The 57671-nt window shown below is 73.1% G+C and carries 46 protein-coding genes and 1 tRNA gene (1 of these 47 cut by a window edge); 30 read left to right on the top strand and 17 right to left on the bottom strand.

The genetic code is table 11. From position 1 onward, the window contains the following. From ttcA to WMF19_RS15150, 3 genes are all read right to left on the bottom strand, one after another. Positions 1-37: the 5' end (the start) of a tRNA 2-thiocytidine(32) synthetase TtcA gene (gene ttcA, locus WMF19_RS15160; protein WP_437899751.1), read on the bottom strand. It extends 815 nt beyond the left edge of the window; only the first 37 of its 852 coding nucleotides appear in the window; the start codon lies at positions 35-37; the stop codon falls past the left edge of the window. A 3-nt stretch (positions 38-40) separates the two neighbouring features. Beyond that, positions 41-1525: a leucyl aminopeptidase gene (locus WMF19_RS15155; RefSeq protein ID WP_272103498.1), complete on the bottom strand. Its 1485-nt coding sequence runs from the start codon at positions 1523-1525 to the stop codon at positions 41-43. A 292-nt stretch (positions 1526-1817) separates the two neighbouring features. After that, on the bottom strand, positions 1818-2744 hold the full coding sequence (locus tag WMF19_RS15150) for a class I fructose-bisphosphate aldolase (protein ID WP_437899750.1): 927 nt from the start codon (positions 2742-2744) through the stop codon (positions 1818-1820). 311 nt (positions 2745-3055) lie between these two features. On the opposite strand from WMF19_RS15150, the gene fbp reads away from it, so the two are divergent. After that, positions 3056-4108 carry a class 1 fructose-bisphosphatase gene (gene fbp / locus WMF19_RS15145; RefSeq protein WP_437329276.1) on the top strand — a complete coding sequence of 351 codons (1053 nt, stop codon included), beginning with the start codon at positions 3056-3058 and terminating at the stop codon, positions 4106-4108. A gap of 63 nt (positions 4109-4171) precedes the next feature. Here the strand turns inward: fbp and WMF19_RS15140 are convergent, their stop codons facing one another. The 3 genes from WMF19_RS15140 to nadC form a co-directional block, all read right to left on the bottom strand. Beyond that, positions 4172-4825, bottom strand: coding sequence for a radical SAM protein (locus tag WMF19_RS15140; protein WP_437329275.1), 654 nt, complete (start codon positions 4823-4825; stop codon positions 4172-4174). 117 nt (positions 4826-4942) lie between these two features. Further along, a complete protein-coding gene (locus tag WMF19_RS15135) occupies positions 4943-5764 on the bottom strand; it encodes a biotin--[acetyl-CoA-carboxylase] ligase (RefSeq protein WP_437899749.1) in 822 nt (273 codons plus the stop codon). Beyond that, positions 5761-6612 (bottom strand): carboxylating nicotinate-nucleotide diphosphorylase, encoded by an 852-nt coding sequence (gene nadC, locus WMF19_RS15130; protein WP_437901632.1) that lies wholly within the window; start codon positions 6610-6612, stop codon positions 5761-5763. The genes WMF19_RS15135 and nadC overlap by 4 nt, the downstream gene beginning before the upstream one ends. 326 nt (positions 6613-6938) lie before the next feature. Here nadC and WMF19_RS15125 point away from each other — a divergent pair, with 326 nt between their 5' ends. From WMF19_RS15125 to WMF19_RS15115, 3 genes are all read left to right on the top strand, one after another. Next, positions 6939-9011: a protein kinase domain-containing protein gene (locus tag WMF19_RS15125; RefSeq protein WP_437899748.1), complete on the top strand. Its 2073-nt coding sequence runs from the start codon at positions 6939-6941 to the stop codon at positions 9009-9011. 37 nt (positions 9012-9048) lie between these two features. Beyond that, entirely contained in the window at positions 9049-9999 is a 951-nt protein-coding gene (locus tag WMF19_RS15120; RefSeq protein ID WP_437899747.1) for a hypothetical protein, read from the top strand. 107 nt (positions 10000-10106) lie between these two features. Beyond that, a complete protein-coding gene (locus WMF19_RS15115; RefSeq protein WP_437329271.1) occupies positions 10107-10310 on the top strand; it encodes a hypothetical protein in 204 nt (67 codons plus the stop codon). A gap of 45 nt (positions 10311-10355) precedes the next feature. On the opposite strand, the gene uvrA is transcribed toward WMF19_RS15115, so the two are convergent. Together uvrA and WMF19_RS15105 are read right to left on the bottom strand one after the other, a co-directional pair. Beyond that, on the bottom strand, positions 10356-15701 hold the full coding sequence (gene uvrA, locus WMF19_RS15110) for an excinuclease ABC subunit UvrA (protein WP_437899746.1): 5346 nt from the start codon (positions 15699-15701) through the stop codon (positions 10356-10358). A 236-nt stretch (positions 15702-15937) separates the two neighbouring features. Then, complete coding sequence (locus WMF19_RS15105; protein WP_437899745.1) at positions 15938-16360, bottom strand: hypothetical protein; 423 nt, start codon at positions 16358-16360, stop codon at positions 15938-15940. Between the two features lie 781 nt (positions 16361-17141). Between WMF19_RS15105 and WMF19_RS15100 the strand changes: the two genes are divergently transcribed. Beyond that, complete coding sequence (locus tag WMF19_RS15100) at positions 17142-17444, top strand: hypothetical protein (RefSeq protein ID WP_437899744.1); 303 nt, start codon at positions 17142-17144, stop codon at positions 17442-17444. A 186-nt stretch (positions 17445-17630) separates the two neighbouring features. On the opposite strand, the gene WMF19_RS15095 is transcribed toward WMF19_RS15100, so the two are convergent. Continuing rightward, positions 17631-18035, bottom strand: a complete 405-nt coding sequence (locus tag WMF19_RS15095; protein ID WP_437899743.1) for a hypothetical protein — start codon at positions 18033-18035, stop codon at positions 17631-17633. Positions 18036-18231: 196 nt separating this feature from the next. On the opposite strand from WMF19_RS15095, the gene smpB reads away from it, so the two are divergent. The 3 genes from smpB to WMF19_RS15080 all read left to right on the top strand — a co-directional run bounded on the left by smpB (position 18232) and on the right by WMF19_RS15080 (position 20700). After that, a complete protein-coding gene (gene smpB / locus WMF19_RS15090; RefSeq protein WP_272103479.1) occupies positions 18232-18756 on the top strand; it encodes an SsrA-binding protein SmpB in 525 nt (174 codons plus the stop codon). Continuing rightward, positions 18753-19055, top strand: a complete 303-nt coding sequence (locus WMF19_RS15085; protein WP_272103478.1) for a hypothetical protein — start codon at positions 18753-18755, stop codon at positions 19053-19055. Before smpB ends, WMF19_RS15085 begins: the two co-directional genes overlap by 4 nt. A 190-nt stretch (positions 19056-19245) precedes the next feature. Beyond that, complete coding sequence (locus WMF19_RS15080; protein ID WP_437899742.1) at positions 19246-20700, top strand: DUF362 domain-containing protein; 1455 nt, start codon at positions 19246-19248, stop codon at positions 20698-20700. Here WMF19_RS15080 and WMF19_RS15075 read toward each other — a convergent pair. The 7 genes from WMF19_RS15075 to WMF19_RS15045 all read right to left on the bottom strand — a co-directional run bounded on the left by WMF19_RS15075 (position 20678) and on the right by WMF19_RS15045 (position 27576). After that, entirely contained in the window at positions 20678-21220 is a 543-nt protein-coding gene (locus WMF19_RS15075) for a hypothetical protein (protein WP_437899741.1), read from the bottom strand. The two genes, WMF19_RS15080 and WMF19_RS15075, sit on opposite strands and share 23 nt — an antisense overlap. Before the next feature lie 45 nt (positions 21221-21265). Beyond that, complete coding sequence (locus tag WMF19_RS15070; protein ID WP_272103474.1) at positions 21266-21685, bottom strand: hypothetical protein; 420 nt, start codon at positions 21683-21685, stop codon at positions 21266-21268. A 124-nt stretch (positions 21686-21809) separates the two neighbouring features. Continuing rightward, the gene (locus WMF19_RS15065) at positions 21810-22574 is read right to left on the bottom strand and encodes a hypothetical protein (protein WP_272103473.1); all 765 of its coding nucleotides are present in this window, start codon (positions 22572-22574) and stop codon (positions 21810-21812) included. Continuing rightward, positions 22564-23853, bottom strand: coding sequence for an ABC transporter ATP-binding protein (locus WMF19_RS15060; RefSeq protein WP_437899740.1), 1290 nt, complete (start codon positions 23851-23853; stop codon positions 22564-22566). Before WMF19_RS15060 ends, WMF19_RS15065 begins: the two co-directional genes overlap by 11 nt. Continuing rightward, positions 23850-24590: a hypothetical protein gene (locus tag WMF19_RS15055; protein WP_437899739.1), complete on the bottom strand. Its 741-nt coding sequence runs from the start codon at positions 24588-24590 to the stop codon at positions 23850-23852. The genes WMF19_RS15060 and WMF19_RS15055 overlap by 4 nt, the downstream gene beginning before the upstream one ends. Before the next feature lie 195 nt (positions 24591-24785). Beyond that, a complete protein-coding gene (locus WMF19_RS15050) occupies positions 24786-26069 on the bottom strand; it encodes a formylglycine-generating enzyme family protein (protein WP_437899738.1) in 1284 nt (427 codons plus the stop codon). 61 nt (positions 26070-26130) lie between these two features. Further along, positions 26131-27576 (bottom strand): sigma-54-dependent transcriptional regulator, encoded by a 1446-nt coding sequence (locus WMF19_RS15045; protein WP_437331116.1) that lies wholly within the window; start codon positions 27574-27576, stop codon positions 26131-26133. Between the two features lie 327 nt (positions 27577-27903). Here WMF19_RS15045 and WMF19_RS15040 point away from each other — a divergent pair, with 327 nt between their 5' ends. The 15 genes from WMF19_RS15040 to cyaY all read left to right on the top strand — a co-directional run bounded on the left by WMF19_RS15040 (position 27904) and on the right by cyaY (position 43779). Beyond that, on the top strand, positions 27904-28683 hold the full coding sequence (locus WMF19_RS15040; RefSeq protein WP_437329259.1) for a tetratricopeptide repeat protein: 780 nt from the start codon (positions 27904-27906) through the stop codon (positions 28681-28683). Positions 28684-28837: 154 nt separating this feature from the next. Further along, the gene (locus tag WMF19_RS15035; RefSeq protein ID WP_437899737.1) at positions 28838-30061 is read left to right on the top strand and encodes a hypothetical protein; all 1224 of its coding nucleotides are present in this window, start codon (positions 28838-28840) and stop codon (positions 30059-30061) included. Then, a complete protein-coding gene (locus tag WMF19_RS15030; RefSeq protein ID WP_437899736.1) occupies positions 30058-31311 on the top strand; it encodes a hypothetical protein in 1254 nt (417 codons plus the stop codon). Before WMF19_RS15035 ends, WMF19_RS15030 begins: the two co-directional genes overlap by 4 nt. Positions 31312-32055: 744 nt before the next feature. Further along, positions 32056-32634: a hypothetical protein gene (locus WMF19_RS15025; protein ID WP_437899735.1), complete on the top strand. Its 579-nt coding sequence runs from the start codon at positions 32056-32058 to the stop codon at positions 32632-32634. A gap of 219 nt (positions 32635-32853) precedes the next feature. Next, a complete protein-coding gene (locus tag WMF19_RS15020) occupies positions 32854-34131 on the top strand; it encodes an AAA family ATPase (protein ID WP_437899734.1) in 1278 nt (425 codons plus the stop codon). After that, entirely contained in the window at positions 34128-35105 is a 978-nt protein-coding gene (locus tag WMF19_RS15015; protein WP_437899733.1) for a hypothetical protein, read from the top strand. Before WMF19_RS15020 ends, WMF19_RS15015 begins: the two co-directional genes overlap by 4 nt. Positions 35106-35121: 16 nt before the next feature. Further along, complete coding sequence (locus tag WMF19_RS15010; protein WP_437899732.1) at positions 35122-36786, top strand: GmrSD restriction endonuclease domain-containing protein; 1665 nt, start codon at positions 35122-35124, stop codon at positions 36784-36786. Between the two features lie 79 nt (positions 36787-36865). After that, positions 36866-37567, top strand: coding sequence for a winged helix-turn-helix domain-containing protein (locus WMF19_RS15005; protein ID WP_272103461.1), 702 nt, complete (start codon positions 36866-36868; stop codon positions 37565-37567). Between the two features lie 3 nt (positions 37568-37570). Further along, a complete protein-coding gene (locus WMF19_RS15000; RefSeq protein WP_272103459.1) occupies positions 37571-38947 on the top strand; it encodes a histidine kinase dimerization/phospho-acceptor domain-containing protein in 1377 nt (458 codons plus the stop codon). A 304-nt stretch (positions 38948-39251) separates the two neighbouring features. After that, on the top strand, positions 39252-39992 hold the full coding sequence (gene uppS, locus WMF19_RS14995) for a polyprenyl diphosphate synthase (RefSeq protein ID WP_437329253.1): 741 nt from the start codon (positions 39252-39254) through the stop codon (positions 39990-39992). A 93-nt stretch (positions 39993-40085) separates the two neighbouring features. Continuing rightward, a tRNA-Arg gene (locus WMF19_RS14990) sits at positions 40086-40159 on the top strand. Between the two features lie 22 nt (positions 40160-40181). Further along, positions 40182-40505: a hypothetical protein gene (locus tag WMF19_RS14985; RefSeq protein ID WP_437329252.1), complete on the top strand. Its 324-nt coding sequence runs from the start codon at positions 40182-40184 to the stop codon at positions 40503-40505. Between the two features lie 99 nt (positions 40506-40604). After that, positions 40605-41900, top strand: a complete 1296-nt coding sequence (phnA, locus tag WMF19_RS14980) for a phosphonoacetate hydrolase (protein ID WP_437899731.1) — start codon at positions 40605-40607, stop codon at positions 41898-41900. Between the two features lie 34 nt (positions 41901-41934). Continuing rightward, positions 41935-43383 carry a phosphonoacetaldehyde dehydrogenase gene (gene phnY / locus WMF19_RS14975; protein WP_437899730.1) on the top strand — a complete coding sequence of 483 codons (1449 nt, stop codon included), beginning with the start codon at positions 41935-41937 and terminating at the stop codon, positions 43381-43383. A gap of 57 nt (positions 43384-43440) precedes the next feature. Next, positions 43441-43779: an iron donor protein CyaY gene (gene cyaY / locus WMF19_RS14970; RefSeq protein WP_437899729.1), complete on the top strand. Its 339-nt coding sequence runs from the start codon at positions 43441-43443 to the stop codon at positions 43777-43779. Positions 43780-43806: 27 nt separating this feature from the next. Here the strand turns inward: cyaY and WMF19_RS14965 are convergent, their stop codons facing one another. After that, on the bottom strand, positions 43807-45450 hold the full coding sequence (locus WMF19_RS14965; protein WP_437899728.1) for a hypothetical protein: 1644 nt from the start codon (positions 45448-45450) through the stop codon (positions 43807-43809). Positions 45451-45872: 422 nt separating this feature from the next. On the opposite strand from WMF19_RS14965, the gene WMF19_RS14960 reads away from it, so the two are divergent. The 7 genes from WMF19_RS14960 to WMF19_RS14930 all read left to right on the top strand — a co-directional run bounded on the left by WMF19_RS14960 (position 45873) and on the right by WMF19_RS14930 (position 57662). Continuing rightward, complete coding sequence (locus tag WMF19_RS14960; RefSeq protein WP_437329247.1) at positions 45873-48080, top strand: pseudouridine synthase; 2208 nt, start codon at positions 45873-45875, stop codon at positions 48078-48080. A 111-nt stretch (positions 48081-48191) separates the two neighbouring features. Next, the gene (locus WMF19_RS14955) at positions 48192-49679 is read left to right on the top strand and encodes an HD domain-containing phosphohydrolase (RefSeq protein WP_437329246.1); all 1488 of its coding nucleotides are present in this window, start codon (positions 48192-48194) and stop codon (positions 49677-49679) included. Positions 49680-49681: 2 nt separating this feature from the next. Beyond that, positions 49682-50530, top strand: a complete 849-nt coding sequence (gene lipB / locus WMF19_RS14950) for a lipoyl(octanoyl) transferase LipB (protein ID WP_437801525.1) — start codon at positions 49682-49684, stop codon at positions 50528-50530. A gap of 149 nt (positions 50531-50679) precedes the next feature. After that, positions 50680-52953, top strand: a complete 2274-nt coding sequence (locus WMF19_RS14945) for a hypothetical protein (RefSeq protein ID WP_437899727.1) — start codon at positions 50680-50682, stop codon at positions 52951-52953. Between the two features lie 143 nt (positions 52954-53096). Beyond that, a complete protein-coding gene (locus WMF19_RS14940) occupies positions 53097-53795 on the top strand; it encodes a hypothetical protein (protein WP_437329243.1) in 699 nt (232 codons plus the stop codon). Between the two features lie 127 nt (positions 53796-53922). Continuing rightward, positions 53923-54474 (top strand): hypothetical protein, encoded by a 552-nt coding sequence (locus WMF19_RS14935; RefSeq protein WP_437899726.1) that lies wholly within the window; start codon positions 53923-53925, stop codon positions 54472-54474. Positions 54475-54635: 161 nt separating this feature from the next. After that, positions 54636-57662: a hypothetical protein gene (locus WMF19_RS14930; protein ID WP_437899725.1), complete on the top strand. Its 3027-nt coding sequence runs from the start codon at positions 54636-54638 to the stop codon at positions 57660-57662. The last annotated feature ends 9 nt before the right edge of the window (positions 57663-57671 follow it).

Below are 57671 nucleotides of genomic sequence, written 5' to 3'. Positions count from 1 at the left end.
GCCCCATGGCGCGCGCGAGCTTGCGGCGGAGTTGCACGGTTTAGCCGGTGAAGCCTTCGATGAGGCGGAGGAAGGTAAGCACGCCGTGGCCCGTCCCGCCCTTGGAGAAGATGCCGTACGGCTTGCTCGCCATGGATGGGCCAGCGATGTCCACGTGAATCCAGGGGACGTCTCCCACGAACTCGCGGAGGAACAAGGCCGCGGTGATGGCCCCTCCCCAGCGGTCGGCCGTGTGCTTGATGTCGGCCCAGTCGCTCTTGAGGCCGTCGCGGAGCTCCTCGATGAGCGGGAGCTGCCACATCGACTCGCCCGCGGCCTTCGCGGCGCTCCGCAGGCGCTCCGCGACCTCCTCGCGGTTCGAGAAGAAGCCCGACACGGTCGGTCCGAGGGCCACGACGCACGCGCCCGTGAGGGTCGCGTTGTCGACGATGAGGTCCGGCTTCAGCGCGCGCGCATAGGCGAGGCAGTCGGCGAGGACCAGGCGCCCCTCCGCATCGGTGTTGATGATCTCGACCGTCCTGCCATCCAGAGAGCCGAAGATGTCGCCGGGCCGGTATGCCGCGCCGTCGGGCATGTTCTCTGCCGCGCCGATGACGCCGTGCACCTCGACGTTCGGCTTGGCGGCCGCGACGGCGGCCATCAGCGCGATCACGTTCGCGGCGCCGCCCATGTCGCCCTTCATTTCTTCCATGCCCTGAGCCGGCTTGATGCAGAGCCCGCCGCTGTCGAAGGTCAGCCCCTTGCCCACGAAGACCAGCCTCCCCTTCGGCTTCCCGGAAGGAGCGTAGACCATGTGGACAAGCCGGGGGTCCCTCGCGCTCCCCTGCCCCACCGCCATGATGAGCTTCATGCCCCGCTTGATCAGCGCGGCCTTGTCGAGCACCGTCACCTTGAGCTGGTGCTGCTTGCCCACGTCCACCGCGACACGCGCGAGCGCCTCCGGATAAACCTCGTTCGGCGGCTCGTTGACGAGGTCGCGCGCGACGCAGATCGCCTCCCCGACCTGCTGGCCGAGCGCGACGGCATCGCGCGCCGCCTTGCCCACCTTGCCCTCGATGACCACGGTGCCGCGCGAGAGCTCGACCTTGGGCCGACGATCGCCCGTGAAGTAGCGGGTGAACCGGTACGCCCCGAGCACGAGCCCCTCCGCGGCGGCCCGCTCCGCGCGCTCGACGCCGGGGGGCACCACGACCGCGACGCTCTCGGCGCGCACGCCGTTCGCGAAGCGCGCTCCCTTCGCCGCGAGCAGCCTGCACTCGACGTCGGTGACCTTGCCCGACCCGAGCCCGAGCAGCAGCACCCGGCCCGGCTTCAACGCGCCGTGCGTCGCGAAATCGATGCTCTGATCCCTCTTCCCCGTGAAGTCGTCACGCTTGACCTGGTGGGTCACCGACTCGCCCAGCGCCGCCACGAGCCTCGCCAGCACGCCCTCACCCGTCGAAGCGCCTTCAGGCACGCCGATGACGACGACGTCGACGGCGATGCTCAGCGGGTCGGACGAGGCGAGGTTCAATTTGATCGGCATGCGGTCTCCTGAGCCCGGGATGTGGAGGGTGTCCAGCGCGGCATCTAATCACGAAGGGCTAACCCCGTCGACGTGGACGATGCCCGCAGGCGGTCGGCCCGAGGTGCGGGCGGGAGAGCGCTCCCGCTCCCGGGCGCGCGGTCCCGCCCCCGCCGCGCGGTCCCCACAACGATCCTGCGCGGTTCCGCGCAGGCTCGGCGCTCGGTGGCGCGCCGTCGGAGCGCCTAGCGCGGCGCTGCCCGCCGGACTGCGGGTCCGAGGAGGCCCGGCGCGAGCGTCGGATCGAGGGGCGTCAGCGCGCCGACCTGTAGATCTGGATCACGCCGGCGAGGAGCTGCAGCGCCTCGGCGCGTGGGCGCTGGAACGCGTTGCGCCCCATGATTGACCCGAAGGAGCCGCCCGCGGCCATCTCTCGCACCTCGTCGAGAACCGCGTCGGTCGCCTTGGACTCGCCGCCAGAGAAGATCAACACGCGCTTTCCGCCGAACGTCGCCTGCACGACGTGCCGGGTCCGGTCGGCCAGCGTCTGGATGGGAATGCTGTATTTCTCGTACATCTTTTTCGCCTCCTCCTGCTCGATATGGGCCGTCGGCGGCTTGACCTTGATGATGTGTGCGCCGAGCTGAGCCGCGATCGTCGCTGCATAGGCGCAGACATCGATGGCCGTCTCGCCCTGCTTCGACAGTCCGGCGCCGCGCGGATAGCTCCAGACGATGACGACCAGGCCCCTGCGCTTGGCCTCTAGGGCGATCTCGCGAAGGTCCTCGTACATCCTGTTTCTCGCGCCGGACCCGGGGTAGATCGTGTAGCCGACGCCGACGCAGCCGAGGCGGAGCGCGTCCTCGACCGAGCCGGTCACCGCCGACACGGGCTGCTCCACCTTCGCCAGCGTGTCGCTGTTGTTCAGCTTCAGGATCAGGGGCACCTGCCCCGCGAACCTGGCCGCGCCCGCCTCCAGCGATCCGAGCGGCGCCGCGTAGGCGTTGCAACCGGCGTCGATCGCGAGCTGAAAGTGGTAGTCGGGGTCGTAGGCCTCGGGGTTGGGAGCGAACGATCGCACCGGACCGTGCTCGAAGCCCTGGTCCACGGGCAGGATCACCATCTTTCCGGTGCCCGCGAGCGCGCCATGGTTGAGCAGCCGGACGAGGTTCGTCAGCGTGCCTGGGTTCTCGGAGGCGTACCAGGAGAGGATCTGCTCTACACGGGTGGTGAGCGCCATGAATCACTCCGTCGAGGGTGCTGCTGCGCCGGGGAGCGCGAGGCCCGCCCGGGGCGTGAACCCACCCCACCATGCCCGCGGCGCCGCGTCAGGGTGCTCGGGCGAGCGGGCTCAGGCCGCATCTTGAGGATTTGGACGAACGTATCGAGCCCGACGCGCGGGCGGTCCAGCGCCCCGAGGATGTTGTACGAAGCCATCGGATACGCAATTCTCGAAACCGCGCCGGTCTGCTCTCGGGGGGCCACAGCGGCGGACGCGAGCACGAGCACGCGGCGGGGCGGCGACGTCCTCGCCGACAACGCGGAGGGATCATGTCGCTCTCATCGGACCAACGGGACCTGAGCTGGAAGCCGCCGGAGGCGCCGTCACGCATCGGGATCACGCTCGAGACATACATCCTCGAAGGAATGCTCGGGTTCCCCGCGGCGACAGGGGCGTTCACCTCGCTCCTGAACCAGTTCGGACTGGTGGCGAAGCTCGTGACGTCCAAGGTCCGGCGGGCTGGCCTCGCCAACGTCCTCGGATACACGGGGCAGACCAACGTCCAGGGCGAGGTCGTGCAGAAGCTCGACGAGGTCGCCAACGAGACGCTGCTCAGCGTGCTCGGGAGGCGCGGGCACTGCGCGGCCGTGGTGAGCGAGGAGCTCGGTGAAATGAGGCTCCTCTCCACGGACCCACGAGCGAAGTACATCGTCGTCGTGGACCCGCTCGACGGTTCGTCCAACATCGACGTGAACATCTCGATCGGCACGATCTTCGGTGTGCTCCGAAAGAGCGACGCCAAGATGGGCGCCGATCCCTCGGATTTCCTTCGCCCCGGCCGCGATCTGGTCGCGGCCGGCTATGTGCTCTACGGCTCGTCGACGCTGCTCGTCATCACGACCGGCCTCGGCGGCGTGCACGGCTTCACCTACGACCCGACCGTCGGAGAGTTCTTTCTCTCTCACGAGAACATCCGGATCCCCGAGCGCGGCTCGACGTACTCCATCAACGAAGGCCACAGCGCGCGATGGCCGGAGAGCGTGCGCCGCTGGAACGCGTGGATCAAGGAGGACAGCAAGCACGAGGGGCGGCCGTACGGCGCGCGCTACGTGGGATCGCTGGTCGCGGACGCGCACCGGACGCTGCTCAAGGGCGGCATCTTCGCGTACCCCGCCGATCGCGGCGGCCAGGGAAAGCTGCGGCTGCTCTACGAGGCGAACCCGTTCGCGTTCATCTTCGAGGCCGCGGGCGGAAAGGCGAGCACGGGGGCCGAGCGCATCCTCGACAGGGTCCCGAGGTCGCTCCACGAGCGCGTGCCGCTCGTCCTCGGCTCGCCCCGCGACGTCGAAGATTTCGAGCGGTTTGTGCGCGGCGAGGGCTGAGGCTGCGAGAGAACGACGCCGCCCTCACCGCCACGAGCCGCAGCGCGGGGGGTGACCCGCGGGTCAGACCCCCTGCGCGTCCGCTCCCCAGATCACCTTGTGGAGCTGGACCTGCACCCGGACGCGGAGGCCGTCGTCGAGCACCCACTGGACGAGCTCCTTCGGCGGCAGCTTGCCCCAGACGCACGAGGCGAGCAGCGTCACGCCGCGCGCGTCGAGGCGCCGCTCGCGGATGGTGTCCCGCATCCACGCATAATCCGCCCGATCGGCGAGCACGAACTTGATCTCGTCGCGCGGCGTGAGGTGATCCAGGTTCGACCAGCGGTTCCGGTGGGATTCCCCCGAGCCAGGCGCCTTCAGGTCCATGATCTTGTGCACGCGCGGATCGACGCGCGACACGTCTGCCTCGCCGCTGGTCTCGACGAGGACCGTCCGGCCCGCGTCGCAGAGCTCCGCGAGGAGCGGGAACGACCCGGGCTGAAGGAGAGGCTCGCCCCCCGTGAGCTCGACGAGCGGCGTGCCGAGGGCCAGCGCGCGCTCCAGGACCTCGCCGCGGCGGATCCGCTTGCCGCCGTAGAAGGCCTGCGCCGTGTCGCACCAGGCGCAGCGCAGGTTGCAGCCGGTGAGCCGGACGAAGGTGCACGGCAGCCCGGCGAACGTCGATTCGCCCTGCACGCTGGCGTAGATTTCGTGGACGACGAGGGTGTCTTCTTTCAAGGAAGCGACGCCTCCGAGGAGCCTCGGTCGGCCTCGGCGGCGCCGCGCCGCCGGCGACCCGAGGTGGGGCGGAAGCTTTGGCCGCGCCGAGCGCGCAACGCAAGCGGCTCGGGGCGCTCAGCTGGAGATGACGCTGACCTCGCCCGCCGCCACCGCCCGGAGGATGCCGTCCGCGCCGCGGACGAGCAGGTGTCCCTCCGGATCGATCCCCGCCGCGACGCCGACCACACCCGCGACCTCGACGCGACGGCCGCGCAGCCAGTCCATCCGGGCGAGATCCTCCGTGAAGGGCGCGAGCTCTCCTGCCTCGAACCTCGCCGCCGCGTCGCCGATCGCCTGGAGCAGCTCCGCGGCGAGGAGCTCGCGCGGGACGTCGTCGATCCCGAGCATCGCGAGCGACGTGGCCCGCGCCGACAGATCCGGCGGGAAGCTCGACGCATGGACGTTGAGCCCGACGCCGACGATCACGCTGCTCACGGACTCGCCGCGCAGCTGGGCCTCGACGAGGATCCCCGCCAGCTTGCGGCCCCCGGCGAGCACGTCGTTGGGCCACTTGAGCCGCACCTCGACGACGGAGCCGTCGGCCGACGCGCCGCGGGACGGAAGAGGCGCGAGCCGCCGCTCGATGACGGACGCGACGGCGAGCCCCATGACGAGCGCGATGGGGGCCACGCGGCTCGCCGGCAGGCTCGGGCGCAACACCACCGACAGGTAGAGGTTCTCGCCGGGCGGAGAGTGCCAGGAGCGCCCGCCGCGCCCCCGACCCTGCGTCTGCGCGTCGGCCAGGAACGCAGCCCCGTGCGGCGCGCCGGCCGCGGCCGCGCTCCGCGCGTCGTCGTTCGTCGACGCGGTCTCGGCCGCCACGGCCAGCGGCTTCCCGAACGACGCGCCCAGCCGCGAGAGCTCGCGCTCGATCGCCTCCCCGTCGAGCCGCCTCACAGCGAGAGATCCAGCGCGATGTCGGCGGCGCGCGCCGAATGCGTCAGCGCCCCGACGCTGATGACGTCGATGCCCGCCGCGACGAGCTCGGGGATGCGCTCCAGCGTGATGCCGCCGGAGACCTCGAGGAGAGGCCGGCCGTGCTGCGCCGACCGCACGCGCGCTGACGCGACCTTGACGTCGGCCAGCGTGAAGTTGTCGAGCATGATGATGTCGGCGCCGGCGGCCAGCGCCTGATCGAGCTCCTGCAGCGAGGCGACCTCGACCTCGACCTTCGTCGTGTGCGGGGCGCGCGCCCGCGCGCGGGCGATGGCGGTCGCGATGCCGCCCGCCGCGACGATGTGGTTGTCCTTGATGAGCACGGCGCTCCCCAGGCTGTCGCGGTGGTTGTGCGCGCCGCCGACGCGCACCGCGTAGCGCTCCAGCCCGCGGAGACCGGGCGTCGTCTTGCGGGTGTCGGTGATGCGCACGCCCGACCCGGTCGGGGTCGCCTCGGCGTAGCGACGCGCCTCGGAGGCGACGCCGCTCATCCGCTGCGTGAGGTTGAGCGCGGTGCGCTCCGCGCTGAGGAGCGAGCGCGCGCGGCCACGCACGGTCCACAGCACTGTGCCGGCGCCGACGGCCGTGCCGTCCGCGACGAGCACCTCGCCCTCCACCTGCCGATCCAGGCGCTGGAAGACGCGCAGGAACACGTCGCCCCCGCACGCGACGAGCGGCTTGCGCGCGACCGCCTTCGCGGTCGCGCGCGCGGAAGCCTCGACACACGCCTCGGTGGTGAGATCGCCTCCCGCGAGGTCTTCTTCAAGAGAGCGATCGATCAGGGCATCGAGCAACGGCGCAGCCAGCACAGGCATCTCCTCGGCGCCGCTCCCACGCGGCGCTCCCAGGTATACTCGGTCCCGCACGCGCGCATCAGCGCTGTCGCGCCCACACGAACCCCGACAACGCATCGCGTCACGACAGCTCCTTGCAGCGGCACGTGCATGCTGGAGCGTTCGACCTCAGCCGTAGAGGCGCCCTGGACGGGACGCGGGCGGCAATGGATGGGGCTTGCGGCGCCGAAAAGCAGGGCGGATCGCGATCATCGCGACGCTGTGTCGCACAAATGGGGCTGACGTTCGTCTACCAGCCTGTGAGACTCTCCGAGCAACTCCAGCGCCCTCAACGGAGATCGATGCGTCCGCAGGCAGGCCAGGTCATCAACAACAAGTACCGACTCGTGCGCCTCATCGGCGATGGCGGCATGGGGAGCGTCTACGAAGCCCGCCACGAGGTGCTGGGGACGACGGTCGCCCTCAAGTTTCTCCACCCCGAGCTGTCCCGCCGCTCCGGCCTCGTGCAGCGCTTCCTTCAGGAGGCGCGCGTCTCCGCGCAGATCCAGAGCGCGCACGTGGTTCGCGTCAGCGACGTCGACCAGACGGCGTCCGGCCTGGCGTTCATCGTGATGGAGTACCTGGAGGGGAAGACGCTCCAGACCCTCTACGAGGAGCTCTACCGGGCAGGCGTCCGTCTCGGGTACCCCGACGCGCTCGAGTACGCGATGCAGATGCTCGAGGGCGTCGAGGCCGCCCATCGCGCTGGCGTCGTCCACCGGGACCTCAAGCCGGACAACGTGATCATCACGAAGACAGCCAAGGGAGAGCCGCTCATCAAGCTGCTCGACTTCGGCATCGCCAAGCTCAAGGTCACGGGAGAGCTCGATCGCGGGTTGACGCGCCCCGGCGTGATCATGGGCACCCCCGAGTACATGGCGCCCGAGCAGGCCTACTCCGCGGACTCCGTCGACGCGCGCGCCGACATCTTCTCGCTGGGCGTCATCATCTTCGAGATGCTGGCCGGCCGCCGGCCGGTCGGCGGCGATGAGCCGCAGCAGATCGCGGGGGCCTACCTCTCGGGCCAGATCTCGCGGCTCTCCGACCTGGCGCCGGAGCTCGCGCCCGGCCTCTGCGCCGCCGTCCACCGCGCCATGGCGGCCTCGCCGCCGGATCGCTTCGCGACCACCGCCGAGTTCCGCAGCGCCCTGGAGCCGTTCGCCCGAGCCGCCCGCGCCCCGTCGGCGCTCACCCCTGCGCCGTCCGAGGTCAGCATGGCGCGGTCGTCCGGGGCCGCCCTGGCAGCAGCCCTCGCGGCGCCCGGCATGCTCACGCCCTCCGCAGCGGCGCCCGCGACCAACGCGATGGGGGACGGTCGCACCAGCTCCGTTCCCAAGACGATTCCGCCGGAGGACGGCGGCGCGCAGCACGCGTCGAGCGGCCCCCCGGGCGGTCTCGGGCCCTCGACCCCCATGGGCGGCTTCTCCTCGGATGCCCGTGGTCCCTCGGCGTCGGCTCCAGGGTTCACGCCGAGGCCAGAGCCCTCCTCAGGCCCGTACTTCGCCCAAGGGGGCTATCCCCAGATCGCGCAGCCGGCGACCGTGAGCGCCGCCCCCTACGCTCCCCCCCAGGGAGTGCCTGCCACGAGCCACGAGCCGGGACCGTTCGATGTGTCGCCGCGCCCGGGAGGGACGGCGGTCGGAGGCGCGCCGTTCATGGACAGGAGCGGGGTCCCGGGCGGCGGATTCAACGGCGGTCCAGCGCCAGGGTATGGCGGTGCGTATGGCGGCGGCGCGCAGGGCTACATCCCTGGGACGGCGCCGATGGATCCGCTGCCGAGGATCTCGCAGAGCGCGTCGGCGCACGGCGCGCAGCGGCCCGCACGACGCGGGACTTCGCTGTTCGCCATCCTGCTGCTCGCCACGGGGATCACGGGAGCCGTCGTCGGCGGTCTGTACATCGCCAACGAGCTGAGCCGGAAGGAGCAGGCCGACGTGGGGCCGGCCCTACCGACCCTCCAGCCGGCCAACACGGTGCATTCGGATCCCAGCCCGCCCGCGACGACGCCCACCGCCGTGACGCCCCCGGCCGTGACGCCGCCTCCTGTTGAGCCGCCCGTGGTCGCCAAGCCTCCGCCCCGGCCGACCACGACGGCGAAGCCCCCGGCCACACCGAGCACGACGGGAACGCCGCCGACCACGACGGCGCCGACGACACGCCCCAGCGGGACGACGATCATCCCCCAGCTTCCCTGGGTCATCCCGTCGACGCTGCCGCCGTTCCCGTTCCCCGCGCCGACCAGCGCACAGCCGCCGGCCAACCCCCAGCCGAACACGACGAGCCCGCCAACGACGAGCCCGCCGACGAACGACCCGACCACCACCACGCCGCCGGACAGGCCTCGACGACGCGTGATCATCGTACCCAACAACTGACGCGCCCGACGCGTACGGTAGGTAGGATGCGATCTCGATGAGCAACCAGAATAGCGGTCCGCCGCCGGGATGGCCTGCGCCCCCGAGCGGCATGTACGGCCCTGGCAAGACCGTGCCCGGCGAGCCTCCGCTCGCAGGGCTCAACTCGCCGCAGGGCGCCTTTCCCGTGCCGCCCGGCACCGCGCCGCACGATCCGAACGCCGCTGGCGCAGCCGTCCCGCGGACCCTCGTCGAAGGCGGGACCAACAGCGCGCCCCCCGGAACGGCCGGCCCTTACGGCGCTCCCGCAGGCCCGTACGGCGCGCCGCCCCCCGGAGCACCCGGCCCGTACGGCCCCGGTGCGACAGCGAATTACGGCGGCCCTCCTGGAGCTGGAAACGCTTACGGGCAGCCGCCCCAACCTCCCAGCCCGTACGGCGGCTCGCCGTTCGGGGCCCCGAGTGGCCTCGGGGCCGGCGGGCCGCCGGGGTTTCATGCCGGCGGCGCTCCCCAGCCGCCGGGTGGCGGCGCGCTGTACCCGGCGCCGATCCCCGCACGGCCTCGCGCGAAGAGCTCCGGCCCGACGCTCGCGCTGATCGGGATCGGCGCGTTCGTGCTCATCGGAGGGCTGACGACCGCCTTCTTCGTGATCCGCAGCCGAGGGTCGTCCGAAGATGCCGCAGCGCTTACGCCCATCGAGGCGCCCCCGGCGCCTGCGTCGGTCGCCGGCGATCCGGCGCCTCCCCTGCCGACGGCCGCCACCCCCGCGGCGACCGCGCCGCAGCCGCCCGCGGCGGAGCCGGCCCCCGTGGTGGCCCCGAAGCCGACGGCGCAAACACAACCCAAGCCGACGGCGACGACCCCTGCGCCCACCGCCACGGCGACGACCCCCGCGCCCACTGCCACGGCGACGACCCCCGCGCCCACCGCCACGGCGACGACCCCTGCGCCGACCCCTTCCACGTCCTCGACGGGTCGTCGAAGGATCGTCCTGCCAGGCAGCCACTGAGCTGTCCTGCGCCGCCCGCTGTGCCGCTGGCAGCGGCGCGGCGGGTCCGTGCCGCGGTTGCACGAGCCCGCTTGACAGGGCGGTCACGGTGATCAGGTTCCGATGCCATGAGCAAATCCGGGACCGCCGCCGTGCTTTCTTTCCTTATTCCAGGCGTTGGACAGCTCTACAACGGCGCGTTCCTGCGCTGCATTTTCTGGCTGATCGTCACTCCCGGTCTGTGGATCGGCTCGGGCGGCTGGCTCGGCTGGATCTGCCACGTGGTCTCCGCCTACACCGCGTACCAGTACGCGAAGCGCGCCGGCGGCTGAGCCGCGCTCCCCGGGACGGCGCGCCGGTTCGCGCGGCGCGCCCGCTCAGGTAGCCTTCGCGAAGATCCGCTTCAGCACCTCGCCCGTCGCCGTCGGCTGACGCGCCACCTCGCGCGGGGTGCCCTCCGCCACGATGCGCCCGCCGCCGGAGCCGCCCTCAGGGCCGAGCTCCACCACGTGATCCGCGCACGCGATGACCGCCGGGTGGTGCTCGATGATCACCAGTGTGTCGCCGCGCTCGACGAGGCGATCGAGCACGCGGACCAGGCGTGTCACGTCCGCCAGATGCAAGCCGGTCGTTGGCTCGTCGAGCACATACAGCGTGGGCTTCGGCCGCGCGCCGGCCGTCAGCTCCGCCGCGAGCTTGAGCCGCTGGGCCTCGCCGCCCGAGAGCGTGTGCGAACCCTGTCCGATGTGGAGATAGCCCACGCCGAGATCGCACATCGTCGAGAGCGGGGCGCGGATCTTCGGGTGGGCCGCGAAGACCTCGACGGCCTCCTCCGCGGTGAGATCCAGGAGCTCGCCGACGGACAGGCCGAGGTAGCGCACGTCGAGCGTCGCCGGCTCGAAGCGCGCGCCGCCGCACGCCTCGCACGGCGTGGTCACGTCCGGCAAGAACGACATCTCGTGCGCGATGACGCCCTGCCCCTCGCACGCGGGGCACCGCCCGCCGGAGGCCGTGTTGAAGGAGAACCGCGCAGGGCCGTAGCCGCGCACCTGCGCGTCGGGGCAGGCAGCGTAGAGCTTGCGGACCTCGTCCCAGACGCCAAGGAACGTCGCGGGGATCGAGCGCGGCGTCCGCCCGATGGGCGACTGATCGACGGCCACCGCCCGCAGGATGCCCTTCGGCAGCCGCAGCGCCTTGTGCGGTCCCGGCTCGGGCGCCTCCAGCTTCAGCGCGCGGCGCGCGGCGGGGTAGAGCACCTTCTGGATCAGCGTGCTCTTCCCCGAGCCGGACACGCCGGCGATCACCGTCATCCGCCCCGCGGGGATGCGGAGCGTGTCCCCCTGGAGGTTGTGCGCGCGGGCGCCGAGGAGCTCGATCTGCTCGCGCACCTGAGGGCGCGCCGGGCGCGCGCTCAGCAGCGCGTCCTCGCCGGCGAGCGCTCGGGCGGTCGGCGAGTCGGGGTTCGCGAGCACCGCGCGCGACGGCCCCGCCGCGACGATCCGGCCGCCTTTGCGCCCGCCCGAGGGGCCGAGGTCGATCAGGTGATCCGCCGCGCGGATCGTGTCGGCGTCGTGCTCCACCATGAGCACGGTGCTCCCCATGCTGGCGAGCCTCCGGAGGTTGCCGAGCAGCCGGTCGGTGTCGCGCGGGTGCAGGCCGATGGTCGGCTCGTCGAGGACGTACAGCGCCCCGGTGAGGCCGCTGCCGAGCTGCGCCGCGAGCCGCAGGCGCTGCATCTCGCCGCCCGAGAGGGTGGCCGCGCGCCGATCGAGCGTGAGGTAGCCGAGGCCCACCTCGCAGACGAAGTCGAGCCGGCGGCAGAGCTCCTTGTGCGGCGCCTCGGCGATCAGCGCGCGATCGCCCGTGAACTGTAGCCCCCTCGCCCACGCGGCCGCGGCCGCGACCGACCGGCCCGACGCCTGGTGGTAACGCTCTCCGGCGAGCCGGACCGCCCGCGGGATCGGCGCGAGGCGCGAGCCGCCGCAGTCCTCGCACGGGTCGGGCGTCGCGAGCGCGTCGTCGTCGAAGTCCGAGGCGCCCGTCCCCTCGCACGACGCGCAGCGGCCCTGCTTCGTGTTGAAGGAGAACCAGCGAGGATCGAGCTCCGGGACACCGACACCGCAGCGCGGGCACGTGCGCGTCGTGGAGAGCAGCTGCTCTCCGCCGCGGCCGCCGACGAGCTTGACCGCGCCGCGACCGAACGAGAGGGCGCGATCGAAGAGGGCGCGATCCAGGCCGTCCATGCGCCCCTCGTACATCACGAGATCGATCGAGTGCTCGCGGCGCTTGTCGAGGCGAGGAGGGCTGTCGGTCGCGCACGGCTCGCCGTCGGCGAGCGCGCGGGTGACGCCGGCCCGGGCGGCGGCGGTGAAGACGTCGAGGTACGTCCCCTTGCGCGCCACGACGGCGGGGGCGAGGAGCGTCCGCGCGCCGCGCGTCGAGACGAGCGAGCGGTAGACCTCGTCCGGCGATCGCGCCTCGATCGGCACGTCGCAGTCCGGGCAGCGCGCCTCGCCGACCTTGGCGTAGAGCAGCCGCAGGTAGTGCGCGATCTCGGTCACGGTCGCGACGGTCGAGTTGGCGCCGGAGCGCGTTGTGCGCTGCTCGAGCGCGATCGAGGGGGGGACGCCGGTGACGCGATCGACGTCCGGCCGCGGCAGCGTGGGGAGGAACTGGCGCGCGTAGGGGGTCAGCGTCTCGAGGAAGCGCCGCTGGCCCTCGGCGAAGACCACGTCGAACGCGAGCGTGCTCTTGCCAGAGCCGCTCGGGCCGGTGACGACGACGATCTCGCCGTGCGGGATCACGGTCGAGACCTCGGCGAGGTTGTGCTCGCGGGCGCCCTCGACCTCGATCCGCCCCCGGTCGAGCGACGCGCGCGCGGCGGCGCCGCCGCGCTTGCCGGGCTTCGGGGCCGCAGGGGCCGCCGCCGTACCGCGCCGCGGACGCCGAGCGCCGCCGTCGCCCCGCTGCGCGAACCACTCCGCCAGCGAGACGCCGGTCCGCGTCGCCGTCCTGGCCACCGCCTCGGGCGTCCCCTCGGCGACGATGCTCCCGCCCTCGCTGCCCGCGCCTGGGCCGAGATCGACGACCCAATCCGCCGCGGCGATGACGTCGAGATCGTGATCGACGACGATCACGGACGCGCCCTCGGCCACGAGCACGGAGAGCGCGGCGTTGAGGTGCGTCACCTCCTCGGGGTGGAGGCCGGCGCTCGGCTCGTCGAGGAGGAAGAGCGCGCCCGCGCAGGGCTCGCCGAGCGCGCGCGCGATCTTCAGCCGCTGCGCCTCGCCGCCGGAGAGCGTCGAGAGCGGCTGGCCGAGCGTGAGGTAGCCGAGGCCGAGCTGCTTGAGCGGCGCGAGCGCCCGCCGGACCGCGGGCTGCGCCACGAAGACATCGAACGCCTCGTCGATCGACAGATCGAGCACGTCGGCGACCGAGCGGCCGTCGAGCTTCACCTCGAGCACCTCGTCGCGGAACCGCTTGCCCTTGCAGGTCGGGCAGGTCAGCGACACGTCGGCGAGGAACTGCATCTCGATCGTCTCGCTCCCCTCGCCCGCGCACGCCTCGCAGCGCCCGAGCGCGACGTTGAACGAGAAGTGGCCGGGCCCGAGATCCCGCGCCGACGCCTCCGGTTGCTCGGCGAAGAGCGCGCGGATCCGGTTCCACGCGCCGGTGTAGGTGGCAGGGTTGCCCCGCGAGGTGCGCCCCAGCGGCGCCTGGTCGACGAGCGTGACGGTGCGGATGTCGGCCGTGCCCTCGATGCGCCTGTACAGGCCGGGCGCCTCGACGTCCTTGTAGCCGCGCGCCCGCGCGACGTGCCGGTAGAGCACGTCGTTCACCAGCGTGCTCTTGCCCGAGCCGCTCGGCCCCGTGATCGCCACGACGACGCCGAGCGGCACGTCGACCGTGACGTCGCGGAGGTTGTTCTCGCGCGCGCCGTGGATCGTGATCTTCCCGCTCGGCGCCCGGCGCGCGGCGCGCGCCGGCGCCAGCGGGCCGCGCGCGGCGAGCCCGTCGGGCGGGCCGTCGAAGGTGACGCGCCCGCCCTGCCTGCCCGCGCCGGGGCCGAGCTCGACGACGCGATCGCTCGCCCGGACGACGAGCGGCTCGTGCTCGATGACGAGCACGGCGTTGCCGCGATCGGCGAGCTCGCGCATGGCCGCGATGAGCGGCGGGATGTCCGTCGGGTGCAGCCCGACCGTCGGCTCGTCGAGCACGAAGAGCGCGCCCGTCAGCGACGTGCCGAGCGCCGCGGTGAGCGCGACGCGCTGCGCTTCGCCGCCGGAGAGCGTGCGCGCCTGGCGGGCGAGCGAGAGGTAGCCCAGCCCGACCCGCTCGAGGTACCCGAGCCGCGCGATGAGCTCGCGGCGCGCCATCTCCCCCTGGCCCGTCTGGGGGCGCTCGGCCTCGAGGCGCGCGCGGGCGTCGCGGAGCTCGAGCTCGTGCCACGCGGCGAGATCCAGGCCGCCGACGCGGTAGAGGAGCGACTCGGGGGAGAGCCGCTTGCCGTTGCACGCGACGCACACGTCGTAGGTGCGGTAGCGCGCGAGCAGCACGCGGACGTGCATCTTGTACGTGCGCGTCTCGAGCCAGCGGAACCAGGCCTTCACGCCGGGGTACTTCCCCTGGGTCCATGAGCCCTCCCCCTCGAGCACGAGCGCGCGCTGCGCGTCGGAGAGGTCGCGCCACGGCTTGTCGGTGCGGATGCCTTTCCGCTCGCAGAACGCGCGGAGCAGCTTCCGCTCCCACGTCGTCGAGCGGCCGTTCCAGGGCCGGATCGCGCCGCCTGCGATCGACTTCGAGGGGTCCGGGATCACCTTGTCGTAATCGATGCCGAGGGTGCGGCCGAAGCCGCGGCACGAGGGGCACGCGCCCGTCGGGGACTGGTACGAGAACAGCCCGGGGCGCGGCGGCTCGAAGGCGCGCGCGCAGGAGGGGCAGGCGAGCCCGCGCACGAGCCGGAGCCGCGTGGGCCCCGCCCCCTGGCCGACCTGCTCGTCGGCCTTGCGCTGCAGGTGGAGCGAGGCGTCGCCCCCGCTGCCCTTCCACGCCTCCTCGATGGCGGCGCCGAGGCGCCGGCGCTCCCGGGGGGCGACCCGGACGCGATCGACGATGACCTCGACCTTGTCCACGCCGCTCATGGCCTCGGACGGCGCCACGGTGTCGATGTCGCGCGCCTCGCCGCGGACGAGGAGGCGCCGGTAGCCGGCGGCGAGCAGCGACTCGCGCACGTCGAGGAACCGCTCGGTCCCAGCGACCGCGATCGGGTACGTGACGAGCGCGGTCGCCCCCTCGTGCGCGCTCGCGGCGAGGTCGGCCGCGCGCGCCGGGTCGGTCCGCGCGGCCGGCACCTCGCAGGACGGGCAGACTGGCACCGCCTCGCGCGCGAAGAGCGCGCAGAAATACGGCTCGAGGTCGGCCATCGTGGCGACGGTCGACCGCGAGCTCTTGACCGGCGCGCGTCGATCGACGGCGACGCCGGCCGCCACCGGCTCGAGCGCGTCGATCGGCGGCCGCTCGAGCCGCTCGAGGAACTGGCGAGCGTACGGGCTGAAGCTCTCGACGAACCGGCGCTGTCCCTCGGAATAGAGCGTGTCGAGCGCGAGCGACGATTTGCCGGCGCCCGAGACGCCGGCGATGGCCACGAGCTCGCCGGGCCGGAAATCGAGGTCGATGCCCTGGAGGTTGTGCGTGCGGGCGCCGCGGAGAGAGATCGAGTGCATAGGAGGCGCGGTAGGGTGAACCCGCGGGGACGCCGTCCGGAGTGGACACGCCCGCGTGAAAACCGCGAGTGTTTAGCCCCCTTTCAGCCCATCGTCGCGGACGATCGTACGAGGGGGGCGCGCCGACCGAGCGCGCCGCAGCATTGCGTTCTGCGCCGTCGAATTATCAGGGCACGTGGCGAGGGACGCGGGGGCGGGTCCGCACGACGCTCGGGCGCGCCCGGCAGGCGCTGCGGCTAGCCGTTGACGAGGACGATCGAGAGGTAGCCGTAGTCGTTGCTGGTCCAGTTCGGGCTGAAGGTCTGGCCGCACATCCCGATGTTGTAGGTGCCCGCGGTGAGGCCGGTGATGACGGCGCTGAGCCCGAAGGAGACGCGGGTCTCCGCGGGAACCCGGCCGCCTGCCATACCGAGGCCGACCGCCTGGACCTCGTCGAGCACCGTGCCAGACGGCCCGGAACGAACCCGCTGGTAGCACATGTAGAGCTTGAGGGTGTCCGCGGGCGAGCCGTCTGTGCCCAGGTACCGATGCGCGGTCGCGTAGATCGATTGGCTCGTCGACGAGACCGCCACCAACGCTGTCGGTCCGAAAAAATCGACGGGCTTCCCGGCCGGCAGGGAGGAGTACGGACCGACGCCCTGGACCGTCAACGTCAGCACGACCCCCTGCGGCCCGGTCGGACCAACAGGGCCGGTAAACCCGCGTGGTCCCTGCGGACCGGTAGGGCCCACCGGTCCCTGTGGACCGGTAGGGCCCACTGGTCCCTGCGGGCCGGTAGGGCCCGCTGGTCCCATCGGACCGATCGGCCCCTCTGGCCCGAGCGGGCCCATTGGCCCCTCCGGTCCCATCGCGCCCACCGGGCCTTCTGGTCCCCTCGGGCCCATCGGACCCTCCGGTCCCATCGCGCCCACCGGGCCTTCTGGTCCCCTCGAGCCCATTGGCCCCTCCGGCCCCATCGCGCCCACGGGGCCTTCTGGTCCCCTCGGGCCCACTGGCCCCTCCGGCCCTATCGGGCCCTCCGGACCCTCTGGTCCCATTGGGCCCTCCGGTCCGGTCGCGCCCGCCGGGCCCTCCGGTCCGATCGGACCCACCAGGCCCTCCGGTCCCATCGGACCTGCTGGACCCGTGGGCCCTGCCGCGCCAGCGGGCCCTGCTGCGCCCTCCGGCCCTCTAGGGCCAGCCGCGCCTTCCGGCCCCGTGGGCCCGGGGGGGCCTGCGGCGCCCGTTGGCCCGACAGCTCCGGGCGGCCCGGCCGGCCCTGTCGGACCCGCAGCACCCGCAGGGCCGGTCGCACCGTCCCTCCCCTCCGGGCCCGTCGGTCCAGGCGGGCCTGCTACACCGGCAGGACCGATCGGCCCAGGCAGCCCTTGCGGTCCCTGAAGCCCCGTCGGCGAGCCGACCCACTCGCCGTTCTCGTCGATCACGAGGACGCCGTTCACGATGACCCCACGCTCGCCGAGCACCAGCGTGTTGCCGCTCGTGGTGTTCACCGTGACCGAGGTCGGCGTGATGTCGCCGTTCACATTGCCGGCGAGCAGCGCGTACGGAACGCTCGCGACCGTCGCGCGTGGCTCCAGCTCGACATCGTCGCCGACGGTGATGCCCAGGTACCGCTCGGTGCCGTCGAAGATCGCTCCCTCGAACGGGACGATCGAGCCGAGGCGCACCGAGAAGAAGCCGTCCTCGAACGTGACCGAGTGGACCTCGCTCCACAGGGGCGTCGAAGCGTCGCGCTCGTCGTAAAGGGCGAACGCGACATCGAGCGTCGCGCTGATGGGCACGTCGCGCTCGTCGTAAAGCCGGCCTTGATGGGTGATGGTCGCCGGAACCGCCGCAGCCGCGGTCCCTGCGCCCACGACCGCGCCCGCCGCCAGGGCGGATGCCGTCATGCATCGCGCGATCATCGACGTCCGCATCACCAGCTCCTCGTCATGGCAAGCTCCCGTTGGCTCCGATGAGCCCTCCTCGCATCCGAACCTTGGGTGAGCTCGACGTGCCCTGGTTCTGCGTCGGCTGGCCGAGCGTGAACACCATGCGGTAGCGCGAGCTCCTCGCGACCTCGCCGGCCGTCACCGTCTCGGTCGCCCCGAGGCGCCTGGGAGTCTGCCCGTCGCCGCCCTGCCCAGCGCCGCCGCCCCGCCCGTCACCGCCCTGCCCATCGCCGCCGCCGCCCTGCCCATCGCCGCCGCCCCGCCCGTCGCCGCCCCACCCCCCATCGCCGCCCACGGTGCCGCCGTCCGCGGCGACCCCGCAGCTGCAGCTGCACGCCGGGAGCAGCGCAGAGCTCACCACGATCGCCCCGAGCCAGGCCGAAAAGCGCAGTCCGCGATTCACTGAGTCCTCCAGGCCGACGGCAGGTCGTGCGAAAGGACCATTGGACGAGCGGCGGCGATCGGCGTCAAGCGATGGACGCCGCCACTGCGACGGGACGCGCCGCGCGAAGCGGCACGCGGCCGCATGGCGCGCGCGCCGCTCGCGCCGCCCCGTGAAGCGGTGTGGACAGGCGGCGGCGCGCGCGCTATGCGGCCGCGTGAGCCGCGCTGGCAAAGAGAAGGAGCGAGAGGGGGAGAAGCTCATCGTGCGCAACAAGCGCGCGACGTTCGACTACACCCTCGACGATCGGTTCGAGGCAGGGTTGGTGCTGCTCGGCAGCGAGGTGAAGATGCTCCGCGAAGGCGCGGCCGAGCTCACCGACAGCTGGTGCGCCATCGAGAACGGAGAGGCGTTCCTGAAGGGGGTCAACATCCCCGTGATGCCCGGCGCCGCCTTCGGGCACGAGGCGAAGCGCCCGCGCAAGCTGCTGCTGCACGAGAGCGAGATCGAGACGATCCGCAAGAGCGTGGAGCGGGAGGGCATGACCGTGATCGCGACCCGCCTCTATTTCAAGCACGGCCGTGTGAAGGTCGAGATCGCCCTCGCGAAGGGGAAGAAGACCGTCGACAAGCGCGAGAGCCTGAAAGAGAAGGACGCCGCCCGCGAAGCCCGCGCGGCGATCGAGCGGGCCCGCGGCGGCGCCGCCCGCGGGCGGAGCGCCGGGCTGCGGAGGCCGGAATGACATCGCACCTCACCTGGTCCAAGGGCGGCGAGGCGGAGCTCGTCGAGCTCGACGGCGATCGCGTGCGGCTCCACTCGACCGCCTCCTCGGCGCCCGGAGCGCGCGTGGAGGGCTCGCTGCAAGCGACGGGGACCGCGATCCGCGTGAAGGTCGCCCGGTGCCGCCTGCGCACACCCACCGAGCCCAACGGCGCAGCGCCCGGTGAGCGTACCTACGAGCTCGAAGGCCGGCTCATCGATGCGACGCGCGAGGTCCGCGCCGAGCTGGCGCGGCTCGTCGGCGGCGAACGCACGGGCTGAGCCACGACGATCCGTCCAGCAGCGAACGCCACGCCGTTCTGCAGCGGCAACGCGGCGTGGCTCGTCCGGCGGCCAGAGTTGCGATGGCTCAGCGCGACCCATACGCTGGCCTTCTATGAAAATTACGTCGCGCCCTCGTGTAATTCTGCGCCGCTGCTCGACGTATGACGTTGCGAAGATCCGCAGCCTCGTGCGCAGCGGTCTCGAAGAGCTCTCGCTCCGCCCGCATGGCCGGACGCTCATCAAGCCCAACGTCGTCGCGTCGGGCGCGCACTTTCCGCACGCGTACACGCGGCCCGAGTTCGTCGAGGGGGTGATCGGCGCGCTCAAGGATCGCGACGACGGGCGCGTGAGAGAGCTCGCCGTCGGGGAGCGGTGCGGCATCACGCTCCCGACCCGCATGACGTACGAGAGCGCCGGCTATTACCCGATGTTCCGCCGGACCGGGGTCAAGCACTACCACTTCGAGGAGGAGCAGCAGGTCGAGATCCCGCTCACGCACGAGGGCCGGCTGCGCGACTACGTGTTCACGCCGGAGCCCGTCGCGAAGGCCGACTTCTTCGTGAACTGCCCCAAGTTCAAATCGCACCCCTGGACCACCGTGACCTTCTCGATGAAGAACTACATCGGGATCCAGGACGATCGGCACAGGCTCATCGATCACGATCACCGGCTGAACGAGAAGGTCGCCGACCTCCAGTACATCGTGCAGCCGCAGTTCATCGCGATCGACGCCATCACCGCCGGCGAGGGCCGGATGCTCACGCCCTCGCCGTTCGACCTGGGCCTCATCATCATGGGGAACAACCAGGTCGCGTTCGACTCGGTCTGCTGCGAGATCATCGGCGTCGATCCGAGGAGCGTCGAGCACATCCGCCTGGCGTCGGAGCGCGGCTTCGGCCCGATGGATCTCGGCGACATCGAGATCGCGGGGGACGTGACGCTCGAGGAGGCGAAGCACAAGGCCAAGGGGTTCAAGGTGGGCCTCGTCCGCGTCGAGAAGTACTTCGAGGGCACGAACATCACGGCCTACGCGGGCTCTCCGCCCGAGCCCGAGCGCACCGACTACTGCTGGGGCGGCTGTCCAGGGGCCATCGAGGAGGCGATCGAGATCCTGCGCGAGTACGACAAGGAGTGCGACGCGAAGATGCCGCGGATGCACGTCGTGTTCGGCGCCTACGACGGCCCCATCGACGCGAAGCCGGGCGAGAAGGTGATCTTCATCGGCGACTGCGCGACGTACAAAGGGAAGATCGGCGATCAGCTGGTCAGCATCGAGAGCCTGTACCGGGAGCGGAGCGCGCGGGACCCCTACACAGCGAAGCACGACGACGTCCTCGCGAAGATGGTGAAGGTGACGACCAAGCTCGCGATGGCCCGGAACGAGGCCACCCTCCGGCTCGAGGGCTGCCCCGTGAGCGTGGCGGAGCAGGTGCTCACGCTGGTCACGCTGGGCAAGACGAAGAACCCGTACTTCGCCCCCGACCAGCTGCTCGACTTCAACAAGGCGTACGTCGCCTGGCGCGGGGCCTCGCTCGCGAAGCGGCTCGCCGGCAAGCCCTACCAGGTCCACGGCGCCTGCCCGCGCGGCGACGCGGCGCCCGAGCTCCCGTCCGAGCCGCCTAGCCCGCCGGACGCAGAGTGAGATCGAAGAGGACGTCGAGCTCGTCCCGCACCTTGAAGGCGCCGAGCGGCCCCTTGACCTCGCGCACGCCGAGCGCGGCCATCGACAGCTGACAGGTGCCCGTCACCCCGATCGCTCCGTCGCCGCGATCACGCGAGGAGAGCCGCGCCACCAGCGCGGCGCTCCCCGAGGCGACCTGGACGCGCACCTCGGCGCGGTCACGCGTGGCCCCCGAGGCGCGCACCGTCACGATCTCGGTCCCCCCGAGCACCTCGCCGCGCAGGCGCCGCTCGATGTCGCCGCGATCTCCCGCGGAGAGCGCGTCGGGATCGACGCGATCGCCGCGCAGGACCCCCGCGACGGAGAGCCTGGCCACGGGGACCTCGAGCTCGGCGGTCCATGACTCGCCGTCGAGCCGCGCCCGACCGCGCAGCTCGGACGCCGTGATCTCGAGGTCGTGCGCCAGGCGCGCGAGCATCCCTGCGGCTCGGGTGTGGATCGTCAGGCGGGACGCGTTCGGATCGAGGTGCAGCTCGCTCATCGGATGGGGCTCCTTTTCGTCTTCACCATGCAGGGGGCGCGCCGATCAGCGGCGCTTGGAGCGGCGGGGGCCGTCGGGCACGAGCACGTAGCGGCTCGACGACGGCTCGGGCTGCCGGAGGAGCTCGGCCCGGAGCAGCGCCTCCGCGAGCCGCGCCTCGATGACCTCGTCCGTGACGCCTGGCTCGAGGGTCACCACCGCGGCCTGGATGTCGCGCGCCAGGGCGTCGAACTCCGCGCTGTCGAAGGCGTAGATGTCGTCGGGGAACAGGAGCGCGAGCGGCTTCCGCTCCACGGCCGTGTTCGTCAGCGCCGCGAGGTCGCTCTCGACGATGAGCATGACGCGAGCCCGCAGGCACATCCCCCTGCAGCGCGCCGCCAGCGCCTCGGACGAGCCGACGAGCAGGACCGATCGAGGCGCGTTGACCGCCTTGGTGGCCTCGTCGTCCCCGTGCTCCTGAGTCATTCCCTGAAGAGTACGTGAACGAGCGGATGAAGCCATCCCTCTTGCGCCGCTCGCGCCATCGCAGTGAACGTCGAGCAGCCGGTCGGGGCAAGGCGAGCTGAGCCCCGCCGCCCCGGCCCGCGCGCTATTCCCTGCAGCGAGCCGCCGCGGCGAGCGCGAGGACGAGGGCGCTCGACGCGAGCAGGGCGGCGCTCGCGGGCTGCCCGAGCCCGAGCGGCGACGGGCCGCCGAGGAGGTTGACGGCGTTGCCCCGGGGCAACAGTGCGCCGATCACCCCGGCCGAGCCACCGAGCAGGAGATCGACCGCGAGCGGCACGAAGCGACCGACGCCGCGCCGGAAAAAGGTCGCGCCGAGCGAGAACCAGCCAGCGTAGGCGGCTCCGGTGAGCGCGCCGATCCACCCACTGACGAGCATGTCTCGGACGAATGGCGCAGCCCCGGGACCATGGGCGACGGCGACGACGACGGCGGCGAGCAGCGCTCCCACGAGGGCGGAAGCGAGGGCCGTGGCCAGGGCGATGCCGAGCGCGACATGGTGGGACGGGGCGCCGAAGCGGGCCACCGGCCAGGCCGCGTCGCGCAGCGTTGTGCGATCGGCGGCGTCGGCGGCGAGGGCGAAGATCGTGAGCGGCGTGGCGAGGCGGAACGTGGAGAGCAGCGCCCGGTCCACGGCCCCGGAAGACCCGAACGCGACCTCGATGACCGCGGCCGCGAGCGCGAGCGCGGCGCCGAGCCCGAACGCCAGCAGCGGGCGCCGCGCGCGGAGGCGGCTCAGGGTCATCTCCATCCCGAGGCGGACGGCCGTCAGCGCGGGCCCGCCCCGCTCGGCCCCCCCTTCCGCGGGAGGCAGCGGCCGCGCAGCGGCGCTCGATGCGCTCTCACCCACCATCGTGGCGTCCTGTCTCCGTGGCGCGCGACGAACCGTCGGCCCCCGGTGGGTCGGCCCCGATCCGTCCGCCGAAAGCGGCATCGCCGGGCGCCGACAGCGGCTCGCCAGCGGGCGTGGGCGGGCCGTCCGACGGCCGGCTGGGCGGCGCTGCCGGGCCGGGCGGCGCCGGAGCGTCGAAGGCCGCCACGGCGAACGGCCCCTGGGGCGCGCCCGGCAGCGGGGCAGCGCCCTCGATCGCAGGTGCGCCGAAGGGCCGGCGCGAGCGAACGGCGGCCAGATGCAGCGCGGTCGCCGCCCGCACGTCGTGCATCGACGGGGGCGGCGAAGAGATCGCGATGAGCGTGACGTCCTCCCTCGCGGCCGCATCGAGGATCGCGAGCGCGGCCGCATCCCTGTCCGCGGCCCGGATCCGCAGCGTCGACGACGCCTCCGCCGGCCCCTGCTCCCATGCGCCCGCGCGCACGGCGGGAGCGCTCGCGAGCGCCGCGGCGAGCGCGCGAGCGCCGGGCGCGTCGGGCGCCCGCTCGTGGACGAGCACGTGGATCTCGACCTCGGGCCGCCCCGCATCCGGTGGGGCCGCGCCCGGGGCGGCGGCGAGGCGCTCGCCGGCGCCGGGCTCGGTTCGCGCGATGACGCCGCGATCGAGCACGTGGATGCGGTCGGCGAGGGCGCTCGCGTCGACGGTCGAGGACGTGACGAGCACGACGCAGGCGCCAGCTGCCGCGAGGGCGCGCAGGCGCTCTCGGACCGGCTCCGGAGACGGCACGGCGACGTCGGCGAACGGCTCGACGAGGCAGAGCAGGAGCGGCCGCGGCACCCCGAGGGCAAGCGACAGCTCGACCGCCCGGGCCTCGGAGAAGCTCAGCGAGGCGGCGCGGCGGGCGAGGAGCGGCGCCACGCCGAGCGGCTCGAGGAGCGCCGCGGCGCCGATCGCGGGCGCGCCGCGGGCCCGGAGCGCGACCGAGATGCAGGACGCCACCGACGCGCCGTCGGGCAGCTCCGGCGTGGCGGCAAGGACGCCGATCTGCGCCCGCGTCGCCGCGCTCCGGCGCGGGTCGCGCCCCGCCACGAGGACGCGGCCGGCGAGGGGCGCCGCGCGCCCTGCGAGCACCTCCGCGAGGGCGAGCGTCCCGTCCTCCGGGGCGCCGAGCACCGCGTGCACGCCCGGGCCGAGCGCCAACGACAGGCCAGAGAGGCCCCCGCGAGGGCGCCCTTCCTCGCCGGCGCCGTCGCGCGCGCGCACGCCCTCGAGCACCACGACGGGCGCGTCCGGGCTCATCCTGCAGGGCCTCCCGCCGAGCGGGCCGCAAAGGAGAGGAACGCGCCGAGCGCTCCCGGGATCGACCACCTCGAGTCGCCGGCGAGATCGGCGAGCCCCCAGGGGACGAGGGTCAGCGCCAGGAACAGAGCGCGCCCTCGCGCCCCGGCGACGCGGCCGCTCGCCGCGGCGAGGCCGCCGAGCGTCACGCCGGAGACCACGCCGAACAGGGCGAGCGCGGCGCCGAACGCGAGGTGCTGGAGGCCGAGCAGCAGCGAGCCGGAGAGGAGCGCCGCGAGCGCCGAGAGCGCGGCCAGCGGGAGCGCGACGACGCGCGCGACCTCCAGCATCGCGGCGAGGCTGCGCACGCCGTGGAGCGAGGTCCGCGAGATCCCCCGCGCGGCGGCGAGCGCCTCGATGCCGTCGCGGCGGTCGGCCCCCGGGCGATCGTGCGCCGCCGCGAGGGCGATGGGGCCAGCGGCCGCCCACGCGAGCCCGCGCGCCGCGGATCCGAGCAGCCCCTCCAGCGAGGTCGTCCCGTCGTCCAGCCGGAGCACGAGCGCCGTGACGCCGCACCCGAGCGAGATGAGCCCCGCCATGGCGAGGGCGAGCCGCCCGCCGCGCGCGCCGCGCAGCCGCGCGCAGCCGAGCGCCACGGCTGCGCGCAGCGAGCGCCGCGCAGCCGCGCGCCGCCGCGCGGGATCGTCCGGACGCTTGCTCGGCGCGTCGCGCGGTTCGGGGTCGTGCGGGCTGGTCATCGGAGGGAGCGCGCGGACGGCGCGGGGCGGCGACGCGCGCTGCTAGCGCTGCCCTTCCAGGCGCCCGGGCGCAAGGCGAATGTGCCACGGGCCGGAGCGCGCCGCCGGAATGTGGTGCCGCCGCGCGCCAGCGCCAGCCGTCGCGACTGCGTTGCGACCGCGAGCCCCGGCGCGCTCCGCGGAGGCCGAGGGGCCTCAGTCGTACGAGAGCCCGCGGCGCCCCTTGTGCTTGCGCTTGCGCTCCTTGTCGGCGACGCCGATCTTGCCCCACTCGTAGGTGATTCGGCGGCGGAAGGCGCCCAGCGCATCGCCGCCGTACAGGAAGAGCTCGCGCGGCGAGTCCGTCTCGCCGATCGTTGGCTCCCAGAGATCCGACGGGACGAACGCGAGCAGCGCCGGCGCGCTCATGCGCATCCGGGCGACGAGGAGCCCGCACGTCGTCCCGTCGCCCGGGCGCGCCCGCTTCGCGCGCTTGGCGCGGCTGCGCGGCGCCCCGTTCACCCCGGCCGGCCGCGCGCAGCCGCCGCCGAGCACGAGCTCCTCGTTGCCCCGGGGGTGCCAGGTCCACGTGCGCTCCACGCTGAACGCCCCCGCGGCCGACCCGGCCCGGGGCGCGTTGCGCGCCTCCTCCGGCGCGAGCGCCGCGAGCTGCGCCGCCGCGCGCGCGTCGACCAGCGGCTCCAGCCGGAGCGGACGATCGCGCGTCACATCGAGCACCACCTCGAAGCTGTTCACCTCGCCGGCGCAGCAGCGGACGCCGACCTCGGGGCGGCGCGTGTCCGGCTTGGCGCCGCGCCCGTGGGCGCATCGCCCGACGAGCTCGCCCGCCGGCCCGTTGCCTCCGCGAAGCGTGACGAGCCCCGGCTTGCCGCTGTCCCGCTGCCACAGGCTCGACGTCCAGGTCCATACGCCGCCATGGAGATCGTGCACCCCGAACGCGCTCACGCACCCGGCGTTCACCCCGTTGGGCGTCAGGACCCGGCTCTGCCCGGTCGCGCAGACCGGCGCCTTGTACGTGTCGCCGTACTCGTACGTGGTGTTGTCCGGCCCCTTGCAGGCCCGCTCGATCTCGAGCTCCGTGCAGAGGCGCTTGCCCTGCGCCTCGCACAGCGCGCGCGCCTCGTCCTGCGCGATGTTCGTGGTCGGGATCGCGCCGACCTCGTTGGGGTACGAGAAGATGTCGATGTAGAAGCCGTGCATCACGACCTGCGCGCCCGCCATCTCCTCGTCGGCGATGCGCGGCAGCCGGTCCGGCGGCGTGCCCGCGATGAGGACGCCCTTCGGGATCCACGCCATGCCGGGGCGCGGCTCCGGCTCGTTCTGGCTCACGTCCCAGGGCGGGGCGGCGTCGAGATCGGCGTCCGCGCCCGGCGGGGCGCCGCCGCGATCGCAGCCGGGCGAGGCCGCGAGGAGGCCGGCGAGCGAGGCGGCGGCGGCGAGGGCCTTCCCTCCCGGCGCGCGGCCCGGTGCGCGGCCCAATGCGCGGCCCAATGCGCGGCCCAATGCGCGGAATGAGCGCTGCTCGCCGAGGCCCACGGGCTCACTCGGCGTCGCGCTCGCGGAGGTTCAGCTCCTTCATCTTGAGCTGGAGCCCCTTGCGCGAGATCTTGAGGAGCCGCGCGGCGTGGGTGACGTTGCCGTGCGTCTGCTTGAGGGCGCGCTCGATGAGGTCGCGCTCGAGCTTGCTCATCGCCGCCTTCACCTGCTCCTTGAGGCCGTCGGGCGTCGACGGCGCGGCGGAGGTGTCCACGGCAGCGGCCGCGAGCGGCAGCGACGCGCCGGGCAGAGGCGCGGCGCCGCTGCGGATCTCCTCCGGCAGGTCGTCGAGGCGGATGCGCGCGCCGTCGGCGAAGAGCAGCGCCCGCTCGACGACGTTCTCGAGCTCGCGGATGTTCCCCGGCCAGGCGTGCGAGGCCAGGCGCTCGAGCGCCTCGGGCTCGATGCCCTCGATGCTCTTCTTGAGGCGCGCGTTGAACTTCGCGACGAAGTGGGCGCAGAGGTGGGGGATGTCGCTCCTCCGGTCGCGCAGCGCGGGGAGCGCGATCGGGACGACGTTGAGCCGGTAGAAGAGGTCTTCCCGGAACGTGCCCGCCGCGATCTCCCGCTTGAGGTCGCGGTTGGTCGCGGCGACGAGCCGGACGTCGACGTGGATGGTCTTGATGCCCCCGACGCGCTCGAACTCGCTCTCCTGCAGGACGCGCAGGAGCTTCACCTGCATCTCGTTCGGGATCTCGCCGATCTCGTCGAGGAAGAGCGTCCCGCCGGAGGCGAGCTCGAAGCGCCCCGGCTTGGAGGCGACCGCGCCGGTGAAGGCCCCGCGCTCGTAGCCGAAGAGCTCCGACTCCATGAGATCCTTCGGGATGGCGGCGCAGTTGACCTTGATGAACGGCCGGTCGCGGCGGCCGGAGTTCTCGTGCAGCGCCCGCGCGACAAGCTCCTTCCCGGTGCCGCTCTCGCCGCTGATGAGCACCGTGGTCGGCGTGTCGGCGACCCGCTCGAGGATCGCATAGAGCTCCTGGATGGGCGGGCTCTCGCCGATGATGCCGAACCGGTCGGAGCCCCCCCGGGGCAGCGCCGCGGAGACGTCCCGCGTCGCGTCCGCGCTCGCGAGATCGCGGGTGCGGAGCGCCTTCTTCACGACGACGCGCACCTCGTTCTGATCGAACGGCTTCGTGATGTAGTCGAACGCGCCCGTCTTGAGCGCCTCGACGGCGTTGTCCACGGTCCCGTGCGCCGTGAGCAGCACCACTGGCCGCGACGGGTCGTCGCGGAGCGCGGCGCGGAGCAAGTCCATGCCGTCGACCTTGGGCATCCGGAGATCGGTGATGACCAGGTCGATGTGGTGCTCCTTCAGGAACGCGAGCCCCTCCTCGCCGTCTTCGGCGGTGTGGACCTCGTAGCCATCCCGGCCGAGCTGGGCGCTGAGGACGCGCCGGAGGTTCGCCTCGTCATCCACGACGAGGATCTGCTTCTTTTCGGGGAGCATCACCGGGCGAGACTAGCAGAACCGGAAACCAAGCAAGCGCCGGGACCGTCCCCCGACGCTCCAGTCGGCCGCGTCGGCCGCCCTCGCGCCGCGCAGGCGCGAGGGCGGTGCTCCTGCCCCGTTCCCCTGCCCGCCGCTTCGCCCGGCGTTCGCCACGCCGGTCGCCAGACCGAACGCATTGCCTCGAGGTCGGCAATGATTCCTTTTTCTCGCTGCCGGCGAAGCGGATCAGTATGCTGCGGCCACTTCTCGCGGAGGGCGGCTCGGATGCGTGTGTCTCGGACTTGGCTGGTCGGTCTCGGCGCGGGGATATTCCTCGCCGCGGGGTTGGCCTTAGCAGGAGATCCGGCCATCGAGTACCCCGAGTGCTACCGCACGGCGACCGCCGCCGACCTGGAAGGCGCCAAGGGGGCGCACAAGGCCGCCACGCAGTTCTACGAGCGCGCTGACTACGATCGCGCCATCCAGTACTGGAAGGACGCTTACCAGCTCGATTGCTCGGCGCACGGCGTGCTGATCAACATCGCCAACGCCTACGAGAAGAAGGGCGAGCGGGGCGAGGCGATCACGGCGCTGGAGACGTACCTGGCCCGCACGCCGGACGCGAGCGACGCGCAGACTATCCAGGACAAGATCCAGAACCTCAAGAACGCCCTCCGGCCGGCGCCGAGCGCCAGCGCGAGCGCGTCGGCGTCGGCGCCGCCGGTGCTCCCGACGGCCCCCACCGCCTCGGCGATCCCGGACCGCCCCAAGGAGGAGCCTCCGCCGCAGCCCCCCTACGGCTATACGCCGTGGGTCGCGACGGGCGCCGGCGTCGTCACGCTGCTGGTCGGCGGGATCCTGACCTCCAGCGGCTTCGCCGATATCGGCGCCGCGGAGGACCGTTGCCCGTCGCGCCAGGGCTGCACGCAGGACGTGGCCAAGCAGGGCAATCGGGGTCGCACGCACGCGACCGTCGGCGGCGTGCTCCTCGGGTTGGGCGCCGCCGGCGTCGCCGGTGGCCTCATCTGGGAGCTCGGGTTCAACCAGCCCTGGCCCAGCAAGATCCAGCTGACGCCGGTCGCTGGACCAGGCGCGGCCGGGCTCGGCATGGCCGGCCGCTTCTGAGGGCCTGCTCCCTGGCGAGCCGTCGCCTCCTGCTGGGCGTGACGGCGGCGTGGCCGGGCGCACCGGCCGCACGCGACGGCGGGGAGGCAGAGGCTGGCGAGCGAACGCCGCCCGGCGAGCGGGCGCTCACCGGCGCATCGTCTACTCTCCTGTCGTGCGTTTCAGCTCCTACGCCCGCTCGCCCCTGACTCGGCGCCGTCTGAACAGGATCGCGCTCCCCTGCGCGCTGCTCGCCGCGCTCACGGGTACGATGACGGCGGTGCTCGCCGATGGCGGTGCCCCTGCGCCCGCGATCTCGCGGGTCGGCCGTCTCCTCGTGCCCACGGCCGTCGCGGCGCCCGCCGCGCCCACCGCTCCCTCCTCTCTCCCCAGCGTCGCGATCCTCGCGACGCCTCCGGGGGCGGCCCGGACCACGCTCCACATCGCGCCGGTCGGCGGCGCCAAGGCCGGCCCAGCGCTCGCCACGTTCCAGCACCTGAGCGACGCCGTGGTCCGGGCCCGCGTCGTCCCGCGAACGCGGCTCGTGGTCGCGACCGCCGAGACGAGCCCGTCCCGCGACCGCTCGTTCAACGCGAGCCTCTTCCGGATCCAGCCGGGCGCAGAGCCCGTCGCGCTCTGCGACGGCGTGGTCCACGCGAGCCGCCCGCTCGTCACCGCCGCGGGGCGCGTCTTCGTCTCGCGCGGCGTCGCCGGCCCAGAGCCGCAGCCCGACAACGACCCCGCGCAGCTCCGGGTCGACGCGCTCACCATCGACGAGGTCGACCTCGCCACCGGCGCGATCCGCACCGTGCACCGACACACCGGCCACCTCGCCTTCCTCGCCGGCGAGTGGAAGGGCGAGCTCGTCCTCTACCGCGTCTCCCCGGCGTCGGCCGACATCGTCCTCGTGGACCCCGACTCCGGCGCGGCGCGGGTGATCGCCCCGTCGATCCCGCCGTTCGCTCGGGATTTCTCGATCGACGCCGCGGCGGGCGCGCTCGTGTTCCAGGAGCGGCACGAGACCGACCCCGGCACGTGGGTCATCGATCGGCTCGATCTCGCGTATGGCAAGCGCACCCGGCTCGAGGCGAGCGCGAGCCACGGCCTCGCCCCGTACGCCTGGCCGGGCGGCGGGCTCGCGTACACGCCCGAGCGCGCCACCGGGCTCTCCGTCATCGGCGCCCGCGCCACGGTCCGCAGCCCGCTCGGCCCCGGCATCGACGCCATCCAGGCCGTCTCGCAGGACGCGGCGTGGGTGGCGGCGCTGCACACGAACCCATCCGCGTTCCCCGTCCCCTTCGCGATCCGCGTGGAGAGCGGCGAGGTCGCCACGATCCCTGCGCCCCCCGGAGCGCGCATCGCCGTCGCCGGCTTCACCGCCGCGAAGGAGGAGCCGTGACGGGCCGCCTTCTCCTGATCCCCGCGGCGCTCTCCGCGGCCGCGCTGGTCGCGCCGGCCGCGCGCGCCGCGTACTGCCCCTGCTTCACGGCGTCGAGCGCGTACAACGATCGCGGCTGCGCGATCGAGGCCGTGCCCGGGATCAACCCCTCCGTCGCGGAGTGGAACGCCATCTTCGACCGCGTATCGCGCGGCCCCGCGGCCTGGGGCGACGCCGGCCCGGCGGCCTTCAACCTCGGTCAGGGCTGCGATCTGCCCGAGGCGCGGCGCGACGTTCCCGCCACGTTCCCCTGCGAGCTGATCAAGGCGATCGCCATGCAGGAGTCGGGGTGGCGGCAGTTCTGCGCGCCGGATCGGCCCATGGACCAGGCGGGGGGGAGCTCGAGGACGATCATCTCCTTCGACTGCGGCTACGGCGCCTCGCAGATCACGAGCGGCATGCGGAGCGGCGACAGCCCGGATTTCGATCCGCGCCGCGTGGCCGCGGAGCCGACCTACAACGCGGCCACCGGCACCCAGATCCTGGCCATGAAGTGGAGGGCCACGCGCTGCATCGGCGACCGGCAACCCGCGTTCATCGAGCACTGGTACAGCGCCGTGTGGGCCTACAACGGGCTCGCGTACGTCAACAACCCGAACAACCCCAACTACGACGCGGGCCGGGGCGTCTACGACCCGGCGATCGGCGGCGCCGTTCCGTACCAGGAGCGGGTGTTCGGCTGGATGGAGCACACAGGGGGGCGGTGGGAGCGGACCGAGGTCGCCTACCCTGACCCGGGCGAGATCGGCGGCACAGGCGCGCCGCCGGCGCTCGCCGATCCCCGCTGCGCGTCGCCGACGGACTGCACGCGCAAGCGCCCCCTCCATCTCACGCGCTGCGCAGACGACGGCGGCGAGGCGGGCGGCGGCGGCACAGGCGGCGATGGCGGCGCAGGCAGCGGCGGCAGTCAAGGCGGGAGCGGCGGTCAAGGCGGCGGCACGGGCGGCCGCGGCGGCGCAGACGGGAGCGGCGGCGGCGCCGGTGACGCCGGCGGCGCGCCCATCACGACCGCAGGGCACGGAGGCGCTGACGCCCCGCTGGGCAACGACGACGACAACGACGACGAGACGACGGTCGGCATCTACGGCCGCTGCACCTGCGATGCGCCCGGGAGCGGCGCGGCGGCCGGATCGACGCCCTGGCTGGCGCTCGCCGCCGGGGCGCTCGCCACCTCGTGGCGGGCGCGTCCGAGGGGCCGCCGCGGGCGCTGACCTCGACCGCGATGCTGGGATCGCCCTGATCCAAGCTCGTCGCCGCACGGCCATCCCGCCGCGGGCTCGCATTCACAGCAGAGTTCGTGGCGATCCAGACGGTCTGAACTTCCGGTGAGCACGACGTGGACGCCTGGGAGCTGCACCAGCACGTCGAGGCCGCGCTCCGCTGAGGCGGGGAGCGTTGCCAGCGGGTGGTGAAACGCGAGGAACCGTGTCGGCAGGTCCGAGGACGCGTACCAGCAGCTCCGGGAACCCGTACCAGCAGCTCCGAGGAGCCATACCAGCAGGTCCGGGGACGCGTACCAGCAACTCCGGGAACCCGTACCAGCAGCTCCGAGGAGCCATACCAGCAGGTCCGGGGACGCGTACCAGCAGCTCCGGGAACCCGTACCAGCAGCTCCGGGGACGCATACCAGCAGCTCCGAGGAGCCATACCAGCGGGTGCTGACATACAACTCGAGGCTGCCGGCAAGGGCCCCGGGCCTGCTGGCGAGCGCTCCGCATCCGCTGGCGCGCGCCGCGGGCCTGCTGGCGTGCGCTCCGCATCCGCTGGCGCGCGCCTCGGATCCGTTGGGCTGCGCTCCGGGTCTGCCGGCGTGCGCCGATGGGCACCGGGGGAGCGTCGCGGGGCGGCGGTCCGGCCGACGCGACGCGCCGGGCGTCCCGTTCTCTCGGTGGACAGCGTCCCGCCCCCTGCGGAAGTCGCGCGCGGCGCCGTCGCGCACGCTAACCTCGCCCCCGATGCCGACGGTGCGGGGATCCGAGCTCATCGAATCGTGGGCTGCCCGACGCGGCCTCGCGTTCACCCTCCGCCCCGACGAGGCGTGGTTCCGCCGCTGGGAGCCCTACGACACGATCGCGCCGCCCTCCGCCTACATCCGCGCGTGTACGTGGATGACGAACCCCGGGCATGTGGTGCTCGTCGAGCCCTGGTACGCGGACGGCGATGCGGATCCGCTCGAGCGTACGCTGCTCGGCTTCGCGTCGCACCCGGCCCTCCGGCACCGCGCGTCGATGCGCGTCGGCGAGCACTTCCTGACGCGCGTCGCCTTCGTCGAGAGCCCTCCCCCGCCGCGGGTCGTCCTCGGCGACGCGCTCTGGGACGCCCACGTGACGACCTTCGCCGCCTCGACGCGCGAGGCCGCTGCCGCGTTCCACCCGCGCCTGCGCAAGCTCCTCGCCACGCACGGCTTCCATGGACACCTCGAGCTGCGCCGCGGCGGGCTCGTGGTCCACTGCGCCGGGCTGCGGCCCACCCCGGAGCATTACGAGAGCCTGCTCGGGGTCGTGCGCGAGATCGTCGGCGCGGCCGTGCTGTGACGACAAGCCGTGCCCGGTGGGAAACGCGGGGCTTCGGGCTCATGCAATCTGCCGCCGTCTGCGCGCGCCTTCGCGGTGCCGAGCCCGCGGCCGGACCGGGAGCTCGATCCTGGATCGGCGCCCCGGCGGCGACTATACCGGACGCCGCGTCGTGGCGGCGCACATGCCGCACGGACATCCAGTGTCGCACGCACGCGGCAGCGGCGCGGGGGAGGGTTGATGGAGCTCGTCGAGCTGCGTTTCGAGAACTACAAGGCATTTCATCGCCCGGCGACGCTCGAGCTGCGCCCGCTCACGCTGCTCATCGGCCGCAACAGCGCCGGCAAGAGCGCCGTGGCCCGCTTGCCGCTGCTCCTGTCACGAGCGCTGTCCGGCCCGGCCAAGTCCCCGGTCGAGCTCGAGGTCGACAGCGTCGACTTCGGCGCGTCGTTCCTCGATCTGATCCACAACCGGACTCCCCACGGCGCCATCGGGCTCGGCGCCACGTTTGAAGACGGCGCCCGATCGCGCATCGAGGTGTGGACGAAGATCCAGCACGTGAGCGAGTACATGATGCAGCTGGTCTCCGCGTTCGAGCTGCGCATGACTGGCGCCCCGCCGCTGAAGCTCACCTGGATTGGGACGAATCCGCTCGAAGATCCGGCTCCTTACCGGCTTCAGGTCGATGACGCCACGCGAGAGGTCAAGGTTGCCTTTCGCGGGTTACTGCCGCATCCAGAGATTTTCGGGCATCTCGCCCGCATGACCCAAGCCGCAATGGTTTTCTCGGAGTGCACGTTTCTCGTGAGCACGGTGCTTGCGCGCGTCGGCTACCTCGGCCCGTTCCGCGAGGCACCGCAGCGCCTCTACCGCTTCCCCGGCGGCAACCCCGAGAGCGTCGGGCGCCGCGGCAGCGATGCACCCGCGCTGCTTGCGGCCGACTACCTGCGGCGGCGCGGCGACGTCCTGCAGCGCGTGAGCGACTGGTACCAGCAGCGCCTCGGCGGCTGGCCGCTCAGCATCGCCCGGCAGGGCGACTCCTTCTCCATCGTCCTGCGGAACCCCATGAACCCGGCCGTCGAGGTGAATCTCGCCGACGTCGGGACCGGCCTGAGCCAAGTCCTACCTCTCGTCGTACAGCGCCAATTCGAGGTAGTCACCGGCAAGACCGGGGGCATCGAGATCGTCGAACAGCCCGAGTTGCACCTGCATCCCGGGGCGCACGGGGACCTCGCCGACCTGTACATCGAGGCCGCGAAGCAGCAGGGCGCGCGGTTCGTCATCGAGACGCACTCGGAGAACTTCGTGCTGCGCGTACGGCGCCGCATCGCCGAGAAGACGCTCGATCCGGACCGGGTCAGCCTCTACTGGGTCGATGATGCGCCCCAGGGCGGCAGCGAGCTGAAGCGGATCGAGATCCTGCCGACCGGAGACGTGTCCGACTGGCCTCGCGGCGTGTTCTCGGAGGACTTCGAGGAGGCCAAGGCGATCCGCGCCGCGCAGCGGGCGCACGCGTGAGGGTCCGCTTCTCGCAGGAGGTCCTCGAGCGCGAGGACGGTGAGACGTGGCGCGCGCTGGCACGGATCGTCGACACCTTCACCGAGGGGCGCCACGTCTGGGAGATCGACGATCCCGACGCCATCGAGGCAAGCTGCTGGATCGCGGGCGACGCCGGCAGCCGCGAGGCGAAGCGCACGCTCGAGATCATGCGGAAGTCCTTCACCGAGGCGCTGTACGCGCCGCCAAGCCGTCGCACGCACACACTGCTGGTCGTCGTTGGCGCCGACCTCGATCCTGACCACGCAAGGCGCTGCCTCGAGGCCCCGGCCCACGTCGTCGTCGAGAATCGCGAGAGCGACGGCGCCTTCCTCAAGGCGATGGTCCGGGCCTTCCAACGACGCGAGCTGGAGGAAGCCATCGAGCGCGGCTGGGTTGATGTCGTCCACGCCGGTGGGTTTGGCGAGCTCGAGAAGCGCGTCAACGAGCTCATCGGCACCGTCCCCGGCCCGTGTCGGATATTCGTGCTCTGCGACAGCGATCGCATGCATCCGGGGCACAACGACACGGAAGCCATCAAGGCATTGCACGCCTGCTGCGCGCACCACGGGGTGCCGGGTCACGTCCTGCACAAGCGCTCGATCGAGAGCTACTTGCCGAAGGGGTCGCTGAAACGCCAGGGGAAGCGGGACGTCTTCGAGGCGTTCTTCGACGCCTTGAACGACGTCCAGCGGGACCACTACAACATGAAGGAGGGCTTCAAGCGGCCGAAAACACCGGGGGGCGACGTTTCCACACCCCCGGACCACGATGGGCTTTTCAATGGGCTCGACCAGGACATTCTCCGCAAGCTCTGCGGCGGGTTTGGCGACCATGCGTGGCGTCTGTTCCTGACGACGAGGTCCGAGATCACCTCAGCGGCCGTCGAGGAGCGCTGCGCGACTAATCCCGGCGAGATCGCCCGGCTCCTTGACATCATAGAGGCCCTCGTCTGAGCTCTCCGGCGCAGCCATGGTCACACCGAACGAGCCCCCGCCGCCCATCGTCAAGCCCGAGGTCGCCCTGCTGGAGGACTTGTTCGGCGAGATCACTGCCGGAAAGCTCAGGATCCCGCGGTTCCAGCGCCCGTTCGTCTGGCGGCCGGAGGACATGCTCGCGGTCTTCGACAGCATCCGACGTGGTTACCCGATCGGCAACCTGCTGCTGTGGGATACGACCGAGGCCGTGCAGAGCCTCGACCGCTTCGGCCCGCTCGACCTGCGGAGGCCGGAGACGAGCCCGGTGACCTACGTGCTCGACGGCCAGCAGCGGCTCTCGACGCTCTTCGGCGCGCTCAGGCTGCCGCTCGACTTCCCTCGAGACGCCCAGCTCCACAACTGGCGCTGGTGGATCTTCTACGACCTGCGCACCCACGAGTTCGTCCACGTCCCGAACAAGGAGCCCGCCGCGCACCTGTTCCCGCTCCGGGCCATGCTGCGGACCATGGATTTCCTCCAGGTGTCGCGCGCTGTCGTGGAAAAACTCCCCCAGGAAGCGGACGCGCTCGTCGCCGAGGCGGAAGGGATCGCGCAAAAGATCAAGTCGTACAAGCTCGCGGTCACCCGCATTCAGGGCGGGACGCTGGAGCAAGCCGTCGACATCTTCTCGCGGCTCAACACCAAGGGGCAGTCGATGACGCCCGACCAGATGTTGGCAGCGCTGACCTACCGCGAGGGCGAGAGCGCCTTCAACCTCGCCGACCGCATCGACCGGGTCCAGGAGCAGCTCGCCGGCTATCGCTTCGAGGGGCTCGCGCGGAGCGCGATCTTCCGCGCGATCGTCGCCGCGGCGTCGGTCGACGTGCACAGCACCGACTGGGCGCACCTCGCCAAGACGCTCCACCAGGCGCTGCCTGCGACGGTCGATGCCGCCGAAGCAGGCCTGCTCCGGGCGGCGCGCTTCCTCCTCGAGGAGGTCGGTGTCCCCGGTGACAAGCTCCTCCCCTACGCCAACCAGATCGTTCTCCTCGGCGAGTTCTTTCACCTGAAGGCCGAGCCGGACGCGGGAGAGAAGGCGCTGCTCCGGCGGTGGTTCTGGGCAACGTCGTTCTCCGGCTGGTTCGCCGGGGCCAACACGACGCAGATCAACGACGCGCTCGACGGGATGCGGCAGCTCGCGCGAGGCGAAATTGCGACGCTCCCTGCCGATTGGTTCTCCGGCCCCACGCGTCCCTACCCCCTGCGCTTCGACTTGCGGAGCGCGCGGGTGCGGACGCTGCTCCTCACGACGCTGTTCTGCCGCCTGTCCCCGCTCGACACGACCGGTGCCCCGCTCGATGTGCGCCGGCTGCTCTGGGAGCAGGAGAAGAGCTACCTCGCGTTCCGGCACGTGTTCCCTGCAGGCTCGGGCGCGCTGGCATCCAACCCGGCAAACCGCGTCCTGCTGCCCATCGTCCCCGGGAAGGCGGCGCGAACGCAGCTGCTCGCCATCCCCGACGAGGTCCGCGAGCGCGTGCTCGCGAGCCACGGGATCCCTCTCGAGGCGTTCGAGGCGCTCAAGCGAAACGATCGGAGCGGCTTCATCGAGGCCCGCGCCGCGCACCTGGCGCAGATCGAGCGCGCGTTCCTGACCGAGCTCGATCTGCCGCTGCCTGCGCAAGATGCGGGCGAGGCGGAGGTCGACACCGACGGCGACTGAGCCCGCCCGAGCGCGCCCCGACCTCCTAGCCGACCAGCCCTGTCGACGCGTCCGCCGCGCCGTTCTAGGCTCCCCGACCATGGCCAAGGTCCTGGTCGTCGAGGATGAGCCGGCCATCGCCGAGTCGATCGCCTACTTCCTGCGCCGCGACGGGTTCGCGGCCACCGTCGCCACCACGCTCGCGGCCGCGGAGCGGGAGATCGACAACGCCGACCTCATCATCCTCGATCTCATGCTCCCCGACGGCAGCGGCTTCGACCTGATCGGCCAGGCGCGGCGGAGCGCGGCGCGCGCCGCGATCATCGTCCTGTCGAGCCGCGACGGCGAGGCCGACCGCGTCGCCGCGCTCGAGACCGGCGCCGACGACTACGTCACCAAGCCGTTCTCACCGCGGGAGATCGTGGCGCGGGTGCGGGCCGTCCTGCGCCGGGCCGCGCGGCCCTCGCCGTCCGCCGCCGCGCCGGCGCCGCTGCCGCTCGTCGTCGACGAGGCCACGCGGCGCGCGTACGTGAGCGGCCAGAAGGTCGACCTCACCCGCGTCGAGTTCGATCTGCTCGCCTGCATGCTCGCCGCGCCGGGCAGGGTCTTCACGCGCGCGCAGCTCATCGATCGCGTCTGGGGCGACGGGTTCGCGATCACCGACCGGACCATCGACTCGCACGTGAAGGGGCTCCGGAAGAAGGTCGTCGAGGCCGGCGGCGACGCCGACCTCATCGAGACGGTGCGCGGCGTCGGCTACCGCGTCGCGGACAAGCCGGGTCCCGCGGAAGGCGGCGGTTGACGCGTGCTGCGCCTCGTCGTCACCGCGGCGGCGGCGGTCTCGCTCATCCTGCTCGTCGCGCTGTTCGCCTCCCGCCTCGTCCGCGCCCGGACGGCGGGGATGAGCATCCGGATGCAGATCTTCATCGCGCTCGGCGGCATCGTCGGCGCGTTCGCGTTCGGGCTCGGGCTGCTCGTCATCGATCGCATCGAGGCGCGCGCGACGCTGCTCGCCGAGGGCAGCGCGCGCGACGAGGCGGCCGCGTTCGCCGCCGTGGCCGCGATGGAGATGGAGGTGCGCGGCGTCGATCTCGCGGCCGTGCGCGCGCTCGACGGCGAGGCCGAGGGCCCGACCGCCCAGAGCATCGCGCTGCTCGATCCCGAGGGCCGCGTTCTCCGGGCGCGCGGCGCCTCGCCGGGCGAGCCCGGGACCGTCTTCGTGACCGCGCCCATCGAGGTCGGCGGCCAGCGCGTCGGCAGCGTGCAGGTCGTGAAGCCGACGATCGTTGTGCAGCGCATGGTCGCCGACTTCGCCCCGCCGATCCTCGTGATCAGCACGGTGCTCGGCGCCGCGGCCGCTATCTCGTCGTTCCTGATCGGCCGCACCATCGCGACCCCGATCGAGGCGCTCACCGAGTTCGCGGTGCGCGTGAGCGAGGGCGAGGTGCGCGCGGCGACGCCGCCCGCCCAGGGCCGCGAGGTCCAGCGGCTGACGCGCGCCATCGACTCGATGCGGCGCCAGATCGAGGGCCGCCCCTTCGTCGAGACGTTCGCCGCGGATCTCTCGCACGAGCTCAAGAACCCCGTCGCCGCGATCCGCGCGAGCGCCGAGGTGCTCTCCGAGGGCGCGCTCGACGACCCCGAGGAGGCCGCCCGCTTCGTCGCGCGCATCCGCGAGGCGACCACGCGGATCGAGGCGCTCCTCGGGGAGCTCCTGTCGCTCGCGCGCCTCGAGGCGCGCGGCGTGGAGCAGGCCGCGGTGGTCGACCTGGTCGCGATCGCGGAGGCCGCCGCGGCGCGGGCGCGAGAGCGCGGCAGCCGCGTCGAGCTCGACGCGCCGAGCTCGGCGGCGGTGCGCGGCGACGAGCAGTGGCTCTCGCGCGCCCTCGACAACCTGCTCGACAACGCGCGCACGCACGGTGACGCCGCGGCCCCCGTCCAGATCGCCGTGTCTCGCGTGGGCGGACAGGTCGCGATCTCGATCCGCAACCGCGGCGAGATCGGGCGACACGTCGCGGGCCGCCTCTTCCGCCGCTTCGTGACGACCCGCGCCGACCGGGGCGGCACCGGCCTGGGCCTCGCGATCGTGAAGGCGATCGCCGAGGCCCACAGCGGCTCGGCCGAGTGCACCCACCGCGGGCCGCCCGAGGTCGAGTTCAAGCTCTCGCTACCGGGAGCCTGATCCTGTGAAAGGATGAGCTCTCTCGCCATGCCGCCCTCCCCGGCGACCCTCTTGGTTTCCGGGAGGTTTCCTCGGTTTGACAGCGCGCCGGATCGGTGGTGCGAAGGCGCGCCGGTGGCCTTCGGGCGAGCGAGCGCGTGCGCGTGTGCGTGTCAAAGAGCTCGCGCTACTGTCAGAGTCGGCGGAGCGCCTTGAGCTCCCCGCGTCATCCTCCACAGAACCTCCACAATCGCATCACCGTCGGCCCCCCTACCGCGCCCATGCTCGGCGCAGAGTCTGTCGTCGTCCCCACCCAGGAAAGCCCATGACGTCCAGCAATCTCCCCAAGCACGTCGCGATCATCCTCGATGGCAATGGCCGCTGGGCGGCGGCGCAGGGGCTGCCCCGCATGCAGGGGCACCGGCACGGGGCGAAGGCCGTGCGCCTCTCGGTGCGCGCCTGCCGCGACCGCGGCATCCCGTACCTCACGCTCTACGCGTTCAGCGTGGCGAACTGGTCGAGGCCCAAGGACGAGATCGACGCGCTGATGCGCATCTGCCAGGAGTTCGCCGAGGGGGAGCACGACGAGCTGATCCGTCGAGGGATCGCGGTGCAGGTGGTCGGCGATCTCGAGGACATCCCGACGCCGACGCGGCGCGCGATGGAGAAGCTCGTGGAGGACACCGCCGGGGGCACCGAGATGACCCTGGCGCTCGCGCTGAGCTACGGCGGTCGCCGCGACATGGCGAACGCCATGCGCGCGCTCGCGGTCCGCGCGCGGGCCGGGCTGGTCATCCCGGAGGAGATCAACGAGAAGTCGCTCCGGAACTTCCTGACGACCAGCTCGATGCCGGATCCCGATCTCATCATCCGCACCGGCGGAGAGAAGCGGCTCAGCGACTTCCTGCTCTTCGAGGCCGCGTACGCGGAGCTGTTCTTCACCGACACGCTCTGGCCCGATTTCACCGAGGCGACCTTCGACGAGGCGGTCGCGACCTACAGCCGGCGACAGCGGCGTTACGGCCGGACCGGCGAGCAGGTCCGACGCCTCGATGCGTCGACCTGAGCGGACGTCGCCGGGGCGCGCCCGCGCCCACGGCGCTCGTAACGCTCGATTCCGCGTCCGCGATGCAGTACGAGAGATGCGCTTGTCGTCCAAGCGCCCGTAGCTCAGCTGGATAGAGCAGCGGCCTTCTAAGCCGCGGGTCGCAGGTTCGAATCCTGCCGGGCGTGCCGAACGTCCTCGGAGCGTCGCTTGACGCTCCTGCCCGGCGCGGACCACGATGTCCCTGACGCCATGGACAAGAGGGTCGTGCTCGTGCTGGGCGGTCTGGTGCTGGGAGCGGCCGTCGCGCTCGCGACGGGGCGAGTGCGCGCCCAGGTGCTCATGCCGAGCGTCCCCCCGCCGCGGTGGGAGCAGGACTGCGAGCAGACGCACGGCGTGGACGAAGCCCGCGCCATCGCCAAGGCGCGGGGCGAGGGCGGCTGGGAGCTCGTGGCGCTCGACGCAGGCGTGATGTGCTTCAAGCGGCCGGTCCCGGCGCCTCCGAAGCCGGCCGATCCCTGGCCGGGCTACTGACGCATCGCCGCCCCCTGCCCGCCGTTCGAGGCGGAGGAGCGCCCGTGGCGGCGCAGCGTCGGCCCTTCTCGGCCCGCGCGCTGCGTGTCAGCGTTCGGCATGATCGAACTCGGCGATCGGCGCTATGCGCTGCCCGCGCGCAAGACGGTGGTGTTCTGCGTCGACGGCTGCGGGCCGGAGTACCTCGACCAGGCGCTCGCGGACGGGCTGATGCCGCGGCTCGCGGGCACGCTCGCCGCCGGCGGCCTGTACGTGCGCGGCCGAGGCCAGGTCCCCAGCTTCACGAACCCGAACAACGTGTCCATCGTGACCGGCCAGCCGCCGCGCGTGCACGGCATCTCGGGCAACTACTACCTCGACGCCGCCACGGGGGAAGAGGTGCCGATGAACGATCCCCGGTTCCTGCGGGTCCCGACGCTCTTCGAGAAGATGGAGCAGGCGGGCGTCAGGACCCTCTGCGTCACGGCCAAGGACAAGCTCCGCGCGCTCCTCGGCGCGTGCCGCGAGGGGGGCCCTCGCCCGATCTCGCTGTCGGCGGAGAAGGCGCACGAGCAGGCCATCCCGGAGCACGGGATCGGCTCGATCACCGCCGCGGTCGGCCGCGAGAACCCGTCGATCTACGACTGGGACATCTCCCACTACGCCATGGAGATGGGCCTCGCGCTGCACGAGCGCCTCTCGGCCACGCTGCTCTACGTGTCGCTGACCGACTACGTGCAGCACAAGGAGCCGCCGCGCGGGCCGATGTCGGACCGGTTCTACGCCCGCTTCGACGCCCTCTTCGGCGAGTACCTCGACGCCGGCTTCGTCTGCGGCATCACCGCGGATCACGGCATGAACGACAAGACCGCGGAGGACGGCTCGCCGAACGTGCGCTACCTGGACGACGCGCTGCGCGAGGCCGGCCTCTCGGGCTTCCGCGTGCTCCTGCCGATCACCGACCCGTACGTCGTGCACCACGGCGCGCTCGGGTCCTACGCGACCGTGTACCTCGGCGCGCCGGACGACGGCGCCCGCGCCGCTCAGGTCCTGGCGCGGCTCCCGGGCGTGGAGCTCGTCCTGACCCGGGAGGAGGCCGCGCGGCGCTTCGCGCTGCCGCCGGACCGGATCGGCGACCTCGTGATCCTCGGCGATCGGAGCACGGTGCTCGGCAAGAGCGCGGCCTACCACGACCTCTCCGCCGTGCAGCGCGGACTCAGGTCGCACGGCGGCCTGCACGAGGCGGAGGTGCCGATCCTCGCGAGCCACCCGCTCCGGCCCGGAGAACGCGCGTGGCTCCTCGGCGCGGAGGCGGCCAAGGCGGACGAGGACGCCGCGCGCGGCCGGCCGAGCGCGCTGTCGAACGCGGACGTCTTCGATCTGGTGCTCAACCGACTCTCGACCGCCATGGCCTAGCGCCGACGATCGAGCGCCTGAAGGGGGGACAGGGATGGGCTCGATGCTCTCAATCGATCGACCAGCGTTCCATTTTCCGTGCCTGATCGGGGGAAGACCGGTGAGCCGGGACGAGCGCATCCTCGTGCGCTACCCGTTCACGGGCGAGGTGATCGGCAGCGTGCCGAGGCTCGACGAGGAGGCGGTGCTCGAGGCGCTCGCGAGCGCGTCCTCCGGCCCGCCGCGGCTCTCTCGCCACGAGCGCAGCGAGATCCTGCTCCGCGCCGCGGCGCACATCGAGGCGCAGGCGGGGGCGGTGGCGCGGCTCATCACGTGGGAGAGCGGGCTCTGCCTCAAGGACACGGCCTACGAGGTGCGTCGCGCGGTCGACGTGCTCCGCTTCTCCGCGTACGAGGCGCTCCGCGACGACGGCCAGTGCCTCGCGTTCGACATCTCGGCGAACGGCAAGCCCCGGCGGGGCTACACGCTGCGCGAGCCGCTCCGCCTCGTGACGGCGATCACCCCGTTCAACCACCCGCTCAACCAGGTCGCCCACAAGGTCGCGCCGAGCGTCGCGAGCGGCAGCTCCATGGTGCTCAAGCCGTCGGAGAAGACGCCCCTCTCCGCGATCTACCTCGCGTCCGTGCTCCACGAGTCGGGGCTGCCGCCCGGCATGCTCAGCGTCGTGACCGGCGATCCGGCCGAGATCGGGCGGGTGCTCGTGACCCACCCGGCCGTGGAGCTCGTGAGCTTCACCGGCGGGGTCGAGATCGGCAAGCGCATCGCCGGCCTGCTCGGCTACCGGCGCGCGGTGCTCGAGCTCGGCGGCAACGACCCGCTCATCGTGCTGGACGACGCGGATCTCGACGAGGCCGTGCGGCTCGCGGCGTACGGCTGTTACAAGAACTCGGGGCAGCGCTGCACGGCGGTGAAGCGGCTCATCGTGAGCGAGCGCGTCGCCGACGAGCTCGCCGGCCGCCTCGCCGCCGCGTCGGCGCAGATCAAGGTGGGCGATCCGCTCGATCCGGCGACCGACATGGGGACGGTGATCTCCGAGGCCGCGGCGCGGCAGCTCGAGGCGGCGGCCGAGGACACGCTCGCGCGGGGCGCCCGGCTGCTGTTCGGGAACGAGCGCCGCGGGGCCCTGTACGGCCCCACCGTCATGGATCACGTCCCGCGGGACGCCCCCTCCGTGCAGCGCGAGACGTTCGGCCCGCACGCGCCCATCCTGCGGGTGAGGGACATCGACGAGGCGATCGCGGTGGCGAACGGGACGAGCTACGGCCTCTCCGCCGGCGTCTGCACGAACGACATGGGGCGCGTCCACCGGCTCGTGCGGGAGCTCCGCTGCGGCACGGTGAACGTGCGCGAGGTGCCGGGGTACCGGTCCGAGCTGTCGCCGTTCGGAGGGATCAAGGACAGCGGCATCGGGATCAAGGAGGGCGTCGTCGAGGCGATGAAGGCGATGACCAACGTGAAGCTCTACACCGTCCCCTGGGAGTGAGGGGGCGCCGGCGCTTCTCCGTACCGCCTCGGCGCGCGCCGTTGTAAGCGGATCGGCATGAGCGGAGAGCCCCTATCGGAGCGAGAGTTCGACGACGTGGCCGATCGGTCGCTGCGCGCGCTGGATCGAGCGATCAACGAGATCCCCGACGGCGTCGAGGCCGACCTGCAGAGCGGCATTCTCACCCTGGAGTTCGAGGACGGCATCAAGTACGTCGTCAACAGCCACCGCGCGGCGCGGCAGGTCTGGATGGCCGCCGAGCGGGCCGCGTGGCACTTCGACTACCGGCCGTCCGAGGGCCGCTGGGTGGCCCAGAAGTCGGGCGAAGAGCTCTGGAGCACGCTCGAGACCGTGCTGTCCCGGAAGCTCGGCCGCGCCGTGAAGCTCGCTCGCTGAGCCGCGCGGCCCGCGGGGCGACGCGCATCACAGGGCGAAGCGTATGCCGAGCCCTCCGAGCAGGCCCGTCACGGAGGCGCCGACCCGGAGGTCGAACGCGACGCGGTCCCACGGGCGGAGCGCGAGCCCGATCTCGGGCAGGACGAGCCACGGATAGACGAGCGGCCGCAGGCCTTGAGGCCGCCCCTTGGGGCGGGTGAACCAGCTCGGCTCGACATAGCCGGGGTAGTGATCGGCGTCGTAATCGAGCTGGTTGCAGTACCGGAAGCTCCCGATCGGGTTGTTGGGCCCGCGGCATTTCACATAGCGGTACGGGTCCCCCGGCACGAAGGAGCCCGCGTCGCCGGGCACCGCGTCCCCGGGATAGGCCTGGGTCCGGTAGAGGTCGCCCATGAACGTCCAGCCCACGCCAAGGCCGGCGCCGACGCGGAAGGCGAACAGCTCGTCCCGATCGAGCGGGATGTTCCAGACCAGGCGGACGCCCGCCTGGAGCGCCTGGAGATCGCTCTCGACGATCTCGTAGTCGGTGTCCGGGTGTCCCTTCGGCTTGAACGGCGTCTCTTGCATCCGGAAGCGCGCGTAAGCGACCGAGAAGACGAGATCGAACCGCCGCCCGAGCCGCGTGGACAGCGAGATGTCTCCGCCCGGGACGAGGACGTCCCGCCCCCCTTCTCCGAGGAGCTCGAACATGAGCTGAGGGATGAAGAAGCCCTGGAAGCCTGCGCCGAGCCACACGTCGCGTTGCCTGCGCTGGCTGGGCGGCGTGGGCTCGGGCATCTCGACGGCGGGCTTCGGCTTCTCCTCGGGGCCCGTCGCGACACGCGGCTTCTCCTCGGCCGGCTTCTCGGCGGCGCGAGGCGGCTTTTTCGTGGGCGGCTTCTCCGCGACCGGCTTCTCCGGAGGCTTCTTCCCCGGCGGCTTCTTCGCGACCGGCTTCTCCGGAGGCTTCTTCCCCGGTGGCTTCTTCGCGACCGGCTTCTCCGGAGGCTTCTTCCCCGGCGGCTTCTTCGCGACCGGCTTCTCCGGAGGCTTCTTCTCGACCGGCGTCTCCGCGACCGGCTTCTCCGGCGGCTTCTTCTCGACCGGCTTCTCCGTAGGCTTCTTCGCGCCGGGCTTCGGCTTGAGGCGCAGCTTGATCTCACGCCGCTGCTTCTCTTTCAGCGTGATCTTATGCGACGCCTCCTCGTGGCCCTCGGCCCTGGCGACGATCACCAGCACCTTGCCCGGATCGAACCGGTGCGGCGTCGACGGCTCGCTGATCACCTCACCGTCGACCTCGACCACGAGCCCCTCGTACGGCTCCGCCGGCGTGACGACGAGCGTCGGGATACGCGCATCGAGCTGAGTTGCCTTCTTCTTGGCCGATGTGATGGCCGCGACATCCCGCGCGTTGTAGCCGGGCGCCTTCTTCTCGCTCGCGACCTTGTGATAGATCTCGCTGGCCTTCAGCAGCTCGCCCGTCTTGACGTAGCAGTCGGCGAGCGGAACCGCCGAGCTCGGGCGATGCCGCTGGCTCTCGGCGGACTCGAGCAGCGGGATCGCCCGCTTGCAGAAGCCGCCTCTGGCCGCGTTGATGCCCTGGTTCGCCTCCTTGTCGCCTGGTCCGGCGAACACCGGAGGGGCGAACAGCACAGCCAGGAGGCCGAAGAGAAAAGCGATCGGAAGACGCAAGAGGCGCTCAGTCTACCATCGCCCCCACGAGGCGCGCGGGGCGGACCGGGCGCGGCGATCACGGATGTCGCGAACGGCGCGGCCCGAGGTAAGGAGCAGCGCCAGGGATCGCCCACATTGGCCCCTGCGTCGCCTGACGGCTGGCTCGACGGAGCGAGCGGGGCATGGATCGCCCACCGTCCGGGCAGATACCGCGGCCTCGGGCGAAAGCGCGGGGCCTCGTCAGGATCCGAGAGCGCTCCCCGGCGCGCCGAGCGCCGCAGACGAAAAGCTCGACGGTTTCCTCTTTACACCTTCGACGCTGGCCGAGAGCCCCTGTAAGCTCCCCCGGAATGGCTTCCGGCGCAGGTATCGAAGGACCGCACGGGCTGGGCGAGAGCACCAGCGCAGAGGGATCGGGCGGCGGTGTTTTGTCCGGGCCCGTGCGACGAACATTGAAGGCAGGCGAGATCCCGAACACGCTGATCGAGTGCACGCACTCGGTCGAGTGCGCGGGCTGTCCGCTCATCGCGGGTGATTACGCGGAGCAGCTCGGCACCAAGCGTGCGCGGGTCGTGTCCGCAGCCGCGCACTACCCATCGCTCGGGCTGGTCCAGACGAGCTCGGTCATCCCGGCCGATCCGATCACCGGCTACCGCGGTCGAGCGAAGCTCATCGTCGCCCCCTCCGGCGCGATCGGGCTGTACGGCCGCACGGGGCATCATGAGGTCGTCGACATCCCGGGCTGCCGGGTCCTCACCCCGGCCCTCGCCGCGGTCACCTCGCGGCTGCGCGAGCTGATCGCGTCGCCGCCGCCGGAGGTCCGGCCGCTGCTCCTCCCGTACGATCCAGCGAGGGGCGGCGTGCTCCGCGCCCTCGATCTGCGCGAGGTCCACCTCGCGCCCGGGACGCCGCTCTTCGCGGAGGTGGGAGCGACGGAGGACAACCCGGCGTTCGTGCTGGTCACGTTCGTCCTGCAGCGCGAGCGCGCGTGCACGCGCGACGAGCTGCGGGAGGCCGGCCGCGCCATCCGCCCGATGCTCCCGCGCGTCATCGGCGTCGCGGCGAACTTCCACGACGCGGAGGCGCCGCAGATCCTCGGGCCGGAGACGACCGTGCTCGACGGCACCGCGCACGCGGAGGACCGGATCGGGCAGACCTACCACATCGCCGCGTTCGGCTCGTTCGTGCAGGCGCACCGCGCGCAGGCCGCGCGCGTGCACGCCCTCCTGCTCCGCGAGATCGCGTCGCTCGAGAACGACGGGCCCGTCATCGAGGGAGAGGCCGCGCTCGGCCCCGCCTCCCGGCGCAAGGAGCCGCCGCGCATCCTCGATCTGTACGGGGGCTCTGGCGCGATCTCGCTCGCCCTGGCGCAGGGCGGTAACCGCGTCCTGATGGTCGAGTCCTTCGCGCCCGCGGCGGCGAACGCCCGCGCCGCGGCCGAGGCCCAGGGCCTGAGCCAGCGCGTGGAGGTGCGCACCGGCGACGTCGCGGAGATCGTCGGCTCCCTCGTCAACAGCTCGGAGAAGTTCGACGGCATCGTCGTGAACCCGCCGCGCCGCGGCGTCTCCCCGACGGCGCGCGAGGCGATCGCGCGCCTCGGCGCGCCGCTGCTCGTCTACGTCTCGTGCGATCCCGACACGCTCGCGCGCGACCTCGATCACTTCTGCCGCCTCGGGTACTCGTCGACGGAGCTCACCCCGCTCGACATGATCCCGCTCACGGAGGAGATCGAGACGATCGCCGCGCTCCGCCGGACGCCCCCGCCCGCGCCGAAGGTCATCTACGACGACGACGGCGTGCTGGTCGTCGAGAAGGGCCCCCACGAGCCGGTGGCGATGCAGCCGGAGTACCTCGGCTCGCTGCTCGCCCGGTGCGCCCGCATCCCGGGCAGCACGACGACGCCCATCATCGTGCACCCGCTGGATCCGGGCACGAGCGGCCTGGTCATGCTCGCGCGGAGCGAGGAGGCGGCCGCACGCTGGGGCGAGGCGCTCACGAAGACGGGGCGCCTCATCTACCTCGCCGCGGCCAAGGGCGTCACCCCGGGCAAGGGCGCGATCACCCGCGATCTCCGCGAAGGGACGCGCACGTACACGGCGCGCACGCGGTACCGCCGCCTCGCGGTCGCCTCGGGCCACTCGATCCTCCGCGTCATCCCGGACGGCGGGCGCACGCACCAGATCCGGCGGCACCTCGCCGCGATCGGGCACCCGATCCTCGGCGACGAGCGCTACGGCCACGTGCCCACGAACCGGTACTTCGAGGAGAAGCACGGGCTCGATCGCTCGTTCGTGCACCTCGTGCGCATCGAGATCGAGCACCCCCGCACCGGGGTGAAGATGATCATCGAGTCGACGCTGCCCGGGGATCTGCGCTCCGCGCTGGAGCGCTCGACCGGCCCCTCGGTCCTCCGCTTCCTCGAGCAGAAGCACGCCCTCGGCGAGCAGCGCGCCGTGCCCGTCCTGACGACCGCGAGCGACGAGCCCGCGCCCAGCAGCAGGATGATCCCGCTGCGCCCCGAGGACGCGGAGTCCGCGCCTCCCCCCTCGATCCGCAGCCCCGGGCCCATCTCGATCCGCGTCCCGGATCTGGACGAGTCGCCCCGGACCATCCGGCACCCCATCATCTCGACCGGCGACGAGGACTGAGCGGCCCGCGCCGCCGCTCGGCCACCCCGGCGAGGCGGGTCCGCTCCTGTGCCCGACCCGCCCACCTTGGGGCGATGCGCTGCGAGCGGATCTGGTAGGCTTACCGGCCGCATGTCCACGTTTCCAGAAGACCGCCCTCGCATCCTCGTCGTGGACGACGAGAAGGTCATCCGCGACATGCTGGCCGACTTCCTCGGCATGGAGGGCTACTACGTCCGCACGGCGGAGGACGGCACCAGCGCGCTGAGCGAGCTCACGAAGGGCCACTACGACCTCGTGATCAGCGACCTCAAGATGCCCCGGATGGGCGGCATCGCGCTGCTGGACGAGATCGGCAAGACGGCGCCGAACGCGCTCACGGTCATCATGACGGGCTTCGGCACCGTCGAGACCGCGATCGACGCGATGAAGCGCGGCGCCTACGACTACGTGCTCAAGCCGTTCAAGCTGGACGAGGTGGTGCACGTCGTCCAGCGCGGGATCGAGAAGCAACGGATGGCCGCCGAGAACATCCGGCTGCGCGAGGCGGTGTCGCTCTACAAGGTGAGCGAGGCCATCGCGGCGAGCCTCTCGCTCGACCAGGTGCTGGAGACCGTCGCCGACAGCTGCCTCCACGAGGTGTGCGGCGACCTCATCTCGACCTGGCTCGACGACGGCGAGGGGGGCTTCTTCGAGCGCCAGCACCTCCGCGGCCCGTCCATCCCGGCGGGCACCGACCTCGGGCGGCTCGACCCGACGCTCGTGCTCGAGCACTTTCGCCCCGACGCGCAGCTCCTCGAGCAGGGCATGAAGGGGCTCAGGTTCTTCGCGGCGGAGCCGGCGCTCCCGCTCCAGTCGCTCGTCGCCGTGCCGCTCCGCATCCAGAAGCGGCTCATGGGCTTCCTCGCCGTCGCGTCGTTCACGCGGACGAGGCGCTTCGACGAGGGGCAGCGCAAGCTGCTCAGCATCATCGGCTCGCGCGCCGCGGCGGCGATCGAGAACGCGCGCCTCTACCAGGATCTCCAGGCGACGTTCCAGCAGACGATCGAGGGCCTCGCCAAGGCGATCGACAAGATGGACCGCTACACGTCGGGCCACTCGGATCGGGTCGCCGTCTACGCCGTGATGCTGGCGCAGCGGCTCGGCCTCGGCCCGCACGAGATCGAGATCGTCCGGCAGAGCGCGCTCATGCACGACATCGGCAAGATCGGCTGCGTGCTCAACCTGAACAAGCCGGGCAAGCTCACGAACGACGAGTACGAGGTGTTCAAGCGGCACCCCGCCTACGGGCGCGACATCCTCGACCCGATCAAGTTCCTGCACCCGCTCATCCCCGGCGTGCACCTGCACCACGAGCGCTGGGACGGGCGCGGCTACCCGCTCCGGATGCGGGGCAACGAGATCCCGATCATCGCGCGCATCATCTCCGTGGCCGACACGTACGACGCCATGACGAGCGACCGCTCGTACCGACGCGCGCTCCCCCACGAGGTCGCGGTGACCGAGATCGAGCGGTGCTCGGGCTCGCAGTTCGACCCCGAGGTCGCGGCCACCTTCACGACGCACATCGAGGCCTACCGCGAGGAGCGGCGGGCGCGGGGCGACAAGGTCCCGGAGTAGCCATGCCGAACACCTCGCTCCGCGACCTCCTCCAGCCCGCGAAGGGCCAGACGACGACCACCGAGGCGCCCCGGCCGAGGCGAGCGCGCGCCGTGTGGATCGGCCGGCGCCGCTACGCCCCGATCCACGATCTGCAGAAGCAGCTCGTCGAGGCGCGGGCGCAGGGGCGGATGGGCGACACGATCCTGCTCCTCGAGCACGATCCCGTGATCACGCTCGGCCCGCGCGCGAACCCCGAGAACGTGCTCCTCGACGCCCGCGCGCTGGACGAGCGCGACATCGACCTCGTCGCGACGGGGCGCGGGGGCGACGTCACCTACCACGGCCCCGGCCAGCTCGTGTGCTACCCGCTGCTCGATCTCAGGCCGGACCGCTGCGACGTGCGCAGGTACGTGCGCTCGCTCGCGGAGGTGATGATCCTGCTCGCGCGCGAGCACCACGTCGAGGCCGGCGTGGTCGACGGCATGATCGGCGTCTGGGTCGATCGCGCCGCCCCGGAGGCGTGGGGCGGCGCCGAGTGGGCGCGCGAGATCGCGAAGCTCGGCGCGATCGGCGTGCGCCTGTCGCGATGGCTCACGATGCACGGCTTCGCCTTCAACATCGCGGTGGACCTCAAGGCGTTCGAGCTGATCGTGCCCTGCGGCATCCGAGATCACGGCGTGACGTCGCTCCACCAGCTCACCGGGCGGAAGCTCACCGTCGCCGAGGTCGCCCTCGCCAGCGCGCCGCAGCTCGCCCGCGGGCTCGATCTCGAGGTCGCCTGCGTCGAGGATCTGTCGGCGGTCACGGATCTCGCGGGCGCGCTTCTCACCCCGGAGGTCGGCGCCGCCGAGGGCCGGAGCGCGCCCTAGCCGCGCGCGCCGGCTCGGCGCGCGTCGACATCGCACATCGCACATCGCACGGCGCGCGCTCCGCGGGCGACGCCGGCTTCCGGGACGTGGGACACGCCGCGTCGCGGAGGCAGTGTCGCTCGGTCGTGGCGTGGGCTAAAAGCCGTCCCGTGTGCGCGCAGCCCACCCAACGGCCCCGTGAGCGCGACGGGATCTCCCCGCTCCACCGCGACGCCTCGCCCGCGCGGCCGCCCTGGCGGCGGCCCCTCGCCCTGGCGCTCGCCGCGGCGGCGGTGGCCGTGCCCGCCCTCGCGCTCCTTGGCCCCGTGGCGGCGGTCCTCGTGGGCACGCGCACCGCCGCCGCGTGCCTCGCCTCGATCGAGGCGCCGCGCGGCCCGGCCCTGCCCGACTGCAGGCCCGAGATCCGCTGGTTCGCGCTGCCGTCGCGGCTGCCATGGACCTACAGGACGGCGAGCGCGCTGGCCGAGGAGCTCGGCGTGCGCGCAGCGGTCGCCGACTACACCGACGCCGCGGTCGGCCGGCCGGATCCCGCGACGCTCGCCGGCGCGACCGAGGCGGTGGCGACGGCCCAGGCCATGGTCGCCGCCGGGACAGGGCGCATCACCTTCGATGAGCTCGGGCCCGCCTGCGGCGCGCCGAGCCTCGGCCGCGAGGCGGCGAGGCTCGGTGACCGCCGCGCGCTCCTCTCGCAGCCGGACCGCTGGACCGACTGGCACGTGCGGGTGCACACCCTCCGCGCGGCGCTCACCGAGGGCGACCTGCAGCGCGCGCTCGCGATCGCCAGGGGGTACGCGGCGATGGAGCCCCGCGACGAGGATCTGCGCACGACCACCGGCGCGATCCTCTGCCTCGGCGCGAGCGCCGAGGCGAAGCGCGGCGTCGAGCTCCTGACCCTCAACCAGGACGACCGGGCGTCGAGGCGCTACGCCGGCATGGCGCGCAACTGGGGCGAGGTCCGCGCCGTCCTCGTCGCCTGCGCCGCCCGCGCCGGCGTGGAGCCTCCGCCGATGCCAGAAGACCCGGAGGCCGGCGTCGCCGACGCCGTGGAGGTGCGGCTCGCGCAGCGCGCCCGCCTCGCCGCCGCCCGGAAGGACGCCGCCGAGGCGACGCGGCGCGCGACGCGCGCGATCCGCGACCTGCTCGGCGCCTCGGCCGCGCTCGATCCCGAGGTCCGCGGCGATCTGCTCGCCGTCGTGCTGGCGGAGGACGAGACGCTCGACGCGGCCGAAGCCGCCGCGCTCTCGCGGCCGGAACCGGAAGACGATGGCGACGAATCCGTGGCCGGAGAGGCAGGCGCCCAGCGCGTCCCGGCGCGCGCGGAGCCCCGCGCGCCGACGGCGCTGCCTGCGGGCTCGCTGCGCGCGCTCGACTGGCTCCCGGAGCGCGGGCTCGCGAGGCCCGTGATCGCCGGGTCGTTGCGCGCGCGCGCCGCCGCGCGCGCCGCCGAGCTGGCCGCCGCCCCCCAGCTCTCGCCGTCCCAGGCCGACGCGCTGCGCGCCGCCGCCGGAGCGCTCGCGCTGCGCGCCGCCCGCGAGCTCGCGCTCGAAGGCGACGCGCCCCGTGCGGTCGACGTGCTGGATCGCCTTGGCCCGCTCGCCCCGGAGCTCGCGCCGGAGGCGGCCCGCGCGCTCGCGCGATCGAGCGCGTGGGCCCTCGTCGGCGAGCGCGATCGCGCGCTCGATCTCGTCGAGCGCGTCGACCTCTCCGCCGCGCCGCCGGCGCTCCGCGCGGCCGTGCTCCTGCAGCGCGCCGAGCTCCTCGCCTCGCGCGGGCGCCGGCGCGACGCCGCGCGCGCGGCCGTGCTCGCCGACGAGGAGGTCGCCGCCGCGCGCGGCGTCGCGCCGGCGCCCGCCGGCGAAGCGCCGCCTTCCCGCGCGGAGCTCGCCGTCCTCGACGCGCGATCGCGGTGGACCCGGCTCTCCCTCGCCCTCCCTCCGGGCGACGCGTCGCTCCGCCAGGGCAGCCCGCCCGCCCAGCTGCCCGCGGACCACGCCGCCGCCTGGCCCTGGGTCGGCTTCGCGAGCCTCGACGCGCCCTGGGCGCGCGACGGCCAGCCGGCGCTCTCGCGCGCGCTCGCCGCCTGGAGCGCCGCGCGCGACGCGCCGCCGCCCGCGCGCCGCGCGCTCCGCTACGCCGCCCTCCGCCGGCGCGGCGACGCGCCGCCCGCGCTCGTCCCGTACGCCGCGCTGTCGGCCCAGCTGCTCGGCGACGGCGAGGGCGATCCCGAGGTGTGGCTCGACGCCTTCCTCGCGCTCGACGCCTCGCGCTTCTCGCTCCGGCACCACGCCTTCGCCCGCGCAGAGGCGGCGCGATGGCGCGGAGACGAAGGCAGCGCGGCCGCATGGCAACGCCGGTACGACGCCCTGCGCGCCCTGGCCTCCGACCCGTCCCGCGCCGAGATCGCGCGCTACCTCGGCATCTGACGCTGACGGGCGCCGACCGACGCCGACCCGCGCGGCGTGCCGCGAAAAACCTGGAGATCCCGCGGCCGCACACCTGGCGGCGGAGGGCCTTCATTCCTACGCTACAGCCTGGCTCGCGAAGATCTGCTCGCGGGGGAGTCCTCATGTGTCCTCATTGCGGAAAGAACGCGCCCGTCATCCACCGCGGGCTCGCCGCGTACTGCACCGCGTGCGGTCGGGAGCGCCTGCCGTTCGCGGGGAAATCGGTCAGCCTGGCGGGGCAGCCGTCCAGGGTGGGCGGCGCGGTCGCCGGCGTGCTCGGCTGGCTGGTCCTCATTGGCGGGACCGCGCTGGCGCTCCTCCTCGGGCTGGGCGCGGCCGCGCTGTTTCCGGGGTCGATCGCCGGCCTCGCGATCGGCCTGCCGATCGGGTTCCTCGCCCTCACCCTCGGCCTGCTCCTCCTGCTGGGCGGGCGGAAGCTCTCTCGCTCCGGGGCGAAGGCCTCGCGCGACGCCCAGGTTCAGGCGATCTTCTCGCTCGCATCGCACCGCCGGCGCCCGCTCACGGCGCAGGAGGTCGGCGTCGCGCTCGACCTGCCGGCCCCGGAGGCGGACGCCCTGCTCACGGAGCTCGCCAAGGAGCGGCCCGGCGACGTCGGCGTCGAGATCGGCGAGCGCGGCGAGATCCTCTATACCTTCCCCGGGATCTCGGGGGCGGCCGCCGTCCGCTTCCCCCAGCCGTCGCTCCGCATCGATCCGGGCGAGGGCGCGGCCGACCCCGCGGCGCGCATCTACGCCGACGAGCTCGAGGACGAGGATGCAGGAGCGTCGCGGGCCCCCCGTCGCCGCGAGCAGCTCCGCTGAACATGTCCTGCGGCGCGCGTGCTAGCCTCGGCCGCGCGCGCCCATCGAGCGCCCGGCGCGCGCCGTCGTCGCCCTCGATCCCATGGTTCGTCGCGGGGGCGCTCCGGGCTGCTCACCGCAACCGACCATGAGATGCTCCCCTGTCGCCCTGCTGACCTCCGCCGCGGTCGCGCTCCTCGCGCTCCTGGCCCCCTCGCGGGCCGACGCCTTTGAACGGCAATGGCACGCCGGCGCCAGCGTCGGGTACGCGCTCCTCGCGGACGGCGGGACGTACCCGGGGATCGGCGGCAGCCTGCACCTCGCCTACGGGCTCACGGACGCCTTCAACGCGGTCGCCGAGGTCAACACAGCGTCCCACCCGGGGGGCGATCTCATGCTCCTCGGCGCATCGGCCGGCGCCACGTACGTCATCGATATCCTGCAGTGGGTCCCCTACGTCGGCCTCATGACCGGCGCATACGACAATGTGCGCCTCGCGCCTTGCGGCTCGTCTGGCCAGCCGGGCTGCCACCGGGGGCAGTTCGGGGTCTCCATCCCGTTCGGCATCGACTACGCGTTCAACCGCGAGTTCGCCGCCGGCTTCGCCGGCAAGTACACGCTGCTCCTCCCTGGCGCGGGCGACGGTCCGGGGAGCTATTTCACGGCGTTCGCCCGCGCGGAGTTCCTCTGGGGATACTAGAGCGGGGGGCAGATTCGTGGGATACGGGCTCAGCCGCCAGGCAGGCGAGTGGGGCGCGCGAAAGTACGCCGCAGCGAGCCGAACGGGGCGGATGAGCCCGTAGCGCACGACGATGCGCCCCGCTCTGGGCCGTGTGCGCCTGGAGAGAAGAGGAGCGGACCGTGGAACAGCTCTGGCAGCGCATTTCCGAGGGCCGGCACACGGCCTTGCTGAACATCGTCCCCGGGGATCCGCCGGCGCGGCTCGGCCTGCGGATCGTGCGCGTGCGCTGCGACGTCCCCGAGATGACGCTCGGGCCGCTGCGCGACGCGCGGACCCAGATCGAGCGCCTCGCCGGCGGGGCGCAGCCGACGGTCGAGCAGGCGCGCAGCCGCGCCGCCGCGGGGCTCCGGCGCCGCCTCCTCGGCGACGTGCACGAGCTGATGGTGGACGCCGAGTTCATCGAGACCGCCAACCGCCTCACGCAGCAGGCCGATCGCGCGTGGGCCATCGTGTTCGACGCGGTCGAGCACGCCGATCCTGCCACGCTCGACGTGCTGCGCCGGGTGGTGTCCCGCCCCGACGCGCTCCGCGTCGCGCTCGTCCTCTCCTTCCGCCTGCACGCGCCGACCGGCCCCGCCGGCGGCCTGGTCGACGCGGTGCGCGCCGCCTGCGGGGCCGACGCGATCCTCCGGCCGGCCGACGGCGCGACGACGCTGACCAGCGCGACCACGCCCCCGCCGCCGCCGCCGCAGGTCGCGGTGCGCGAGCTGCCTGGCGAGGTGCTCCGGGTGCTCCGGGCCGGCGCGATCGTCGGCTCGGGGTTCGAGAGCGAGCTCGTCGCCGCGCTCCTCCGCGTCGACGCGCTCGACGTGCTCGAGGCGCTGCAGCGCGCCGCGGACGCGGGCGTTCCGGTCGAGGACCGCGGCGACGGGCGCTTCCATCTCCCGCAGGAGACCGTCGAGGCGCTCCGCGGCTCGATCCTCCCGTCGCTCGCGCGCGTGTGGCACCGGCGGCTCGCGACGCTGCTCAGCGAGGAGCGGACCGAGCTGGACGCCCTGGCCACGCGCGAGCCGCGCGCTGCGTCGAGCGTCGTCGCGGCCGATCACCAGGCGAGCCACGCCGCGGCGGCGCCAGCCAACGCCGCGGCGGTGCCAGCCCACGCCGCGCCGCCGACCCAGAGCGCGGCCATCCTCGCGTCGACCGTCGAGCGGCACGTCATCGGCGGAGCGAACCTTGGCGTGCCTCGCGGCGACGACCCGACCACGAGGGCCGCCGCCGCGCAGACGAAGGCCGGGGCGCCGCCGCTCTCGACCGCGCCGCCGTCCGCGTCGTTGCCCGCCATGGCGACGCCGCGCACGATGGCCGCCGCGCCCCCGGCGGCAGGCCCGTCGCCGGCGACGGCATCACCGGCGGCCGCTTTGCCCGGCGCGCCCATCGCCGGCGGGCCGACCCCCGAGGCCGGCGGCGCGGCGACCGCCGACGAGCGGGAGAGGACTGCAGACCCCACGCTCTCGGGGGCGCGCGGCGGGGTGCCGCGGGCGGCCGAGACGCTGAGGCCGCCGCCAGCCATGGCCTACATGGGCGGTGGATCCACGAGCAACTCGCGCCGCGCGCCGCCGCGCGTCACCCAGGACGGGCCCGCGCCGATGGCCCCCGCCGGGCCCGGCAATCCCGCGTGGCCCTACGCCGATCTGTTCCACCGCGGCCCCGAGAGCCGCCGCGTCTCGGAGCCGCCCGAGTCCATCCTGTTCGACGCCCCGCCCGACTCGCTCGACGCGCCCATCCCGGGGCCGATGCGGGTGCCCCGCGATCTCGCGTCCATCGGCGGCGCCTTCCTGGACGAGCCGAGCCGCTCGGCCCGCGGGGCCTCGCTGCGCGTCCCAGCCGCGCTGTCCGAGCGAGCGTCTTCTGGATCCCGCAACTCGTTCTGGCCGGCGCCGGCCGACGCCGTCGCCGGGCGCGCGGCCGAATCCCTGCGCGCCGCGGCGCCGCTCGGCGTGTCCATGTACCCGGCGCCCGCGGCGCCCGATCGCGCCGAGGCAGCGGGCGCCGCGAGCGCGGCGGCGCACGGCGCCGGGCGCCACCTCCACGACGTGCGCGCGGCGGCGCACCTGACCGAGGCGGGCGAGCACGAGGAAGCGGCGCAGCGCTACTGCGCGGCCGCGGTCGAGGCGGCGGCCATGGGAGCGTACGCCCAGGCGCTGAGCTACGCGCGGAAGGCGCTCTCGCTGCTCGACGGCATGCCGGCCACGCCCGCGCGCCGCCGGCTCCGCATCGGCGCGCTCTCGGGCATCGCCCGGGCGCAGTGGCAAGCCGCCGGCCCGGACCCCGCCAGCACGCTCTCGGGCGCGCTCGAGGTGCTCGACGCCGCGCGCGCGCTCCTCGCGCAGGGCGACCCGCCGGAGCTGCACGCCGAGGTCGCCGCGCTCATCGCGGGCGTCTGTTACGACATGGGCGACGCGCGCTCGCTGGAGCGCGCGCTGGAGGAGCTCGCGATCGCGAGCCGCCTGCTGCTCGACGCCGGGGACGCGCTCGGCGCGGCCCGGCTGCTCAACGATCAGGCGGCGGTCCACGTGCGCATGGGCGATCCCGTCCGCGCGACGCACCTGCTGATCGAGGCGCGCCGGACCTTCGAGGAGCGGGCCCGGGTCGATCCATCGGCGCGCGTCGAGCTCGCCGAGACCGACCACCTCTTCGCGCGGATCCCGCTCCACGTCCCCGCCCGCCCCGGGCGCGAGTCCGACGCGCTGTCGATGGGCCTCGACCACGCGCTCGCCGCGGAACGCGCCTACAAGCAGCTCGGCGACACCCGGGAGCTCGCCCGGGTGTGGGAGACGATCGGCCGGCTGGAGCTCCGCAACGGCCGCCTCGACCGCGCGACGCAGCGCCTGACCGCGGCGATCGAGGCCGAGGAGGCGCACGGCGACCTCCTCGGCCTGGCCCGCTCGACGGCCGCGCTCGCGGAGGTGCTCTCGGCGAAGGGGCTGCACCGGGAGGCGCTGGCGGTGCTGGCCGAGTCGATGGTGATGAACCTCGAGAAGGGCTCGCCGCTCGGGCTCGCGTACAACCGCCGCGCCCTGAACGCGCTCGTCCCGAACATCTCGCTCCAGGGCGAGGAAGCCGAGGAGCTGAGGAAGCTCGCGGCGCAGCTGGCGGCGGCGGAGGCGGCCCTCGGCCGCGCGAAGCTCCCCGGCGAGCCCGACTGAGGCGGGCCC

This window comes from Sorangium sp. So ce124, from assembly GCF_051525235.1.
Classification (GTDB): domain Bacteria; phylum Myxococcota_A; class Polyangia; order Polyangiales; family Polyangiaceae; genus Sorangium; species Sorangium atrum.
This window is presented reverse-complemented; position numbering and strand designations above follow the sequence as displayed.

Bases quoted from the DNA above. Each gene is read 5' to 3' on its own strand.
- WMF19_RS15155 (WP_272103498.1), bottom strand. From the start codon at position 1,525: ATGCCGATCAAATTGAACCTCGCCTCGTCCGACCCGCTGAGCATCGCC.
- WMF19_RS15150 (WP_437899750.1), bottom strand. From the start codon at position 2,744: ATGGCGCTCACCACCCGTGTAGAGCAGATCCTCTCCTGGTACGCCTCC.
- fbp (WP_437329276.1), top strand. From the start codon at position 3,056: ATGTCGCTCTCATCGGACCAACGGGACCTGAGCTGGAAGCCGCCGGAG.
- WMF19_RS15125 (WP_437899748.1), top strand. From the start codon at position 6,939: ATGCGTCCGCAGGCAGGCCAGGTCATCAACAACAAGTACCGACTCGTG.
- WMF19_RS15120 (WP_437899747.1), top strand. From the start codon at position 9,049: ATGAGCAACCAGAATAGCGGTCCGCCGCCGGGATGGCCTGCGCCCCCG.
- WMF19_RS15115 (WP_437329271.1), top strand. From the start codon at position 10,107: ATGAGCAAATCCGGGACCGCCGCCGTGCTTTCTTTCCTTATTCCAGGC.
- uvrA (WP_437899746.1), bottom strand. From the start codon at position 15,701: ATGCACTCGATCTCTCTCCGCGGCGCCCGCACGCACAACCTCCAGGGC.
- WMF19_RS15100 (WP_437899744.1), top strand. From the start codon at position 17,142: ATGACCCCACGCTCGCCGAGCACCAGCGTGTTGCCGCTCGTGGTGTTC.
- WMF19_RS15085 (WP_272103478.1), top strand. From the start codon at position 18,753: ATGACATCGCACCTCACCTGGTCCAAGGGCGGCGAGGCGGAGCTCGTC.
- WMF19_RS15075 (WP_437899741.1), bottom strand. From the start codon at position 21,220: ATGAGCGAGCTGCACCTCGATCCGAACGCGTCCCGCCTGACGATCCAC.
- WMF19_RS15070 (WP_272103474.1), bottom strand. From the start codon at position 21,685: ATGACTCAGGAGCACGGGGACGACGAGGCCACCAAGGCGGTCAACGCG.
- WMF19_RS15065 (WP_272103473.1), bottom strand. From the start codon at position 22,574: ATGGTGGGTGAGAGCGCATCGAGCGCCGCTGCGCGGCCGCTGCCTCCC.
- WMF19_RS15060 (WP_437899740.1), bottom strand. From the start codon at position 23,853: ATGAGCCCGGACGCGCCCGTCGTGGTGCTCGAGGGCGTGCGCGCGCGC.
- WMF19_RS15055 (WP_437899739.1), bottom strand. From the start codon at position 24,590: ATGACCAGCCCGCACGACCCCGAACCGCGCGACGCGCCGAGCAAGCGT.
- WMF19_RS15045 (WP_437331116.1), bottom strand. From the start codon at position 27,576: ATGCTCCCCGAAAAGAAGCAGATCCTCGTCGTGGATGACGAGGCGAAC.
- WMF19_RS15025 (WP_437899735.1), top strand. From the start codon at position 32,056: ATGCCGACGGTGCGGGGATCCGAGCTCATCGAATCGTGGGCTGCCCGA.
- WMF19_RS15020 (WP_437899734.1), top strand. From the start codon at position 32,854: ATGGAGCTCGTCGAGCTGCGTTTCGAGAACTACAAGGCATTTCATCGC.
- WMF19_RS15010 (WP_437899732.1), top strand. From the start codon at position 35,122: ATGGTCACACCGAACGAGCCCCCGCCGCCCATCGTCAAGCCCGAGGTC.
- WMF19_RS15005 (WP_272103461.1), top strand. From the start codon at position 36,866: ATGGCCAAGGTCCTGGTCGTCGAGGATGAGCCGGCCATCGCCGAGTCG.
- uppS (WP_437329253.1), top strand. From the start codon at position 39,252: ATGACGTCCAGCAATCTCCCCAAGCACGTCGCGATCATCCTCGATGGC.
- phnA (WP_437899731.1), top strand. From the start codon at position 40,605: ATGATCGAACTCGGCGATCGGCGCTATGCGCTGCCCGCGCGCAAGACG.
- phnY (WP_437899730.1), top strand. From the start codon at position 41,935: ATGGGCTCGATGCTCTCAATCGATCGACCAGCGTTCCATTTTCCGTGC.
- cyaY (WP_437899729.1), top strand. From the start codon at position 43,441: ATGAGCGGAGAGCCCCTATCGGAGCGAGAGTTCGACGACGTGGCCGAT.
- WMF19_RS14955 (WP_437329246.1), top strand. From the start codon at position 48,192: ATGTCCACGTTTCCAGAAGACCGCCCTCGCATCCTCGTCGTGGACGAC.
- lipB (WP_437801525.1), top strand. From the start codon at position 49,682: ATGCCGAACACCTCGCTCCGCGACCTCCTCCAGCCCGCGAAGGGCCAG.
- WMF19_RS14940 (WP_437329243.1), top strand. From the start codon at position 53,097: ATGTGTCCTCATTGCGGAAAGAACGCGCCCGTCATCCACCGCGGGCTC.
- WMF19_RS14935 (WP_437899726.1), top strand. From the start codon at position 53,923: ATGAGATGCTCCCCTGTCGCCCTGCTGACCTCCGCCGCGGTCGCGCTC.